This window comes from Desulfoluna sp. CLI2B, assembly GCF_056847375.1.
Genome location: NZ_CP186557.1, coordinates 3080172 through 3137448, shown reverse-complemented (window position 1 = coordinate 3137448; position 57277 = coordinate 3080172). Strand labels below are relative to the sequence as shown.

General features: G+C 59.3%; 49 protein-coding genes and 2 pseudogenes (1 of these 51 running past the window's edge). 28 read left to right on the top strand and 23 right to left on the bottom strand.

The genetic code is table 11. The annotated features are described in order from the left end of the window. Both ACOYW2_RS14745 and lpdA read right to left on the bottom strand, forming a co-directional pair. On the bottom strand, positions 1–269 hold the 5' portion of the coding sequence (locus ACOYW2_RS14745) for a sigma 54-interacting transcriptional regulator (RefSeq protein WP_482770924.1). Its footprint begins 1354 nt before the window's first position; 269 of the gene's 1623 nt are visible here — the first part of the coding sequence; it begins with the start codon at positions 267–269; its stop codon lies off the left edge, out of view. 375 nt (positions 270–644) lie between these two features. Beyond that, on the bottom strand, positions 645–2078 hold the full coding sequence (lpdA, locus tag ACOYW2_RS14740; RefSeq protein ID WP_482770923.1) for a dihydrolipoyl dehydrogenase: 1434 nt from the start codon (positions 2076–2078) through the stop codon (positions 645–647). A 227-nt stretch (positions 2079–2305) separates the two neighbouring features. On the opposite strand from lpdA, the gene ACOYW2_RS14735 reads away from it, so the two are divergent. The 7 genes from ACOYW2_RS14735 (at position 2306) to lipA (ending at position 10024) form a co-directional block, all read left to right on the top strand. Beyond that, positions 2306–2767 (top strand): Lrp/AsnC family transcriptional regulator, encoded by a 462-nt coding sequence (locus ACOYW2_RS14735; protein ID WP_482423577.1) that lies wholly within the window; start codon positions 2306–2308, stop codon positions 2765–2767. 363 nt (positions 2768–3130) lie between these two features. Then, positions 3131–4405, top strand: coding sequence for an aminomethyl transferase family protein (locus ACOYW2_RS14730; protein WP_482770922.1), 1275 nt, complete (start codon positions 3131–3133; stop codon positions 4403–4405). Between the two features lie 148 nt (positions 4406–4553). After that, positions 4554–4952, top strand: coding sequence for a glycine cleavage system protein GcvH (gene gcvH / locus ACOYW2_RS14725; RefSeq protein WP_482770921.1), 399 nt, complete (start codon positions 4554–4556; stop codon positions 4950–4952). Positions 4953–5070: 118 nt separating this feature from the next. Beyond that, the gene (gene gcvPA, locus ACOYW2_RS14720; protein ID WP_482770920.1) at positions 5071–6402 is read left to right on the top strand and encodes an aminomethyl-transferring glycine dehydrogenase subunit GcvPA; all 1332 of its coding nucleotides are present in this window, start codon (positions 5071–5073) and stop codon (positions 6400–6402) included. Next, entirely contained in the window at positions 6399–7856 is a 1458-nt protein-coding gene (gcvPB, locus tag ACOYW2_RS14715) for an aminomethyl-transferring glycine dehydrogenase subunit GcvPB (RefSeq protein WP_482770919.1), read from the top strand. The genes gcvPA and gcvPB overlap by 4 nt, the downstream gene beginning before the upstream one ends. Before the next feature lie 474 nt (positions 7857–8330). Further along, positions 8331–9035 carry a lipoyl(octanoyl) transferase LipB gene (lipB, locus tag ACOYW2_RS14710; protein ID WP_482770918.1) on the top strand — a complete coding sequence of 235 codons (705 nt, stop codon included), beginning with the start codon at positions 8331–8333 and terminating at the stop codon, positions 9033–9035. Positions 9036–9127: 92 nt separating this feature from the next. Beyond that, positions 9128–10024 carry a lipoyl synthase gene (gene lipA / locus ACOYW2_RS14705; RefSeq protein WP_482770917.1) on the top strand — a complete coding sequence of 299 codons (897 nt, stop codon included), beginning with the start codon at positions 9128–9130 and terminating at the stop codon, positions 10022–10024. A gap of 277 nt (positions 10025–10301) precedes the next feature. Here the strand turns inward: lipA and ACOYW2_RS14700 are convergent, their stop codons facing one another. The 3 genes from ACOYW2_RS14700 to smc all read right to left on the bottom strand — a co-directional run bounded on the left by ACOYW2_RS14700 (position 10302) and on the right by smc (position 16544). Next, on the bottom strand, positions 10302–11168 hold the full coding sequence (locus ACOYW2_RS14700) for a glutamate cyclase domain-containing protein (RefSeq protein ID WP_482770916.1): 867 nt from the start codon (positions 11166–11168) through the stop codon (positions 10302–10304). A gap of 199 nt (positions 11169–11367) precedes the next feature. Then, complete coding sequence (ftsY, locus tag ACOYW2_RS14695; RefSeq protein ID WP_482770915.1) at positions 11368–12606, bottom strand: signal recognition particle-docking protein FtsY; 1239 nt, start codon at positions 12604–12606, stop codon at positions 11368–11370. Between the two features lie 329 nt (positions 12607–12935). After that, on the bottom strand, positions 12936–16544 hold the full coding sequence (smc, locus tag ACOYW2_RS14690) for a chromosome segregation protein SMC (RefSeq protein ID WP_482770914.1): 3609 nt from the start codon (positions 16542–16544) through the stop codon (positions 12936–12938). Between the two features lie 411 nt (positions 16545–16955). Between smc and ACOYW2_RS14685 the strand changes: the two genes are divergently transcribed. The 9 genes and pseudogenes from ACOYW2_RS14685 (at position 16956) to ACOYW2_RS14645 (ending at position 25003) form a co-directional block, all read left to right on the top strand. Beyond that, complete coding sequence (locus ACOYW2_RS14685) at positions 16956–19034, top strand: 6-phosphofructokinase (RefSeq protein WP_482770913.1); 2079 nt, start codon at positions 16956–16958, stop codon at positions 19032–19034. 617 nt (positions 19035–19651) lie between these two features. Further along, the gene (locus tag ACOYW2_RS14680) at positions 19652–20218 is read left to right on the top strand and encodes a 5-oxoprolinase subunit PxpA (protein WP_482770912.1); all 567 of its coding nucleotides are present in this window, start codon (positions 19652–19654) and stop codon (positions 20216–20218) included. Further along, entirely contained in the window at positions 20140–20415 is a 276-nt protein-coding gene (locus ACOYW2_RS14675; RefSeq protein WP_482770911.1) for a LamB/YcsF family protein, read from the top strand. The genes ACOYW2_RS14680 and ACOYW2_RS14675 overlap by 79 nt, the downstream gene beginning before the upstream one ends. Beyond that, positions 20412–21136: pseudogene (pxpB, locus tag ACOYW2_RS14670) on the top strand (5-oxoprolinase subunit PxpB). The gene ACOYW2_RS14675 and the pseudogene pxpB overlap by 4 nt, the downstream one beginning before the upstream one ends. Further along, positions 21133–22089 (top strand): 5-oxoprolinase subunit C family protein, encoded by a 957-nt coding sequence (locus ACOYW2_RS14665; RefSeq protein WP_482770910.1) that lies wholly within the window; start codon positions 21133–21135, stop codon positions 22087–22089. The pseudogene pxpB and the gene ACOYW2_RS14665 overlap by 4 nt, the downstream one beginning before the upstream one ends. A 127-nt stretch (positions 22090–22216) precedes the next feature. Beyond that, entirely contained in the window at positions 22217–23197 is a 981-nt protein-coding gene (locus ACOYW2_RS14660) for a TRAP transporter substrate-binding protein (protein ID WP_482770909.1), read from the top strand. Positions 23198–23200: 3 nt separating this feature from the next. Further along, entirely contained in the window at positions 23201–23692 is a 492-nt protein-coding gene (locus ACOYW2_RS14655) for a TRAP transporter small permease subunit (RefSeq protein WP_482770908.1), read from the top strand. A gap of 23 nt (positions 23693–23715) precedes the next feature. After that, complete coding sequence (locus tag ACOYW2_RS14650; RefSeq protein ID WP_482770907.1) at positions 23716–24090, top strand: hypothetical protein; 375 nt, start codon at positions 23716–23718, stop codon at positions 24088–24090. Further along, positions 24008–25003, top strand: a complete 996-nt coding sequence (locus ACOYW2_RS14645; RefSeq protein ID WP_482423742.1) for a TRAP transporter large permease — start codon at positions 24008–24010, stop codon at positions 25001–25003. The genes ACOYW2_RS14650 and ACOYW2_RS14645 overlap by 83 nt, the downstream gene beginning before the upstream one ends. 140 nt (positions 25004–25143) lie before the next feature. On the opposite strand, the gene ACOYW2_RS14640 is transcribed toward ACOYW2_RS14645, so the two are convergent. The 3 genes from ACOYW2_RS14640 to ACOYW2_RS14630 form a co-directional block, all read right to left on the bottom strand. Further along, on the bottom strand, positions 25144–25518 hold the full coding sequence (locus ACOYW2_RS14640; protein WP_482770906.1) for a hypothetical protein: 375 nt from the start codon (positions 25516–25518) through the stop codon (positions 25144–25146). Beyond that, positions 25515–26651, bottom strand: coding sequence for a flavin monoamine oxidase family protein (locus ACOYW2_RS14635; protein ID WP_482770905.1), 1137 nt, complete (start codon positions 26649–26651; stop codon positions 25515–25517). The genes ACOYW2_RS14640 and ACOYW2_RS14635 overlap by 4 nt, the downstream gene beginning before the upstream one ends. A gap of 352 nt (positions 26652–27003) precedes the next feature. Continuing rightward, the gene (locus tag ACOYW2_RS14630; RefSeq protein ID WP_482770904.1) at positions 27004–28755 is read right to left on the bottom strand and encodes an ABC transporter ATP-binding protein; all 1752 of its coding nucleotides are present in this window, start codon (positions 28753–28755) and stop codon (positions 27004–27006) included. 163 nt (positions 28756–28918) lie between these two features. Between ACOYW2_RS14630 and ACOYW2_RS14625 the strand changes: the two genes are divergently transcribed. Next, entirely contained in the window at positions 28919–29377 is a 459-nt protein-coding gene (locus ACOYW2_RS14625; RefSeq protein WP_092212086.1) for a metal-dependent transcriptional regulator, read from the top strand. A 393-nt stretch (positions 29378–29770) separates the two neighbouring features. Here the strand turns inward: ACOYW2_RS14625 and ACOYW2_RS14620 are convergent, their stop codons facing one another. The 13 genes and pseudogenes from ACOYW2_RS14620 to ACOYW2_RS14560 form a co-directional block, all read right to left on the bottom strand. After that, on the bottom strand, positions 29771–30268 hold the full coding sequence (locus ACOYW2_RS14620) for a flavodoxin family protein (RefSeq protein WP_482770903.1): 498 nt from the start codon (positions 30266–30268) through the stop codon (positions 29771–29773). Positions 30269–30273: 5 nt separating this feature from the next. After that, positions 30274–30798: a heme utilization cystosolic carrier protein HutX gene (gene hutX / locus ACOYW2_RS14615; protein WP_482770902.1), complete on the bottom strand. Its 525-nt coding sequence runs from the start codon at positions 30796–30798 to the stop codon at positions 30274–30276. Beyond that, the gene (locus ACOYW2_RS14610; protein WP_482423741.1) at positions 30780–30980 is read right to left on the bottom strand and encodes a hypothetical protein; all 201 of its coding nucleotides are present in this window, start codon (positions 30978–30980) and stop codon (positions 30780–30782) included. The genes hutX and ACOYW2_RS14610 overlap by 19 nt, the downstream gene beginning before the upstream one ends. Then, the gene (locus ACOYW2_RS14605) at positions 30923–32203 is read right to left on the bottom strand and encodes an ABC transporter ATP-binding protein (protein WP_482770901.1); all 1281 of its coding nucleotides are present in this window, start codon (positions 32201–32203) and stop codon (positions 30923–30925) included. The genes ACOYW2_RS14610 and ACOYW2_RS14605 overlap by 58 nt, the downstream gene beginning before the upstream one ends. Continuing rightward, a complete protein-coding gene (locus tag ACOYW2_RS14600; protein ID WP_482423557.1) occupies positions 32200–32979 on the bottom strand; it encodes an energy-coupling factor transporter transmembrane component T family protein in 780 nt (259 codons plus the stop codon). Before ACOYW2_RS14600 ends, ACOYW2_RS14605 begins: the two co-directional genes overlap by 4 nt. Beyond that, on the bottom strand, positions 32957–33496 hold the full coding sequence (locus ACOYW2_RS14595) for an MptD family putative ECF transporter S component (protein WP_180143422.1): 540 nt from the start codon (positions 33494–33496) through the stop codon (positions 32957–32959). Before ACOYW2_RS14595 ends, ACOYW2_RS14600 begins: the two co-directional genes overlap by 23 nt. Before the next feature lie 59 nt (positions 33497–33555). Continuing rightward, complete coding sequence (locus tag ACOYW2_RS14590; RefSeq protein ID WP_482770900.1) at positions 33556–35658, bottom strand: TonB-dependent receptor; 2103 nt, start codon at positions 35656–35658, stop codon at positions 33556–33558. Then, positions 35655–37118, bottom strand: coding sequence for a heme anaerobic degradation radical SAM methyltransferase ChuW/HutW (gene hutW, locus ACOYW2_RS14585; protein ID WP_482770899.1), 1464 nt, complete (start codon positions 37116–37118; stop codon positions 35655–35657). The genes ACOYW2_RS14590 and hutW overlap by 4 nt, the downstream gene beginning before the upstream one ends. Positions 37119–37513: 395 nt before the next feature. Further along, positions 37514–38620 carry a heme b synthase gene (gene ahbD / locus ACOYW2_RS14580; protein ID WP_482770898.1) on the bottom strand — a complete coding sequence of 369 codons (1107 nt, stop codon included), beginning with the start codon at positions 38618–38620 and terminating at the stop codon, positions 37514–37516. 220 nt (positions 38621–38840) lie between these two features. Beyond that, a complete protein-coding gene (locus ACOYW2_RS14575; RefSeq protein WP_482770897.1) occupies positions 38841–38936 on the bottom strand; it encodes a hypothetical protein in 96 nt (31 codons plus the stop codon). Next, positions 38936–39814: a porphobilinogen synthase gene (gene hemB, locus ACOYW2_RS14570; RefSeq protein WP_482770896.1), complete on the bottom strand. Its 879-nt coding sequence runs from the start codon at positions 39812–39814 to the stop codon at positions 38936–38938. The genes ACOYW2_RS14575 and hemB overlap by 1 nt, the downstream gene beginning before the upstream one ends. 149 nt (positions 39815–39963) lie before the next feature. Further along, positions 39964–41152, bottom strand: a pseudogene (gene ahbC / locus ACOYW2_RS14565) (12,18-didecarboxysiroheme deacetylase). 115 nt (positions 41153–41267) lie between these two features. Further along, positions 41268–43055, bottom strand: a complete 1788-nt coding sequence (locus tag ACOYW2_RS14560) for an AAA family ATPase (RefSeq protein WP_482415743.1) — start codon at positions 43053–43055, stop codon at positions 41268–41270. Positions 43056–43699: 644 nt separating this feature from the next. On the opposite strand from ACOYW2_RS14560, the gene ACOYW2_RS14555 reads away from it, so the two are divergent. From ACOYW2_RS14555 to ACOYW2_RS14510, 10 genes are all read left to right on the top strand, one after another. Beyond that, complete coding sequence (locus ACOYW2_RS14555; RefSeq protein WP_482770895.1) at positions 43700–45364, top strand: response regulator; 1665 nt, start codon at positions 43700–43702, stop codon at positions 45362–45364. Next, positions 45342–45857, top strand: a complete 516-nt coding sequence (locus ACOYW2_RS14550) for a hypothetical protein (RefSeq protein WP_482770894.1) — start codon at positions 45342–45344, stop codon at positions 45855–45857. Before ACOYW2_RS14555 ends, ACOYW2_RS14550 begins: the two co-directional genes overlap by 23 nt. A gap of 147 nt (positions 45858–46004) precedes the next feature. Next, positions 46005–46439 (top strand): type 2 periplasmic-binding domain-containing protein, encoded by a 435-nt coding sequence (locus tag ACOYW2_RS14545; protein ID WP_482415745.1) that lies wholly within the window; start codon positions 46005–46007, stop codon positions 46437–46439. 53 nt (positions 46440–46492) lie between these two features. Continuing rightward, the gene (locus ACOYW2_RS14540) at positions 46493–47245 is read left to right on the top strand and encodes a hypothetical protein (protein WP_482423546.1); all 753 of its coding nucleotides are present in this window, start codon (positions 46493–46495) and stop codon (positions 47243–47245) included. 26 nt (positions 47246–47271) lie between these two features. Further along, positions 47272–47802, top strand: a complete 531-nt coding sequence (locus ACOYW2_RS14535; protein ID WP_482770893.1) for a hypothetical protein — start codon at positions 47272–47274, stop codon at positions 47800–47802. A 321-nt stretch (positions 47803–48123) separates the two neighbouring features. Beyond that, complete coding sequence (locus ACOYW2_RS14530; RefSeq protein ID WP_482770892.1) at positions 48124–49311, top strand: hypothetical protein; 1188 nt, start codon at positions 48124–48126, stop codon at positions 49309–49311. Between the two features lie 14 nt (positions 49312–49325). After that, positions 49326–51482, top strand: a complete 2157-nt coding sequence (locus tag ACOYW2_RS14525; RefSeq protein ID WP_482770891.1) for an SUMF1/EgtB/PvdO family nonheme iron enzyme — start codon at positions 49326–49328, stop codon at positions 51480–51482. 432 nt (positions 51483–51914) lie between these two features. After that, a complete protein-coding gene (locus ACOYW2_RS14520) occupies positions 51915–52154 on the top strand; it encodes a hypothetical protein (protein WP_482770890.1) in 240 nt (79 codons plus the stop codon). Positions 52155–52237: 83 nt separating this feature from the next. Next, a complete protein-coding gene (locus ACOYW2_RS14515) occupies positions 52238–53362 on the top strand; it encodes a S1 RNA-binding domain-containing protein (protein WP_482770889.1) in 1125 nt (374 codons plus the stop codon). A gap of 115 nt (positions 53363–53477) precedes the next feature. Further along, positions 53478–54008 (top strand): nitroreductase family protein, encoded by a 531-nt coding sequence (locus ACOYW2_RS14510; RefSeq protein WP_482770888.1) that lies wholly within the window; start codon positions 53478–53480, stop codon positions 54006–54008. Positions 54009–55004: 996 nt separating this feature from the next. Here the strand turns inward: ACOYW2_RS14510 and elbB are convergent. Beyond that, a complete protein-coding gene (elbB, locus tag ACOYW2_RS14505) occupies positions 55005–55664 on the bottom strand; it encodes an isoprenoid biosynthesis glyoxalase ElbB (protein ID WP_482415751.1) in 660 nt (219 codons plus the stop codon). 244 nt (positions 55665–55908) lie between these two features. Then, the gene (locus ACOYW2_RS14500; protein WP_482770887.1) at positions 55909–56271 is read right to left on the bottom strand and encodes an NUDIX domain-containing protein; all 363 of its coding nucleotides are present in this window, start codon (positions 56269–56271) and stop codon (positions 55909–55911) included. Positions 56272–56469: 198 nt separating this feature from the next. Here ACOYW2_RS14500 and rsmG point away from each other — a divergent pair, with 198 nt between their 5' ends. Then, positions 56470–57159 (top strand): 16S rRNA (guanine(527)-N(7))-methyltransferase RsmG, encoded by a 690-nt coding sequence (gene rsmG, locus ACOYW2_RS14495; RefSeq protein ID WP_482770886.1) that lies wholly within the window; start codon positions 56470–56472, stop codon positions 57157–57159. Positions 57160–57277 lie beyond the last annotated feature (118 nt).

Below are 57277 nucleotides of genomic sequence, written 5' to 3'. Positions count from 1 at the left end.
CTGCGCTCCCGGGGGAGGGTGCGGACAAGGCGGACAGACAGGGCTCCGGGCAGCCCGTGGAAGGCGGTGACCAGTGATGCCGGAGACGGGTGGGGGCCTGTGGGGCGGGTCAGTTCGATGTAGACGATGGCGGCTTCTCCGTCCTGGATGACTTCCATGGACAGGATGTTGAGCCCTTTGTCCGTGACTTCGCGCGTGAGATCGGCCACGACGCCGATGCGGTCGGAAAATTTGAGCTCCAGTTTCAAACTCTCAGCAGAGTGGGTCATGGGCCGCCGTCTGGTTGGAGGTTGGGTGTTATGCACTTTAAAAAATTCTGTTTTTTACTATAGCACAGACGCGAAGGGCCGCAAGCTTTAGGTTTTTGGGAGAAACGGGCAAGGATTTTTCGCTATCGTGGCACCTCCTCCCTTGCCGCCGGAGGTGCTCAGATGAATTCTGATTCCGAGAATGTTACGACACTGAGTCCACACCGTTACAGAACGTGTGACAATACCCGTATAGTCACACGCTTTGGTGGCGGGCGCAGCCCGCGGCGAACGCCATTGCGATTTGCCCTGAGGAACGAAGGGCGAAGCGCAATGGCAATCAGCTTTCGAGGTGGCTCACCTCGCCGCCGGAGGCATGCTTTTTGTGTTTTTCGACTACCCGTGCAGGGCGTTGCCGGACGCTTTTAACGCGACTTCCAGCATGGCCTCGGCCAGGGTGGGGTGGGCGTGGATGGTTTTGGCCAGGTCCGTGACGGTGAGCCCTTTGTTGACGGCAAGGGTCCCTTCGGCGATGAGGTCGGTGGCGTGGGGGCCTGCGATGTGGACGCCCAGGACTTTTCCGGTGCCTGTCTCCGAGACGATGGAGGCCTGGCCCGCGAGCTCGCCCAGGACCTGGGCCTTGCCGATGGCGCGGAAGAGGACGGTGTCGGTGCGTACGGAAAGCCCTTGTGTTTTGGCCTGGGCTTCGGTGAGGCCGGTGCAGGCCACCTCGGGCATGGTAAAGATGGCGTTGGGCACGGCCGTGTAGTCCATGGTGCGGTCCTCGCCCATGATGTTTTCGGCGGCCACCATCCCTTCGGCCGAGGCCACGTGGGCCAGCATGATGCGCTCCGGTCCGGTGATGTCCCCGATGGCGTAGATGGACGGATCGCTGGTGCGCATGCCGTCGTCCACCCGGATCCAGCCGCGCTCGTCCACGGTGACCCCGGTGTGCTCCAGGCCGATGTCCGAGGAGTTGGGGCTGCGGCCCACGCAGAAGGCCACCATGGCAACCTCTTCGGTGAGGATCTCCTTTTCTTTGGCCGTGGGGCTGTCGGCAAAGGGGGAGGGACCGATGGTGACCCGGGCGCCCTCGCCCGTGGTGTCCACGCCGGTGACCGTGCGGTTGGTGTAGAGGGTGATCTTTTTCTTTTTCATCTCCCGGGTGAGGAGCTTGGAACATGCGTCGTCCACAGAGTCGATGGGCAGGACCCGCTCCATGCCTTCGATGAGGGTGACCTTGGCCCCCAGGGCGTTCAGGATAAAGGCAAACTCACAACCGATGACACCCCCGCCCACGATGGCGATGCTTTCCGGGACCTCGGAGAGGCTCAGGATCTCGTTGCTGGAGACCACGCGTTTGCCGTCGAAGGGAAAGGCTGACAAGGCCATTGGCACGGTACCCGTGGCGATGATAAGATTATCCCAGTACAGATCGCTGGTTTCACCGTTTTCATCGGTTACGGCGAGGCTCCCTTTTCCGGTAATTCTGGCCGAACCGCGGACCCAGGTGACCCCGGCCCGTTGGAAAAGCGCCAGAATGCCCTTCTGCTGGGTGGCGATGATCGAGCGCTTGCGCTCCATGAGGCGCGCCATGTTCACGGTGACGTCTCCCACCTGTTCAAGCCCGAAGGTTTCGCTTTGGGCCATCTTCTCCATCAGGTCGGCACTGGTTTTCATGATTTTCGAGGGGATGCATCCCCAGTTGAGACAGGTGCCGCCGGCGCCCTCTTTTTCAACGACAGTAACCTCGGCGCCTAAGGCCGCGGCTTTCAGGGCAGCCACATAGCCGCCGGGTCCGGCTCCGATAACGATGATTCGTTTTGCCATGCCTTTTCTCCTTGGTGCGGATGCCCCGCTTCCTGTCATCCCTGGGATGTGCAGGCCGCTGTGGGGAGGGGAACGGTCGGTGGGAAGCGGCTCAGCCCGCGGGGCATCGGTTGAGGAAATCTGAATTTGTTGCTTTGAGTGTTATTAGGGAATACATCAAAAAAAGTCAACATCATTGCTGGAAACATGAATGTTCTAAAAAATTATTGACAGAAAGTGAAAAAATTATGTTTACTGACGAGCGAAAGAACACAACGGACAAGCGAGAGTCTATGAACATCGACGAGACCCACATCGCCATCATGAAGCTGCTTCGGGACGGACGGCGCTCTTTCAAGAAGATCGCCGAAGAACTTTCCATCACCGAAAACACGGTCCGGGCAAGGGTCAGGCGCCTTCAGGATGAGGGCGTCCTTGATGTAACCGGCCTTGTGAACCCCGAATCCCTTCGGGGGCACCGGGTGGTGATTGTGGGGATGAACATCAGCCACGTCAATCTCGTGGACAAGGGAGAAGAGATCAGTCGCCTCAAAGGGGTGGTGTCGGTGAGCGTTGTCACCGGTCGATACGATCTGATCGTTCAGGTTCTGTTTAAGGAGGGCTACGGGCTCCTCGAATTTTATACCGAAGAGCTCTCCAAGGTAAAGGATATCCAGTCCGTTGAAACCTTTGTGGTGTACAAGGGGTAAGACGAAGGTACCCTGTATATTGTTGTAAATGAATCAGAAGGTGGTGGCCCGCCATGGGGCGGACCCACCGGGCGGTCCGGGGCGTTCCGGCGGAAGGAGGGTGGTTCCCCTTCAGCCGGTGTGCCGCCTTCGAGAACTCTGGCAGGTGGTGATGATGTCTCGGGTTTTCAAGAAAAGGACAGGTTTCATCAGGTGGTTTAACGCTGTATCCTTTCACGCTTTTATCCTTTCCCTCTCTCGATTTTTCTCCTCTCTCGGCGTTTCAGCGATTGACTCAGCATGTCTCCTCGTTACTGACCCTGCATTGCATTTGTCCGGGGTGGATTCCGTGTCACGATGATGTCAACCGGAAAGGAGATGCGTATGGATTCGACGGTGAAAAAGACCCCCCTGCACGCCTGGCACTGTGACCATGGTGCCAATATGGCCGATTTTGGCGGCTACGAGATGCCTCTGTGGTACGGAGGCGGAACCCGGGAGGAGCACATGGCCGTGCTCACCTCTGCCGGGCTCTTTGATACCAGCCATATGGCCGTGATCCTCGTGGACGGCGGGGGGGCTCGCGACCTGCTCCAGGAGTGCTTCAGCAAAGACCTCGACCACTGCATCGGAAAGGATCCGGGGCCCCTGGTGCCGGGCAGGGCCGTGTACGGTGCGTTTTTAAACGAAAAAGGCCATGTCATCGACGATGCCCTGGTCTACAAGATGGCGTCCGATCGCTTCATGGTCTGCGTCAACGCGGGCATGGGCGGTGCCATCGCCATGGAGCTGGAGCGGTTTTCAGACGGGCGCCTGAGCCTCATCACCGACCTTACCGACAGCCTGGGCAAAATCGATATCCAGGGCCCTGGCGCCGCAAAAATCCTGGGGGCCGTCCTCAAGGACCCCGAAGCGGTCTTTGACTCCATGCCCTACTTCTCTTTTAAAGGTCACTTTGACGATCGCGCTCCCCGTGCCGGGCAGGTCAAGCTCCTCGACGGCACGCCCATTCTTCTTTCCCGTACCGGCTACACCGGTGAATTCGGATTTGAACTCTTTGTGATCCCGGAGAAAACCGAGGCCGTGTGGACGGCCCTTCTTAAAGCCGGAAAAGACGCAGGCATTCGTCCCTGTGGCCTCGCCTCCCGGGATTCGTTGCGCACCGGGGCCGTGCTCCCCCTTTCCCATCAGGACATCGGAGGGTGGGCCTTCCTCAACCACCCCTGGGATTTTGCCTTACCCTGGAACGCTGAAAAGACGGCGTTTACCAAAGGCTTCCGGGGCGATACCGCGCTGCTTTCCCCTACGGAGGTATTTTATACCGCTGCCTTTGCAGGCTTTGACCCACGGAAGGTTCCCGCCGGGGAGGAGAGCTGCGTGCTCACCGAGGATGGGGAGGTCATCGGTACCATCCTTACCTGCACCACAGATGTGGCCCTGGGACGCCAGGACGGGAACATCGTGTCGTCGGTTTCGAACACCTTACCCCAAGGGGCCAAAGTGCGAGGGCTCTCCTGCGGGTTCGTAAAGCTTGCCCGGGCCCTGGCCCCCGGGACCACCGTGGTGCTTACCCACGGCAAACGCAAGGTGCCGGTGGAGATTGTCTCGGACATCCGCCCCGGACGCACCGCACGGCGCCCCATACGCGAGATGCTGTAATGACGGGACTCCGGATCGCCGGAGCCTGTCTCGATCCCGGGCCCCTGGCTCGGATATATCACCCACATGAGACAACCCGTTCGCCGGACCGGCCGTGTCACCCGTCGGTCGGCCCGGGGCAGGACGCAAACCCTGCAAAGGAGACCCCATGAAAGAGATCAGTCAGCTTGTGTTGCCGGAAGATGTCAAGTACGCCACCGACCACGAATGGACCAGGACCGAGGGTGACGAGGTGGTCATCGGTATCACGGATTACGCCCAGGACCAGCTCGGCGACATTGTGTTCGTGGAGCTTCCCCAGGTGGGGGACAGCTTTGACAAGGGCGAGGAGTTCGGCACCGTGGAGTCGGTGAAGGCCGTCTCCGAGCTGTACATGCCCATTGGCGGTGAGATCGTGGCCGTCAACGAAGCCCTTGAAGACGACCCGGCCCTGGTCAACAGCGAACCCTACGGCCAGGGGTGGCTGATCCGCGTAAAACCGGCGGACCTGTCCGAGGTGGAGGCGCTGCTCGACAAAGCTGCGTACCTGGGGCTCTTCGACGCCTGAGGGGCTGGCAACACTGTGTCACCCCCATGAACGGCGCGGGCCATCCCGTGGCTCGGGCTGTGCATGGGAAGGGGGAGTGCCCCTACCCGGATTTTTTCAGCATAAGAGGAGTTTTGCGATGCGTTATTTGCCCCATACCCCGGAAGACATCCACGAGATGCTCAAGGTCATCGGTGTCGATACCGTGGACGACCTCTTCCACACCATTCCTGCCGCGTGCAGGAGTTCAAAACCCATGGACCTTCCCCCGGCCATGAGCGAGTGGGACCTGAATGCCCATATGGATTCCCTGGCCGCCACCATGGCATCCTCCAGTGAATACCGCGTGTTCATCGGGGCGGGAAGCTACAACCACCATATTCCTTCGTCCGTTCCCTACCTTCTCTCCCGCTCGGAATTTGCAACGGCCTATACCCCCTACCAGCCCGAGATCAGCCAGGGGACCCTCCAGGGAATCTACGAGTTTCAGACCCTGGTCACCCGCCTCCTGGGCATGGATGTTGCCACGGCCTCCCACTACGACGGTGCCACAGGACTCTCCGAGGCCCTGTTGATGGCCGTGAAAAAGACAAAACGCAAGAAGGTTGCCGTCTCCGCCCTCTGCCATCCCTTTCACCGGGAGGTGATCCGCACCTACATGGATCCTGCCGGGGTGGAGGTGGTGGAGGTGCCCTATACAGCGGAAGGGCGCACCGACCTGACAGCCCTTGAGGCCATGGGTGATGTCGCCGCTGTTGCCGTTCAGTCCCCCAACTTCTTCGGGGTGGTGGAAGACCTGAAGAGCTTTTCCGATGTCATCCATGCCCAGAAAGGCGTGATGATCGCCTCCTTTACCGAGGCCATTGCCTGGGGCCTGATGAAAAATCCCGGCAGCCAGGGCGTGGACATCGTGGCCGGAGACGGCCAGAGCCTGGGGATTCCCAAATCCTTCGGCGGGCCCGGCCTGGGCCTTCTGGCCAGCACCAAAGCCCATATGCGCCAGCTGCCCGGACGGCTTGTGGGGACCACCACGGACTTAGACGGCAAGCGGGGCTTCGTGCTCACCCTGGCGGCTCGTGAGCAGCATATCCGGCGGGAGAAAGCCACCTCCAACATCTGTTCCAACAACGGCCTCTGCGCCATGAACGCAGCCATGTACATGGCCTCCCTGGGGGGCAGCGGTTTCCGGCGCCTGGCCCAGATCAACCACAACAAAGCCGAGTACCTGAAAAAGGCCCTGGCCGGGGCAGGAATTGAGATTCCCTTTGCATCACCTACCTTCAATGAGTTTGTGGTGAAGTTCCCGGAAGGGTTTGAAGCCACCTACGAGCGCCTCCTGGCCAAGATGGTGGTGGCGGGCCTTCCCCTGGAACGTTTTTACCCGGAACTTCAAGGGCACTATCTCCTCTGCGTGACGGAGACCCTCTCGAAGACCGATCTGGACCAGCTGGTCAAGGAGGTGACGGCATGAGCGGCTACAGACAAGGCGATTCCGGCCTGATACTCAACGAGCCTTTGCTCTGGGAAAAAGGGAAGAAGAGGGCAGTTACGGGGTCTGCCAGGTGCGATGTGGACGAGGTCTCCTTTGACGGGGAGCTGGCAGGGGACGGCCCCGACTTTCCCGACCTCTCCGAGGTGGAAGTGGTGCGCCACTACACCCGTCTGTCCACCTGGAACTTCGGCGTGGATACCGGCATGTATCCCCTGGGGTCCTGCACCATGAAATACAACCCCAAGGTGAATGAGCGCCAGGCAAACCTCACCGGCTTTGCCGACGCCCACCCCCTCCTGCCGGAGGTGCGGACCCAAGGGGCGCTGAAGGTGATGTACGACCTGGAGCACTTTCTCATGGAACTCACCGGCATGGACGCGGTGACCCTCCAGCCCGCGGCCGGTGCCCACGGCGAGCTCACCGGCATCCTCATGATCTACGCCTACCACAAGAAGAAGGGGCAGGTCCGAACGAAAATGCTGGTTCCCGACACCGCCCACGGCACCAACCCGGCCAGCGGAGCCCTCTGCGGCTACACCCCGGTGGCGGTGCCCGTCAACGGAGAGGGGATCATGCGGGTGGAAGACGTCCGGGAACTCATGGACGAAGACACCGCAGGCATCATGGTAACCAACCCCAACACCCTGGGGCTCTTTGAGGAGAACATCCGGGAGATCTGCGAGATCGTCCATGACAAAGGTGGCCTGGTCTACGGCGACGGCGCCAACCTGAACGCCATCATGGGCTATGTGAAGATGGGCGACATCGGCGTGGACGTCATGCACTTCAACCTCCACAAGACCTTCTCCACGCCCCACGGCGGCGGCGGTCCCGGCTCCGGCCCCGTGGCCGTCAACAAGACCCTTGAACCCTTTCTCCCCGTACCCCGGGTGGAAAAGATCAAGGACACCTACCACCTGGTGACGGACTATCCTGACTCCATCGGCCGCATGATGACCTTCTACGGCCACTTCGGTGTTATGGTAAGGGCCTACAGCTACATCCTCTCCATGGGAGCCGAAGGGCTCAAAGAGGCCAGCGCCCACGCCGTCCTCAACGCCAATTACATCAAGGAGCGTCTCAAGGACACCTTCCACCTGGCCTTCGACAAGACCTGCATGCACGAATGCGTCTTCTCCGATGCCCGCCAGGAAGAGCACGGCGTCACCACTCTGGACATCGCCAAACGGCTCATCGACTACGGCTTCCATCCCCCCACCATCTACTTTCCCCTGGTGGTGCACGGCGCCCTCATGATCGAGCCCACGGAGACAGAAACCAAAGAGGACATCGATAACTTCATCGATACCCTGAAAGCCATCGCCAAAGAGGCCAAGGAGTCCCCCGAACTCCTGAAAAACGCCCCCACGCGAAGCAAAGTCAGGCGCCTAGACGAAACCGCTGCGGCTCGAAAGCCGTGCCTTTGCGGATAACCAGAGGGGCGAAGGACGAAAAACATGCCTCCGGCGGCGAGGGTGGCGAAGCCACGATAGCGAAAACACCTCGAAAGCATATTGCCCTTGCACTTTTTCCTTCGTTCCTCGGAGGCGGAGTTGGCTCGGGCTTCGCCCGAAGCATAGGGTGATGGTTTATACGAGCAATACGACAAGCTTCGAAGGATTAGGGCTCGTTGTCGTAACGCATTGATTATCCGATTTAACCGGGCTGCCTCCGGCGGTGAGGGCTGCGATATACTGAATGTTTATGACATGCGTAACGAACCCGCTTATGACTCGCGGCCCTGTTTAGCGGCGTGATCTAATAAACGGTGAAAGATCGATAGAAATGGAGCGCCGCACTCTTGTGCGGCTTTTTCGCCCGTCGGGACCCGTGCCGCACCGGAGTGTGGCACTCCAGGGGATAAGGGAGCCGGGGGGGACTTGATGCGGTTGTGGGAGGGGCGAGTGATGAATAACGCAAAAATCCTTGAGTTGCCGTTAACCGCCTATGAAGAGGTGCATGGCCTGCAAAAGCGGTTGGTGTCCATGCGCCTTTCCGGGGAGCTTGACGACGATGTGGTGATCTTGGTGGAGCACCCGACGGTGTATACCCTTGGAAAGCGGGGCGGGCGCGAGAACATCGTTGTTTCCGAAGCATTTTTGAACGAGCAGGGGATCTCCGTGGTTCAGACCGAGCGGGGTGGCAACATCACCTGGCACGGTCCGGGCCAGCTCGTGGCCTACCCCATTGTGAACTTGGACGAGGCGCACATGGGCGTGGCAGATTTTGTGGGGTCCCTGGAACAGGTGATGATCGAGACCCTGGATGCTTTGGGCGTCTCTGCCCGGTCCGATGCGGTAAACCGCGGTGTCTGGGTGGGAGACGCCAAGATCGGGAGCGTGGGAATCCGGGTGAACCACGGGGTCTCCTTCCACGGCCTGGCCCTCAACGTGGCCCCGGACCTTACCTTTTTTTCATGGATCAACCCCTGCGGGCTTTCCGTTGCCATGACCACGGCCGAACAGGAGCTGGGCTGCAAGGTGAGCATGACCGCTGCACGTAGTGAGATGACGCGGGCCTTTGGGGCGCTTTTTTCCGAAGGAGTGGTGGAAACGACATTGAATGAGCTGAATGGTTATCCTTCGGCCATACAGGGATGCCTTCCGGGGTGATCGAATGCGCCTGTGTAACTCCGATGTTATTACGGGCGCAGCCCTTGGCCGCCGGAGGCATTGCTTGTGCTTTTTGATGAAGGGAGATGGGTATGGACAGGGATGTGTGTCGGGATCAGGTCAAGGTATATCAGCGAAAGAGAAAACCGGTGTGGCTCCGGCGCAGCCTGCCCACCTCGCCGGAGTACGAGAAGGTGAGGCGGCTCATTGGGTCGTCGTCGCTCCATACGGTGTGCCAGGAGGCGAAGTGCCCAAATCAGTGGGAGTGTTTTTCCAGCCGTACGGCCACCTTCATGATCCTTGGGGAGGTGTGTACCCGGGGGTGCCGGTTTTGTGCGGTGGCAGGGGGCAAGCCTTTGCCGCCGGACCCGGAAGAGCCCGGACGCGTTGCCGAGGCGGCCAAAGAGCTCAAACTATCCTATGTGGTGGTGACCTCCGTGACCCGGGACGATCTGGAGGATGGCGGTTCCTCGGCCTTTGCGGCCACCATCCGTGCCCTGCGGGAGGCCATTGACGGGGTGTATGTGGAGGTGCTGATCCCGGATTTTCAAGGGAATGAAGAAGACCTGCAGTGCGTCATCGACGCAAAACCGGACGTGCTCAACCACAACATCGAGACCGTGCCCCGGCTTTACGATACGGTTCGGCCCCAGGCCATCTACCAGCGGTCCCTGGATGTGTTTCGGTATGCAGCCAAAGCGGCCCCTGCTATGCCGCTGAAGTCGGGCATCATGCTGGGCCTGGGGGAGACCGACGCCGAGGTGGAGGCCACCTTGTCCGACCTTCTGGCCGCCGGGTGCTCCATCCTCACCATCGGTCAGTACCTGCAGCCCTCAAAGGATCATCTTCCCGTGGAGACCTACGTCACCCCGGAAGCCTTTGACGCATGGAAAACAAAAGCCCTTGCCATGGGCTTCGCCGATGTGGCCAGCGGTCCCTTTGTGCGCAGCTCATACAAGGCAAAAGAGTTGTTCCAAAGCAACGGATGATGGGAATAAACATGCCTCCGGCGGCCAGGGGATAAATCCCCTGGACCCCATGGTCGCAAATGCTCCGGGGCTTCGCCCCTTCACATTTGCTGACGGGCTTCGCCCGTGAATTTAGGTAATGGGCTTTTCATGGATAAGAAAACGCCATGAAGATCGCTGAATCTGTTTTTAAAACCTGTTTGTCCAACTTTTTAAAAGTTGGGCCCCCGGCAGGGCCGCCGGAGGCAAGCATCCCCCTGTCGCACAAGCGGCAGGGGGATTTTGGTTTGGGTGCGGATCAGGCTGTTTTGGGATAGCTTTCGGTACTGAAGGGGGCGACCCAGGACTGGAATCGTTTGATGAGGGTTTCGCCTCGGCTTAAGGGAAACCCGTCTTCCGTGGGTTCGGGGCGGACGGTGACGCCGTCCACGCAGCCGTTTTCCACCAGCCAGTGGGTGGTGGGGGCGGGGTCGCAGAGGTCGAGGAGTTCTTCGCCGGTGAGGGCTTCCATCATGGCGATGACGCCGTAGACGCCCCAGTTGGAGACCGAGGAGACCACCAGCTCGTGGCAGGGGGTCACCGAGGGGATGATGGGAAGAGTTGAGATGGAGGAGAGGACGTTGCCCATGCCGATTTCGTTGCCGCCGTCGCCAAAGGCCACGGAGAAGAGGTCGTCTCTGTTAAAGAGGCCGTCCACCTTGGCTGCGTGGGCGGTGATGTCCGAGCCGCGCATGTTGTGGTAGCTGCCCTGTGCCGATGCGCCGGGGCGCTCCACAGAGACGACGGCTCCGGGGCGGTGGGTGTCCATGAGCTTTGCGATATGGGGTGCGGTCTCTTCCGGGGTGGCAATGGGCAGTTCGGTGATCTGAAAGCGTTTTCCGAGGAGGGTGGACAGGGGCGGCGCCCCGACAAAGACGGGGCATCCGTTTAAATACTCAAGCACGCGGTAGAGGGCAATGGCCCCCACGGGCCCGTCTGTCTCAAATGTGCCTGAGACGGGAAATCCGGTGGTGATGAGTACCGGGCCGGGGCTGTCCAGAATGCCCTGGGCGGCCCGGAGCAGGTAGCCGGAGTCAAGGGCTGTGGCTGCCTGCTCAATGCCCCGTGCCCCTCCTTTGAGGAGCTCTTCTTCCATGCGTGTCGACAGGTTGTCCAGAGGTGTCATTCCAGCTCCGGGTTTGGGTGGTTCATGCCGCCTGTGGTCACTTTTTGAAAAAAGCGTGCCGCTTTATTCCTTTGATCCAGCGCTAAAAACAAACCCACGAAGTCTCATATATCAACATCGTTTTCAATATTTATTTTGACCTGTTTGTCAAACTTTTCAAAGGTTTGGCCCCCGGCAGGGCCGCCGGAGGCATTTTTTGCTACAGCAAGGCGTCGGCAAACTCTTCGGCGTCAAAGGGGCGCAGGTCGTCGGCCTGTTCCCCGATGCCGATGTACTTCAGGGGCACGCCCAGGGTGCTGGTGATACCGATGACGATGCCGCCCTTGGCCGTTCCGTCGAGTTTGGTGAGGGCCACGCCGTCGATGCCCACGGCTTCGTGGAAGAGTTGGGCCTGGGTGAGGGCGTTCTGGCCGGTGGTGGCGTCCACCACCATGAGGGTCTCGTGGGGGGCGTCCTCGATGGTTTTGGAGACGCTGCGCCGGATTTTCTTGAGCTCTTCCATGAGGTTCTTTTTGGTGTGGAGGCGCCCTGCGGTGTCGATGATGACGATGTCGGCGTTTCGTGACACGGCGGCCTGGACCCCGTCAAAGGCCACGGCAGCCGGGTCAGAGTTGTCCTTGTGGCGCACGATGTCCGCGCCGGAGCGGTCTGCCCAGACGGTGAGCTGCTCCGAGGCGGCAGCACGGAAGGTGTCCCCTGCCACGATGATCACTTTTTTGCCTTCGCGGACAAAGCGGGTGGCCAGCTTGCCGATGGTGGTGGTCTTGCCCACGCCGTTGACCCCCACGACCATCATGACGTGGGGCTTTTTCATGGTCTCTTCAGGGGGCACATCAAAGGAGATGCGTTCCAGGAGCAGGGCCTTGAGGGCTGCTTTCAGCTCGGCGGAGTTGGAGATCTCCGAGGCTTTTTCCGAGAGGGTCTCGATGATTTCCATGGTGGTGCGCACGCCCACGTCGGAGGTGATGAGGAGCTCTTCCAGCTCTTCGAGGAGGTCGTCGTCCAGGACGCGTCCCCCCTTAAACAGGGCGTCCACGCCGCTTGAAAGGGCGTTGCGGGTTTTGGACAGGCCGCTCTTGAGGCTCTTCATCACCCTGGTTCCCTCGGGGACAGGCTCGGGAGCTGCCGCGGGTTTGGGGGCCGAGGCTTTGGGCGCTGCCTGGGGTTCCGGTTTTGCCGTGGCTGCTGGTTCGGCAGGGGAAGGGGTGGCTTCCGCAGGCATGCCGGGCTGTTTTTTCGGGGCCTTGAGGGCCGCTCTTACCACCAGGAGGAAGAGGATGAGAATCACCGCGCTTGCGGGGATCATCCACCAGAGGGCCTCTTTGTAGGGGGCAAGGGCGGGAATGGCCGCGGCAACTGTTTCGGCAATGCGTTCAAGGGCTGATTTTACCGGGGCAAGATAAGGAGACACTGTCTCCGTAAGAACCGTCATATCCATATCCATCGTCCTGTGTTCTGATTCGGGGCGTAAAAAAAGGGGCTTGGAAGCACATGGCCGCATCCCTCGGGGCACCGGGGGAGGCCGACGGCCATGGGGGCGGATCGGCTGATTTCCAGGACCCTGTCATAAATCCCGGTAATGTATCAGGGGAGGCAGCTCTTGTAAATATCCGCAACCTCGCTTTGGTGACTCAAGGAGCTGATAAAAAACAAACGGGCAGGTCATCGGTAAATGCCGCAGTGATTTTTCCCGAGGAACGAGGGGGAAAGCGCTGCGGTAACCAGCTTTCAAGGTGGCTCACCTTGCCGCCGGAGGCATCGCTTTTGCTAAACCGATGCCGTGCCCAGCTCTTCGAATTCCGTGGGGAGTTCCTTACCGCAGAGGTTGACGGAGACCACCTTGGAGACCCCTTTTTTCTCCATGGTGACGCCGATGAGGATGTCGGCGTGCTCCATGGTGATCTTGTTGTGGGTGATCACCAGGATCTGGGATTTTTCGGCGATCATGGTCACCAGGTTGTTGAACCGCTGGACGTTGGCATCGTCCAGGGGGGCGTCGATTTCGTCCATGACGCAGAAGGAGGAGGGCTTCAGGAGAAAAATGGAGAAGACAAAGGCGATGGCGGACAGGGCTTTTTCCCCGCCGGAGAGCAGGGAGAGGCGCGCCTGTTTTTTACCCGGGGGCTGGATCATGAGCTCAACGCCGGTCTCCATGGGTTTGGTGGGCTCGGTGAGGACCAGTCGGGCGGAGCCTCCTTCAAAGAGGCGGGGAAAGATTTCGTCGAGTTTTTCGTTGATGCGGTGAAAGGTGTCGATGAACCGCTCCTGGGTGATGCGGTTGATCTTGCGGATGATGGCCTCCAGGTCGTCCAGGGAGGCGTTGAGGTCCGTCTGCTGTTCCGTAAGGAAGCCGTGGCGTTCGTTGACCTCGTCGTACTGGGCCACGGCAGCGGGGTTGACGTCGCCCAGCCGGGCAATTTTCCGCTTGAGCCCGGCCAGTTTGTCCGTAAGGTCTTTTTTGTCGGAGGTGCCGTCGAGGACGTCCTGGATGGCCTCTTCAAAGGCGGGGATGAGCTGGTCGATGGGGGCACGGTACTGTTCGGCGACCCGCGTTTTCAGCTCGTCTCCCCGGGTAAGGACCCCGGCCAGCTCCACCTCTTCCTTGCGGAGGGCTTCGGCCAGCTCGTCGTGGAGCTCGGCCAGTTCCCGGGTCTCTTTCTCTTTTTCGGCCATGTCCGCTTCAATGCGGGACAGGCGGTGGCGGGTGACGGCAAGGGCTTCTTCTTCAGCGGTGACATTTTTAAAGGCCTTTTCAAGGCCCGCTTCCAGTTTGGCGGCCCGTTCCAGGGAGGCGGCGGACTCCCGGGTCTTCTTTTCAATTCCCTGGGTGAGGCGGAGGGATCGCTCTTCGCCCTCCTTGAGGAAGTCGGTGAGGCGCTTTAAGGTGGCCCGATGGTTTTCGTGTTTGGCCTCTTCCCGGGCCAGGGAGAGTTTCAGCTCCACGATGGTCTGTTCTGCCTGGGCAAGATGTTCCCGGGCCTTGGCGAGGTCTTCCTTTGCCGTCTCCTCTCCCTTGGTAAGGGCAGCCAGCTCTCCCTGGACGGAATCGAGTTTTTGGCGGGCCTCGTCCATCTCCTCTTCCAATTCCCCCAAGTCGCCTGAGAGCTGTTCGGTCTCCAGGTCCATGAGGGTGAGGTGCTTTTTGCCCTGTTTGATCTGTTCATCGGCCAGGAGGCACTCCCGCTCCTTTTCGGAGCGCATGCGAAGCAGACCGCCCATTTCGGATTCCGCCTGCTTCAGGGCCTCTTTTCGCTCATCAAGTTGTGTCTGGAGTCCGCTTCGGAGGTTGCGGGCCGTGTTTAGCTCCTCCCCTACGGCAGAGAGTTTCTCCCGGGCCTCGGCCATGTCCGATCGCCGCTTGAGGAGAGAGGCGGAGGTGCCAGGGGTACCGGCGATGACCGCCCCGGTAAAGTCCACGAGGCTGCCGTCCGGTGTGGCCACGGCCACCCAATGGTCGGATGCGGCCCGGGCTGAGGCGGCAGCGGCCAGGTCATCAGCCACAAAGAGCCGGGAGAGAAGGGCGGGCAGGGGCGCTGAAAGGGGGCCGTCTGCGACCATGAATTCCGTCAGGGGCCGGCAGCCCGGCAGGGCAGGGCCGTCATAGGCGGACATGGCGTCATGGCCCGGGGGGAGAAAGCCGCAACGGCTGCCGCCGTTTTCTTCCATGGCGTGGGCGCCGTTGAGGGCGGTGTCCCGGGAATCCACGAGAATATAGGTGAGGAGGCTTCCCAGGGCAGCCTCGGCTGCGGCTTCGTACCCTTTTTCCACCTGGAGGAGATTTGCCACCACGCCTTGGGAACTTGATCCCAGGGCTTCCAGGCGATTCATGCCCTCTTTGACGCCGTCCCCGTACCCGTCGAAGTTTTTAACCATGGCTTCCATGGTGTCGAGGTAGGAGCGGACGCGGCTCTCTTCAATCTCTTTGGCCTTGATGGTCTCGTCGGTCTGGTCCGCCTCTTTTTTCAGGATGTTGATGCCGTCCCGGAGGTCGTCCATGTGTTCCCGCAGCTCTGCGGTCTGGCCTTTGAATTCGGCCATTTCAGCTTCCAGGGCCCGGCCTTTTTCCGTGGCCGTGGCCAGGGCGGCCCTTGCCGAGGCCATGTCTTCGTCTCGCCGTTTGAGTTTTCGGTCGGCGTTTTCGTGGAGTTTCTGCGCGGAGGTGAAGGCGTGGCGCACCGAGGCTTCACGGGCCACCAGGGCCATGTGTCGGGATGAGGCCTTGTGGCTCTCCTGCTCAAGGTCGGAGAGGCGAGAGCGTGCCGTGTTTTTCCGGTGCTCGGCTTCCTCCATCTCTTTGTCCAGGCCGGTGACCACCTGGTCCAGGTCTCCGTGGGCAAGGCGCAGGGACCGGATCTCTTCGGTGAGTTCGCGGGTTTTCCGCCCGGCCTCGGCCAGGAGGCGGGTGTCCTCTTCCACTTCGGTTTTGAGGGAGGCTGCCTTGTCTTTCTGGTGGCCGATTTCGGTTTCGTCCCGGTCGGCAGCTCGCTTTAATTCATAGATCTTTCGGTTTGTGGCTTCAATGGTGTCGGTGGTCTCCTGGGCGTGGAGTTTCAGGCGGGACATGGCGTTTGCCAGGGCATCCCGTTTGGTCACTGCGGCCTTGGTGCGCTCTTTGGTTCGCTCTGTGGAGGAGACCAGCTCTTTGGCCCGCTGGCCCAGCTGGAGGTACTCCACCCCGGCAAGGGTGAGGTCCAGATCCCGGATGTTTTGCTGGAGTTCTTTGAATAGCAGGGCTTTTTTTGCCTGGCGCTTGAGGGAGGCGAGCTGGTTTGTAAGCTCTGCGAGGATATCGCCCACGCGCTCCAGGTTTTCCCGGGTGGATTTGATCTTGGATTCGGTATCCCTTTTGCGCGCCTTGTATTTGGTGACGTCCGCCGCCTCTTCGATGAAGACCCGGCGCTCCTCGGGGCTGGCGTCGGTGAGGGCGCCGATGTTGCCCTGCTGGATGACGGCAAAGGCGTTTTTACCGGTGCCGGTACCGAGAAAGAGGGTCTGGATGTCTTTGAGCCGGGCGGGCTGCCGGTTGATGAGGTAGTTGCTCTCCCCGGTGCGAAAGATGCGCCGGGTGACGGTGATCTCGCTGTATTCGTTGAAGGGGCCCACCACGCTGCCGTCTTCGTTGTCGATGGTGAGGGAGACCTCGGCCATGTTCATGGGGGCGTTTCCGGCAGACCCGGCAAAGATGATGTCTTCGGAGGTTTTGCCCCGGAGCTTTCGGACGTTTTGTTCGCCCATGGCCCACCGCAGGGCATCCACCACGTTGCTCTTGCCACACCCGTTGGGCCCTACCACCCCGGTGGTTCCGGGAGGGAACACAATGCGTGTTTTTCCCATGAACGATTTGAACCCGGTGATCTCGAGTTTTTTGAGTTTCATTGGTGGTGATGATTCCGTGGGGTTGGTGAAATGAGCGGCTCGGCTCAAGGGGCCGGGCGAGCCGAAGGGTTGCTGCCGTTACGTCAGCTATCACATACCATTCCCCCGTGGGGATGTAAAGCTGGCGGAACCGCCTGAATCTCTTCGATGATTTATTTTAAAGCGCCTGGCCTCGGCCCCGGTGACAGGCCAATTTGATGGATTGCTTCTTGCATCCTGTTTTAACTGTCTGCTATAGCAATACTTAATAAAGCAGGCCGGAATGTATTGTGCCTGCCATAAGACTGGCCCCCACACGACTCGAACGTGTGCGGGTTTTTACTTTATGATGCCCACAGGGGCGGTGATGCGCCGCCCCTTTATACGGATCGGCCTGTACCCGCCGAATCGAGCGATTATACGGAGACACTTATGTCTGAAAAACCTGTGATGAGCCTGGATGACCTCCTTATAAACGACTGCGCAAGACAGATCATTGACGGAGACAGCCTGGATGTCATGGAACGACGAGCCTACACCCCGCCCCAGTGTGAGGTGTTTGAGAACGGGCCCACCGCCCTGGAACCCCAGAACCAGTATCGGTTTGACATCAACAAGGCGGCGAGTGAGCAGTTGCCGCACCTGATTGACAACCGGGTGGAGAAGGTGGTGCCGGCGTCCGGTGGCGAGGTTGACGGGTACACCCGCCCCAGGACCATCGGTATTGTCTTTTCCGGTGGGCCGGCCCCCGGGGGCCACAACGTCATTGCCGGGCTGTACGACGCCGCCAAAAAAGCGAACCCTGAAAACCGCGTTTACGGCTTTATCCTCGGCCAGGACGGTATCATTGAGGGCAATGTCTGCGAGCTTACCGACGAGAGGGTGAACGCGTATCGGAACCTGGGCGGTTTTTGCATGATCAAGACCGGCCGCACCAAGATCGACACCCGCACCAAGATGCGCCTGTCCATTGCCACCTGCAAGAAGCTGGGCCTTGATGCCCTGGTGGTGGTGGGGGGGGACGACTCCAACACCAATGCCGCGTTTATGGCCGAGGCCATGATCGATGAAGGCATCCAGGTGATCGGGGTGCCCAAAACCATTGACGGTGACATCCAGGTCAAAGACGCCGACGGCAAGAGCCTGTGTGCCATCTCCTTCGGCTTTCACAGCGCGGCCCGCTCCTTTGCCCGGAATATCGGTGATCTCTGCACCGACGGAAGCTCCGATGTCAAGTACTGGCACTTCTGCAAGGTCATGGGCCGTGTGGCCAGTCACCTTGCCCTGGAGGTGGCCCTTCAGACCCACGCCAACCTGACCCTTATCGGTGAGGACCTGGCCGAGTACGTGGATCACGACCGTGTTGAAAAAGCCCGCGCCGAAGGCACCGTGGATTACACCGCCTACGGCATGACCCTGCGCCATCTTTCCCGCGTGGTGTGCGACGCCATTGTCCGCCGCGCTGCCGTGGGGAAAAACTACGGGGTGGTGGTGATCCCCGAAGGGGTTCTGGAGTTCATCAACGAGGTCCAGGTCTTTATCATCAAGCTCAACACCATCATCTCCGAATACAACGACGTCCACGACACCGACTTCCATTCGGACTTCATCAGCCTGGACGCCAAGCTTGAATACCTGAGGCGTCTGGTGAGGGGGATCCGCAAGACCGGCCCTGCGACCATCTGGAACGCCCGTGACGACGAGCTTTTCAGCGATATTCCCGAGTTTTTCAAGGCCGGTCTCCTCATGGAGCGGGACAGCCACGGCAACTTCCAGTTCTCCCAGGTGGAGACCGACCGGGTGATCCTGGAGCTTGTCAAGGACTACCTGGGCATCCTCAAGGAGAAGGGGCGCTACAAGGTGGGCATTGAAGACTCCTATTTCAGTAATACGCTCGCCCGTGCCGGCCTCAGCGATGAATCCTACGGGCCCGTGCTGTTCCGCAACTACGGGGTGGGGCGCTTCCTTCTGGTCAAGGAGGAGTTGATCTCCCTGAAGACCCTGAAGCAGGCCCTGGTGAGGGCGGAACTTCTGGAGGAAGAAGATCCGGTGCCCGCAGCCATCGTGAAGATCTACGAAAAATCCGTTCCCAAGCTCAAGGTGCAAACCCATTTTTACGGCTACGACGGCAGGGGCTCGGACCCCACCAAGTTTGACTGCACCTACACCTACAACCTGGGGCTCACCGCCTTCAGCCTCATTGCCGGAGGCAGCACCGGGCAGATGGTGGGCATCCGAAACCTGGAGAAGCCCTTTGAGGAGTGGGAGCCCATCGGGATTCCCGTTGCTCCCCTCATGCATCTGGAGGAGCGGGGCGGAAAAATGAAGCTGGTACTGGAAAAGAGCGTGGTGGAGCTGGACTCCAACGCCTTCCGCCTGGTCAAGGCCATGCGGGAGAAATGGATGGCCGCCAGCACAGGTCCGGATCCGTACAGAAAGCCCGGGGCCATTCGGTTCAGGGGGGAACTGGAAGAGGATAAACCCATGACCCTCAGCCTGAACTCCCTGTAGCCCGGCGCGTTGCCATAGATAAAAGATGTCTTCGGCGGCCCTGTGGGGTGTCGGTGGCATGGTCTGTATGAATGATAAGAAAGCCCCTGGAGCCGATTTGGTTTCAGGGGCTTTTTTTGTATGGCGGGGAATTGCTTTCCCCTACGCTTTGTGAAGATAAAGGACGATGCCGGTTTTTCTTGGGTTTTGTCTCTGGAATTCCTGACTGAGTCAAGGGAATCGTTACCGGTGAATCGTCTCTTTCCACGGGGGATGGCACGGAGGCGCGGCCCTGGTTTTGCAAGGGGGTGTTGGTTTCGAAAAATGGAGCGGCAGGTTGTTTAACAATACGAAAGCAGGCCGGGCTCGAGCTTTATTCTTGACATTTTTCCGGGGGCTTTATAGATTCCGTCTTACTAAAATCGATAAATATATATAAAAACAGTAGACGATTCCTTATCCCGTGCTTTCGCATTGTTTGATCTGTTTTAACGTGCAGGCATGGGTTTTGTGCGTTTGTCGTGCGAAAAAAGGCATTCTGGTTCGGTTGCGGCTGGAGCCTGCTGTTTTTTATGATTTCACTGTATTGTGCTGTCTGATCCGGTCCTGCCGGGTGGGCAGGCAGGAGCGACACCCCCATGAAATCCATTGATCTGAACTGCGACATGGGCGAGAGCTTTGGCTCGTATCGCATCGGGGCCGACGAAGCGGTCATGCCCCATATTACATCGGCAAACATCGCCTGCGGCTGGCACGCCGGGGACCCCTCCGTCATGGAACGAACCGTCCGGATGGCTGTGGAACAAGGCGTCAAGACCGGAGCCCACCCCGGGTATCCCGATCCCATGGGGTTCGGGCGGCGTTTTATGGAGCTTTCCTTTGAGGAGCTTCGCAACGCCATCGTCTATCAGGTGGGTGCGTTACGGGGCTTTTGCTCCACCCACGGAATTGATATCAGCCATGTGAAACCCCACGGCGCCCTTTACAACAACGCCATGGTCGACGAGACCGTGGCCCGGGGCATTGCCGAGGGTGTGGCCTCTATCGACACGGGCATTCCCGTTTTTGTCCTGGCCGGGAAAAAAGACGGGGCGCGGCCCGCATCTGCCGGGAGAACGGTCTGCGCGTGGTTTTTGAGGCCTTTCCCGACAGGGCGTACACCCCGGAAGGGAACCTGGCGCCGCGCACCATGGAAGGGGCGGTGAAAACCGATCCTTCGGAGATCGCCGAGCGGGCCCTGATGATGGCCGAAGAGCAGCGGGTGGTGGACACCGACGGCAACACCATCGAGATTGAAGCAGAGACCCTCTGCCTTCACGGCGACACGCCGGAAGCAGCAATCCTGGTGCGCTCCATTCGCAGCACCCTTGAAACATCCGGAGTGATCGTAAAAGCAGTATGAGTACGTGTGAAGATACCCAGCCCGACGGGCTGTTGAATAAACCGATTTTCCGGTGCGTGGGGGACCGGGGGCTTCTCATGGAGCTCTCCGCCACCATCAACCCGGAGGCCAGCCAGAAGATCCGTGCCCTGTGCGAGTCCCTTGCCATCTGTGCGCCGGTGGGCGTGGTGGAGGTGATTCCCACCTACCGATCGCTGATCGTCTCTTATGACCCCGTGAAAACAGGCCCCGAGCTCCTTGAGAGATACCTCAGGGCCCTTGATGAACGGATGGGGCAAACCGAAGCCCTTGAGCCCAGAGTGGTGGAGGTGCCGGTGTGCTACGGTGGTGATTTCGGGGAGGACCTTGCCTACGTGGCATCCCACAACGGGCTCTCCGAAGAGGAGGTGATCCGGGTGAGGACCCCTACCCGGTCTACATGCTGGGCTTTACCCCTGGGTTTCCCTACCTGGGGGGGCTTTCCGAGACGATCCACACACCGCGCCTGGCCACGCCCCGCACCAGGGTACCGGCTGGGTCCGTGGGGATCGCCAACAACCAGACCGGGATCTACCCCATGGAGAGCCCCGGGGGGTGGCAGCTCATCGGCCGGTGTCCCATTCGTCTTTTTGACCCGAACCGGAGGGATCCCTTTTACATCAAGGCGGGGGACCTGTTGCGGTTTGTCCCTGTCTCCGCAGAGGCGTTTGCGGCCATGGAAGCCGGGGAGGTGAGGGCATGAGCACTTCCGTTGCAGTTTTTCGCATCAAAGAGCCCGGCCCCATGACCACGGTCCAGGATCTGGGGCGATACGGATATCAGCGGTTCGGCGTGCCGCCTTCAGGGGCCCTGGATACCCGTGCGGCGGTGTTGGCAAACCTTCTGGTGGGCAACCCGGACGGTGCCGCTGTTCTGGAGATGACTTTTTGTGGTGCCACCCTGGAGATTCTTTCCCCCTGCACCCTGGCCCTTTGCGGGGCCACCATGGACGTGAAGGTCGACGTTTCTGCCTGCCGCCGGCGATCCTTTGCTGTTTCGTCCGGCGATGTGGTGGCTGTGGGCATGGCCTCTTCGGGCTGCCGGGGGTACCTGGCTGTCTCCGGGGGCATTGACGTGCCTGAGGTCATGGGCAGCCGCAGCTGCTATGTGGGGGGCAAGTTCGGTGGATACGAAGGCCGGGCCCTGGCCCATGGGGACACGATTTGCGGGTTTGTCCCCGGGGAGAAAGTGTCCCTGCGGCAGATTCCCGAGGCCTTCAGGCCCGTCTACGGCTCCTCCATTGAGCTTCGGGCGGTGGCCGGGCCCCAGGACGACTTTTTTGATGAGGGGTTGGCCCTGTTTTTCAGCCGGGAGTTTACCGTCACCAACCAGGCAAACCGCATGGGGTATCGTCTGGAAGGCCCCAAGGTGATCCGAAAGGAGGGGATGCCCAAGAGCATCATCTCCGAGCCCAGCCTTCCGGGTGGCGTCCAGGTGCCCGAAGGGGGCGACCCCATTGTCCTGCTCCGGGAGCAGACCGTGGGGGGCTACGCCAAGATCGCTTCGGTGATCTCCGACGACATTTCCCGGGTGGCCCAGGCGCTGCCCGGACAGACCATCCGATTTCAGAGAGTTTCCGTGGAGGAGGCCCACAGAATTACCGTGGCGCGCCATGAGAAGCTCTTGGCCTTCAAGGGAATGGATTTGGCCCTGTAACGGGGCGGGCTCGGAACAGGTATGAGACCCAGCCCTGAGCCGCGTGACCGTAGTCGATGCACAAGCCAAGGCCGTGCATCGGGAAGAATGAACCCATTAAACTGAACATTTAAGGAGTGTTTGATTCATGAAGAGTATAAAGACACTGTTTGTTGTGACGATTCTCGTCCTTTTTACCGGCAGCGCCGCCATGGCCGAAGCCATGAAGCTGGATTTAAACGCCGTCTACGGCGCCACCAGCTTCCATACCCAGGGTGCCATGGATTTTGCCAAGCGTGTTGAAGCCCACTCCAACGGTTCTGTTCTCATCACGGTTCACCCCGGCGGCAGCCTTGGTTTTAAGGGGCCCGAGCTTTTGAAGGTGGTCAAGGACGGCCAGGTTCCCATGTCCGACATCCTCATGGGTGTCGTGGCCGGCAGCGCCCATGTGTTCGGCGTCAGCTCCCTTCCCCGCCTGGTCAAGTCCTATGACGAAGCCAAGGCCCTGTATGCAGACTGCAAGCCCCTCTATGAAAAATCTGCCCGCAGGTGGAACCAGAAACTCCTCTATGCCGCGCCCTGGCCCCCCAGCGGCCTGGTCACCAAAAAAGCCATCGTCACCCGCACCGATATTGACGGCATCAAGACCCGGACTTACGACAAGAACGGCGCCGAGTTCCTTCGCGCCCTGGGTGCCATGCCCCTGTCCATGCCCTGGGGCGAGGTGTACGCCTCCCTTCGCACCGGCATGATCGATTCGGTCCTGACCTCTTCCGAATCCGCCAAGAACGGAAAATTTTGGGAGGTCCTCAGCCACTTTGAGCCCATCAACTACGCCTACCCCTTGAACATGGTCACCATCAACCTCGACTACTGGAACGCCCTGTCCAAGGACCAGCAGGCGGCCATGCTGAAAGCCGCGTCCGAAACCGAAGCCGCCCAGTGGGCTGCCTCCCAGGCGCGAAGCGAAGAGGCCCTGAAGGCCATTGCCGCCGAGGGTATCACCGTGACCCCCGAGAGCCCTGAGCTCACCGCCGAGCTGGACACCGCCGCCCTGGCCATCCAGAAGAAGTTTCTCAAGAAGGCCAAAAAAGCCGAGAAGGCCCTTTTAAACACTTACATAAAGTAGACCATGAAAAAACTCATCTCACTCAGTGATGCGTGCTCCAAGGCCGGGGGCTATGTCTCCGGCCTGTTCATGCTTCTCATCGTGGCGCTGATTACCGTGGAGATCTGTGCGAGGACCCTTTTTGACGCCTCCACCCTCATCGGTGACGAGTACAGTGCCTACTTTTTTGTTGTGGTGGTCATGATGGGGCTCTCTTTTTCCATGAAAGAGGGGGCCCACATCCGGATCTCCCTGTTGCGGGGTAAACTGCCCGAACCGGCCCTTACGGTGCTGGACCTGGCAGTGCTGGGCGGGGCCATTGCCCTCACCGGTTTTGCGCTTTACCATGCCGTCCTCATGACCTACGACGTCTGGGACCTGGGCATGACGGCCGACTCCATCTCCGAAACCCCCATTTATATTCCCCAGCTGGTCATCCCGGTGGGCCTTTTGCTGCTGATCCTGCAGCTTACCGGTGATTTTTTGAGGAGGTTGTCATCGTTTCAGATCCGCTAATTCTAACCTTTTTGCTGTTCGGGGTGGCTGTCCCCGTCTCGCGCTTGTCCGGCCTCTGGATCGGCTTTTCCCTTATGGGGGCCGGGGTGATGGGGATGTTGATGTTCAAGCTCAACCTGCCCCCCACCATTTCAGTCTGGGACAAGATCGGCGGCCTTTTGGCCAACTCCATCTGGAACAGCACCAACTCCTGGTCCCTGACGGCCCTGCCGCTTTTTATCCTCATGGGGGAGATCCTCTATCGCACCCAGATCTCCACCCATGATCGTTCAGCCTTGGCTGGCAGGGATTCCCGGGCGCCTGCTCCACATCAACGTGGTGGCCTGCTCGCTCTTTGCCGCCGTGTCTGGGTCCAGTGCCGCCACCACGGCCACCGTGGGGAAGATCACCCTGGATGAGCTCTCCAAGAGGGGCTACGACCGCAGCATCGCCATCGGCTCTTTGGCCGGGGCCGGGACCCTGGGGTTTCTCATCCCGCCCAGCCTGATCATGATTATCTACGGGATCCTTTCGGATACCTCCATCGGCAAGCTCTTCATTGCCGGGGTCATCCCAGGCCTGTGCCTGGCATCGGCCTACGCCGCCTACATCATGGTACGCGCCATGATCGACCCCAACGTCATGCCGAAAGAAGAGGAGAGCCACACCTTCAAAGAGAAGATCGCGGCCTCCCGGGAGCTGTTTCCCGTGCTGCTGCTCATCATCGTGGTGTTAGGCGGAATCTACATGGGGATCACCACCCCCACGGAGGCGGCTGCCATCGGTGTGGTGGGGGCCCTGATCCTTGCGGTGTGGTTTAAGAACCTGACCGTGGAAAACTTCCGGGAGGCGGTGCTCTCCGCCGTGAAGACCACCTCCATGATCTCTTTTATCATCGTGGGAGCGGCCTTTCTCTCCCAGGTGGTGGGTTTTGTGGGCATTGCCCGGGCCTTGAGTCTTTACATCACGGGCCTGGGGCTCTCTCCCTATGTGCTGATCTTTGTCATCGCCATCATGTACCTCTTCCTGGGCATGATCCTGGACGGGATCTCCATCGTGGTCATGACCCTTCCCATCGTGCTGCCCATTGTGGTGGCCGCAGGATTCCACCCCTTGTGGTTCGGGATTTTTCTCGTTTTCATGGTGGAACTCTCCCAGATCACGCCCCCGGTGGGCTTCAGCATCTTTGTCATCGAAGGGATCTCCGGCGAGAAGGTGGGGGACATCCTTAAGGCCACCTTCCCCTTTTTCGTCATCATGATCCTCATGGTCATCGCCATCACGGCCTTTCCGGACATTGTCTTCTACCTGCCCAACCAGATGGTGGACTAACCGTCAAGGCAGTCTGGCTGTTTAAAAAATCAAAAGGGAGCGTCCCTGGTTTTATCCCGGGGCGCTCCCTTTTTTATTTTAGACATGGCGTTTTGGCTAAAACCTTTGACCCGCCAAATCCCACTGAATCTCTCCCTTTGTCACATCTTTTTTTTCATGCAGAAAAGTTCCACCAATCCCATAAACAGCACGATGGTACAAAGCAGTTTTATCCACAAGTGTGTGTAGGCCATGTGGAAGTGATCAAAGGCAAAGTGCATGGCAAGGGCAGAGAAGAGGAACAGAAGGACGGAAAAGGCCATGCCGAAGATCTCCTCTTCCCGGATGCGGAACAGACCGGAGACCTTGCCGCCGATTTTCATCAGCGGGGTCCGGACAAGCATGAAAAAGAGAATCAGCGGAACGATGCACGGCACGAGAAGGAGTACGCGAAAGGCCTGTGTCGCGATGTCCCGGGGAGAGCGCCTGATAAGCCAGTACAATGCGGAAAAGTAGATAAAGAAAAGGACAATCATACGAGTGTTGCTCTCTGGTTGCATGTCAAAGGGGCCTGGTTCACCGCGCGGGCTGCCCTCTCGCCGCTTGCCAGGGCCCCTTCCAGGTACCCGGCCAGGTGGTGAGCGGTTTCGGTGCCGGCAAAGTGGAACCGGTTCTCCCAGATGGTGGTTTTCCCAGACGGCAGATGAAACTCAGGGTGGTTGTGGGCGGCTCTGAGGTCGTATTCGGTGGCTGTAAAGGGCTCCCTGGACCAATCCTGATAGTAAAAGGCCGTGGGGTGTGCTGCCTTCTCTCCGAAGAGTGTGCCCAGCTGAGCCAGCATGGCGGGCACCATGGCCTCCTTCTCTTTTCTCCGAAGGGCGGGCGTGGCAAGGAAACCGGTGAGGCCGAAGGGTGCCCCCGTTTCAATGGAACCGTCGTGGATTTCGCCCAACGGGCCATAATAACTGAACCCCTGGCCGGAGAGACCCAGTTGTCGCCAGGCGGCTTCGTCATACAGGGCAAAGAATTTGGCGTGGCCGGCCATCCAGGTGTTGGCCCGGAGCATGGATTGGGTGAGGTCGTGGGGCAGATCCGGTGTAAAGAGGATCGATCGTGCGGCCAGTCGGGGCGGCATGGCCAGAATGACGCGGGAGGCTTTGATGCGGCACTGAGGCGGCTCATCAAGCACGCCCACGCTCACAAGGATGCCGTCATCCTGCCTTTCGATGTCGCACACCGGATGGCTTAGCCTTACCGTCCCTTGGGGAAGGCGTTTATACAATCCCTCCACAAGGGCGCTCATGCCGCCGTGGAGTCGCCAGCCCGGAGGATCCATGGGCTGCCCCTCCATGGTGACGACCTTGCCGTCCCGGGTCTGGAAACGGCAGTACCCTGTTTCAAACTGGGGGTAGCCCGTAAGGTGAAGGGCGTTGATAAGGGCACAGACCCTCGGGTTGAGGGCGGGCCAGTACCACGAGGGGCCGAGGTCCGCCGAGAAACCGTTTGGTCCGGTGCAGAGGATTCGCCCCCCGATACGGTCCCGGGCTTCCAGCAGGAGCACCTTTTTCTTCTCGTCAGCCAGGATACTGGCTGCGTAGAGTCCGCTTAACCCTCCGCCGATGATGAGGGTGTCTGTTTCTTCTATGACGTTTTTTTTCTCAATGACCATGGGAGCAGCTCTTTGATAGTGACGTAATCCGTCATGCGCTTAGACCGGATGTTCATGAAGAAACGATGGAGCCAAAGTAATAAGAGATCATTTCAGCTTATGCTTCCGGTGCCCCTTGCGGGGGCAAGCTTTTGAAAAGTTAAACAAACAGGCCTTGATGGTTTTCCTTGACTAACGTTTGGGCCTTGATCTTCAAAGAAATCGAGAAAGATCGACTGAACCGGAGTGCGGCACTCCAGAGGATCATCCCTTAATCGCCAGGTTCCTGCGTAACACATGCTGGCGGGTGGTAAAATCTCTAAGTGGAAAAAAGGGGCTTTGTTCCCTGGCCCGTGGCTTTGGAGGCCGATTTTCAGCAGGGAGTCTCTTGAAGGGCCTGCCACAGGGTTTGGTAGACGCCTTCCTGGGACACCAGCTGGCGATGGGGCCCCTCCTGGACAATGCCCCCTTGGTCCATGACGAGGATTCGGTCGCATGACGTGAGGGTGGAGAGTCTGTGGGCAACGGCAATGATGATGCGGTTTTTCCGAAGGCCCATCAGGTTTGTGTGGATGATGCTCTCGGTTGCCGGGTCCACGGCCGAGGTGGCCTCATCGAGGATGAGCACCTCGGGGTCCCTGAGCAGGGCCCGTGCCAGGGAGAGACGCTGCTTCTGCCCCCCGGAAAGGGTGTCTCCCTGATCCCCCAGGATGGTGTGGAGCCCCTGGGGAAGGGCGCGGACCATTTCTTCGGCTCCGGCCTGCCGAAGGGCCTGTTGGATCTCCGCGTCTGTGGCTTCGGGGCTTCCCAGGCAGAGGTTGTCCAGAACCGTTCCGTGAAAGAGAAAGGGGTGCTGGGAGACGTAGCCCACATGTTTGCGGAAGCTGGCGGCGGCAAGTTCTTCCAGGTTCTGTCCATTGATGGCGATTTGGCCGGAATTTGGGCCGTAGAAGCGGAGCAGCAGCTTGATGAGGCTGCTTTTGCCTGCGCCGGTGGGCCCTGCAATGCCAATGAATTCGCCTTTGTTGATGGTAAAGGAGAGGTCGGAAAAGAGCTCCGGATGGTTGGGGTAGCGGAACCGGATCTTGTGGAAACGGACGGTCTCGGGGAGGCCCTGAAGGTCCGTGGCGTCGGCCGGGTCTGCAAGGCGGGGTTTAACGAAAAGAAGCTCGCGGACCCTTGTGGCCGCGGCCTTGGCCTGCTGAAGCTGGTTGATGAGAAAGGTTAGGGTGAAGATGGGGACCACAAGGCGCATGCCCATGAGGACGCAGGTGGTGTAGGCGCCGAGGCTGGGGCCGCCGGGCTGCTGCGTCAGCCAGCCACCTCCGCCGATGAGAAGGGCAAAGGAGAGCCCGGCGATGCCGTAAATGACCGGGATAAAGTTTCGTCTGGTTTTTGCCGCGGCCACGGCCGTGTCACGATAGAAGGCGGACTCTTTTTTCAGGCGGTCCGTCTCTGCCTGCTCGGCGCAGTAGGCCCGGAGCACGGGGATGCCCTGGAGGCTGTTTTCAAGGGTCCCCGCAAATCGGCCCACGGCCCGTCGTGATGTAAGGTACTGGGGCTGGACTCTGCGAGAAAAAAGGCGCATGGCCAGAAAGGCAAGGGGCAGGGGAAAAGCCAGGGTCAGGGCCAGCCGGCCGTCGAGCCAGAAAAGGTAACCGTAGGTGCCCGCAAAGGAGATGACCACGCGCACCAGGTTGGCGATGGTCTCTGAGAAAAACACGTTGAGCACGTCCACGTCGTTGGTGACAACCGAGAGGAGGTCCCCCTTGCTGCGCGCATCAATAAACTCGGTGTCCACGGAGAGGATCTTGGCAAAGAGCTTCATCCTGATGTCATGGCGGATGCACTGGGCTACGGCAGCCAAAAGGTAATCACTTGAGCTTTGAAAGATGGCCAGGCCGCCAAAGGCGCAGAAGACTGCCAGCCCGTATGCCAGAAAGCCGGTTGCTCCGTCGGGGCTCGACGTGATGTGATTGACCGCATATCCTGCTATAATCATGGGCAGAAGATCGCAGACGCGGGCAGCCGTGCTGCAGCCGATACCGACGGCAACACGGACTCGATACGTAGAGGCGTACCCGGCAAGAAGGCGCAGCCAGGGCGGAAGAGAGAAGAGGCGCATAACGTGAAAACCTGTGTGTCCTGAGGTTCAAAAGGTTGGCCTCGGCAGGGCCGCCGGAGGCATCAATGAACTGAACCGTTATCTGTATTTTGATATTACATGTTGTCAAATGGTGGCGGATTGACTAATGACCATTGCGGAGTACCAACCCCAAGGAGAGATCATGATTACAAAAGAGACCCCGCTGACATCCACCCTCGAAGATTACCTTGCCGCTATTTTCAGATTGGTCCAGAAAAACGGGGACGCCCGCTCCAACGCCATCGCAGACGACCTGGGGGTCACCCGGTCCACCGTGACCACGGCCCTGAAATCCCTTGCCGCCCGTGAGCTGATCGAATACAGGCCTTACAGCCCCATCACACTCACCCCCTCCGGGTGGGAACTGGGTAAGCGCATCGCCCACCGCAACGTGATCCTCCGCGATTTTTTCGGGCGCGTCCTGCAACTCCCCGACGAGGAGGCCGAGGCCACGGCATGCCGGGTGGAGCACGCCGTCACCGACGACGTGGTGCTCCAGCTTGGCCGCTTTATCCTCTATTTAAAGGAGGCAGGCTGCGACATCGATACCTGGCAGGAAAAATTCACCCTGCCGGAGAATCACGCGTCCAAGTCTTCCTGAAGGATTTAAAAACAAGAAACGCCTCCGGCCGGAGGCTTTTTTGTTCGCTCCCAGGCTCCGCCTTGCCGCTGTGAAGCATCGCGTCATAATGGATAAAACGTTCAGAGTGAAGCGATTCCAACCGTGGAGGCAAAGCCTCCGTGCATCATTCCCAGGCGGAGCCTGGGAACGAAAGAAAGTCCTTGAATCTGTCTTGACTTCACCCGGAATAACTCTGGCGGGTCGCTTTTTGAAAAAAGCTCCGCAAAAACGTTCCGGTCTCTTACTCGTTAAGCCTAAAGCCGCTGGTAAACCAAGGTACTCGAATAAAACGAAATAGCACTTAAAGCCTGTTTGTCAAACTTTTCAAAGGTTTGGCCCCCGGCAGGGCCGCCGGAGGCGTTTTTTTGGTTTTTATACGTTCAAGCACTTCCGAAAAAAGGCTTTGGCCTGTTCAAAATCCTCTTCGTTGGGGTGTTTTTTCGCTTCTTCGATGCGCGCCTTGCGCTCGTCTGTCATGGGGTGGTGGTCTGAGGCCACCTTGGCCATCATCTCCAGCACCTTGGGGTCTACGCGGCCCTGGCAGAGAAACTGTCCTATCACCTCGTTTCCTTCCATGAGAGTTTCTGCCTTTGCCCGGCAATCGTTTGCGTGGTCCGAGTCCGGGTAGGCCCCCAGGGTCCCGAAGAGTCCCACCTTTTTCCCTTTAATTTTCTCCATGAACGCCTTGGCCTTGGCATCGGGCATGCCTTTGTCCACCCAGTAACCGATGGCGATGACATCGTAGTCGTCCACGGCGGGTGCCTCTTCAACGGGGGCCAGGGTGCAGGGCTCGGGAAATGCCTCTTTGACGGCTTCGGCAACGGCTCGGGTGTTTCCGGTTCGGGATGAATAGATGATGAGTGATTTCATGGCGTTTACTCCTTGCTGGTCAGTTGGTTGCGAAGGGCGTGGAACCCGGCTTTTACAGAAGGGATGAGGGTGCGTTTTTCCCTTCCTGCGTAGACGGCGAACATATGATCGCCGTTGGTGTCGTAGAACTGCACGGAGAGGCTCTCCAGGCCGAAGAAGGGCTTTTCGAGAAAGCAGATGGCCCCGAGTTTTTCCACTTTAAGGTGCCCGCCCAGGGGGTTCTCTTTTTCCATGAGGTTGAAGTACCCGTGGCCGTATGTGCCCTTGGGGAGCTTTCCCTTTACCTCGATGACGGATGTGGGGCTCTGGCGGAGGAAGGTGATTTTTTCCCAGCCGGTCATGGCCTCCCAGACGGTGTCGAAGTGTGCGGCCTCAACAAAGGTGCCCATGGGGGCAGGAAGGGCCGAGACCACCGCCGCCTCGGAGATGTGGAGCTGGGCTGCCATCTGGCTGGGCATGGTGCTGGGGTTTTCGTCGATCATTTCTTGAATCCGGGCTTTGATGTCCGGGGTTACGCTGTCTTCAAACATGGTGAGGACTCCTGTTGGTCTTGTGAAAAGGGAAGGCGCAGGGCCACATCGCAGGCGAGGTGGAGAAGCTCCAGATCGTGGGTGATGACCACCACGCTGGTGCCGCTGTCTGCCGCTTCGCGCATCATGGCCGCGATGCGCTCCATGTTGTGGCCGTCCAGTCCGCTGGTGGGCTCGTCCAGGATAAAAATATCCGGTTTTTGGGCCAGGCCGCAGGCAATGACCAGGCGTTGTTCTGCCGATAGGGATGATGGCGATTCGCCAGGTGGGCGAGGCCGAAGCGGTCCAGAAAGGCGATGAGCGTGTCGCGATTTTCTTTGCGGACCCGGTGGGTACCCGAGGCCATGGCCACCTCCTGGAGCACCGAGTTCATGTGGAGCTGGTGGTCCGTGTTCTGAAGGACTATGCCCGCGTGGTTCAGCAGGTGCTTTTGTTTGATCCTGTCTCCGCCGATGGCGATGTTTCCGCTTCGGGGCTTGGTGAGGCCCGTGAGAAGCCGGGCAAGGGTGGTTTTCCCGGTGCCGTTGTCTCCAATGATTCCCGTGACCCCCTGGGGCAGGGCAAAGGAGGCGTTGTCGTAGAGGGTTGGGCCGTTTCCATGACCGAAGGTGAGCCCCTCGACCTCCAGGTGGCCGCTTTTCGGAAGGGGGGGAAGGCTCTGCCTGGTATCCGGGACATGGTGAGCGCGCAGGCCATAGCGGGCACGCAGTGCCGCGTCCCCCAGCATGTCGAATTCTCCTTGGGCAACGATTTCCCCATTGTCCATCACCACCACGTGATCGGCCACACCTTCCAGCCAGTAGAGTCGGTGGTCCACCACCAGCACGGCGATTCCCCTGTTTTTGAGGTCGCGTATCAACTGGGCCAGGGCGTCGGTGCTCTCGGGGTCTAGGTTGGCCGAGGGCTCGTCCAGTACCACCATGGAGGGGGACAGGGAGAGGATGTCGGCCAGGGCCACTTTCTGTTTCTGGCCCTCGGAGAGGTCGTGGATGGATGAATCCAGGATGTGTGTGATGTTGAGCTGCTCAGCGGTTTGTTTCACGACCTCTTGGATCTCTTCCGGCGGTTTGCCGAGCCATTCGTGGGCAAAAGCGATCTCGTCGTCCACGTTGAGGGCAAAAAACTGCATCTCCGGGTCCTGGAACACGGTGCCCACCTCAGCGGAGAGCTGGGCCAGGGTCTTTCCTGTGCTCGATATCCCGTTCAGACGGATTTCTCCTTCCAGTGTGCCCTGGAAAAAGTGCGGGCAGAGCCCGTTGACCAGCCGGATGAGGGTCGATTTCCCGCAGCCGCTGGCGCCGGTGACCAGGGTCACTTCGCCCGGGTTGACCGCAAGGGAGAGGTCCCGCACGGCGGGCGTTTCCTGAAACGGGTAGGTGTAGGTGACGTGTTGCAGTTCGATCATGGCATGAATCCTGTGGTGGCTGTTCCCCAGCGCAGTTGAAGATACGCGCCGGTGAGGAGGATAAGGACAAGGCCGATGAAGGCCACGGCGTCAGCCCGGGAAAAGGCCTGGGTTTTGTAGCTCACCATGGTGTTGGTCCGGGAGACGCCCTTGAGCTCGGCGGCGATGCCCAAATCGTCGGAGCTGCGCAGGGCCCGGAAGAGAATGGGGGCCACCAGGAGCCGGACGGAAAGGACCGGGTGCCGGGCGATAAAAGAGGGGCGCAGGTGATAGCCCCGGATGCGCATGGATTCGTGGATCTGCTGCACGTCCCGGATAAAGGTGGGGACAAAGCGGATCATCACCGCCGCCGGAATGTAGATCCAGATGGGAAGCCGGAAGCTCTTCAGGGCCGTGAGAACCGTCTGGATGCGTGAGGAGAGGGCCAGGGCCAGCACCGTATTGATCATGATGACCGTTCGCAGGAACGGCACCGCCATGGTACCGATTCCGGAAGCGGGGATCATCGGGGCCATGTGGTGAATAAGGGCCATGAATCCCAGGGCCATCACCCACATGAGTCCGATGGCCACGTAGCAGACGGCCACGACCCCGTATCGGCCCAGCTCCAGAACGTAAAGGGCGCTTGCCAGGGCGAGGAAGCCCATGGCAAGGGGCGAATTGATAAAGATGACGGCCACTGAGGCCACCAGGCTGATGAGGATTTTGGTGCGGACGTCGAGCCTGTGGACATGGCTTTTCGCCTGCACGGCATCAGCTGCGAATAATGCACGCATGGCGCAGCTCCTTGACGAAAAAGGCACCGGAGAAAAGGCCCAGGAAGGCCCCGATATACCCGATGCCGACAATGATGGCGGACATGATGACCATCTCCTGCTGTTCTCGCATGTAGAGCCAGGAAGCCCCCACGGAACTCACCTTGAAGACGATGTCGTAGAGCCCTACCCCGATGATGAGATTGGCGCTTCTGGCGTATCCTCCTAAAATCATGATAACGGCTTCGGCCACGATCCCTGCCAGGACCATGGCGGGGATGAGCACTAGGGAGCCGCCCATGAGCAAAAGGGAGACCAGGATGTTGACCAGGAGGAACAGGGTGAGTGCACCGAATTTTCTGACCTTGTAGAGAAGGACGATGGCCAGCGTGGTGAACAACAGGTTTTTGAGAATCAGGGTGATGGGGTTCATCCCTCCACCCACAAGGGCCACCAGCAGGCTCGTCACCTTGGTGACGGCGGCAAAGATACCGATGGTCACGAGGTCCCGCATCTCCCAGTAGGGTGTTTTTTCCATGGGTGTCCTTAAAGCCTCCCGGCTTTTTGACAGAGCCGGGAGGTGGTGTTTGAAGGTTATCAGAAGGAGACGCCCACCCGGGCCACGGCGTGGAACCCGGCCTCTTCAAGGCTGTTGCGGGCCGTCTGGTACGACTCGTCCAACAGGTTGTTGAGGTTCAGGGAGACATGGTACTGCCGGTCTTTTCCGAATTCGCTGCCAAAGGCGATGTTGAGGGTCTGCCAGGAGCCTTTGGTTTTAATTTCCGTTTTTCCGGGGTTGTCGTCGTCTGTTTGTTCCAGCTCGGACTCCGTTGCCGCGCGCATCCAGAGATCGGCCCAGACGGTGGCGGGGTGGGTGGCAAGGTTTGTCTCGTAGCGCAGGCCGAAGCGTCCGGAAAGCTCGGGGGTGTCGGTTTTCCAGGTGGAGAGTTCCTCGGTCTCAAATTTTCGTTTCATCCAGGCACCCGAGGCATAAGGCGTAAGGTGAAGGGGCAGGATGGTGTAGTCGATGGTGGCTTCGACGCCGTGGGTTTTTGCTTTGTCCACGTTGTCGTATGTGTAGATGTTGCCGCTGACGGGTGTTGAGTGAATGTAGTCGTCGGCGAGGTTGTAAAAGACCGCGAGGTCCATGCCCCAGGTATTGGTGTCTAACCGAGCCCCGATTTCGTAGTTGGTTGAGGTCTCCGGGGAGAGGTCGGGGTTGGCCAGGGTGGTTCGGCCGCCGTGGTTTGTGCCCATGAAGAGCTTGTCAAGGCCGGGGAACCTGTACCCCTGGGAGATGTTGCCCCGCAGGGTCAGGCCTTTGATACCGTTCCAGGTCAGGCCACCGCTGAAGACCGGGTGGCTGTCCCTGGTGCTTCCGATCTTGGCACCGGGGGCGTTGCTCTCTTCCAACTCCGACTCCACCCAGGTCTGGCGACCGCCGAAGGTGAGGAGAAGATCCTTTGGCAGGATCCATTCATCCTGGAGGAAGAGGGCATGGGTTGTCATGTTGGCATCGTTGGTGGTGGTAGCGGGGTCCGTGGAAGGCCCGGCAGGACCCATGGGAGGCGGAGGAAGGATGCGTCCGCCCAGGTCATCAAAGTCCAGGGTGCTCTCGGCGTCCAGGGTGTCGTGGGTGTAAGCATACCCTGCGATGAGGTAGTGGTTGGGCGACGGCACGATGTCGACCTGGGCGGTGGCCCCGTAGGTCTTCTGGTCGTTATAGGTGTCCAGGGCCTGTTTGTAGGTGCCCATGGGGCCCATGTTGATGACCATGCGCTGCTCGAACTCTTTTTCCGTTTTCTGGGCATAGGCATCCATGTGGATCTTGGGGACGGCGGTTGAAAGGTCCTTGATGTCAAAGGTCACAGATGCTTTTTGCCTGGTCCATTCGGGCAGGTGCAGGTCAAAGGGGTTTCCGTCTGATACCGTGGGCGGGGACTCGATTTCACTGGTGTAGTCTTCCACCTTAACCCCCATGGCAAGCTTGCCTGTTTCGTAACCCAGGAACACACTGCCTGCCGTGGCTTCGGACCCGGAGTCTTCAGTGGTGCCGCTGGGTGTTTCCCGGTCACCCTGGTCGGAGCGGGTGCCGTTGATACGATAACTAAAGCTGTCCTTGCGTCCGTACAGGGCCAGGCTCTCTTCAAAACCTTCCGTGGAGGAGTTGTAGGTGACGTTGGCTGACGCCTGGATGGGCCTGGTGCCCCCTTTTTTGGTGATGATGTTCACCGCCCCGCCGATGGCCTCGGAACCGTAAAGAACCGAGGCCGGCCCCTTCATCACCTCAATGCGCTCAATCTGGTTGGGGTCGATGAGAAGGGGCGCTCCGTCCATGGATTTCTGTTCGGTGATTTTCTGGCCGTCAACCATGATGAGCACCCGCGACCCGGATTCGCCACGGATATTGATGCGCTTGGCCCCGGACAGGCTCTGGTCGTAGATCTCAACCCCAGGGACATCCTGGAGGATGTCCGCGACGGAGGTGTAGCCGTGGCGGATGATCTCTTCTTCCGTGACCACGCTCAGGGATGAGGGGATTTCGCTTAATTCTCGTTCGGTTCGGGTGGCCGTGACCTTCATCTCCGAGGTGGTCTCCACAGGCTCGGCAAAGGTGGAGACCGCTGTTCCCAGGATAAGAGATGCGCTCAAGGCACCGGTTATCAGGGGAGAGCGCAAGACTGAAAACAATCGCATCATGATTCCTCCGTAAAAATAGTGTCGTACAGGTAGTTGATGGTTAGCTGCGCCATGGTGACCTGCCAGAACTGCCCGGCGGTCGTCAGGCGACACCATCCGTTTCGGTGGGTGAGGAGCCCGGCACGTTCCCACTGCTCGTAAAGGGTGCCCAGGGTCTCAGCCAGGGGGAGCCCGAACCGTTTTCCGAGGTCTCCAAGGTTGATCCTGCAGAGTTCCAGCTCGCTGGTAATGGTTTTTTCCAGTTCGGCGTGGGCGGTCTGGCGCTGCATCGTGACAAGGGGCTTTCGTCCGTCGTCGAGCACTGCCTTGCGCCATACGTCGTAATCCGTTTCCAGGAAGAAGAAATGGCCGTGGGCGCTGCCTCCGGCACCGGGCCCGAAGGGCAGGCAGCAGGAGGGGCTTTTCATCATGTGGTTGTAGATGTTCCGCTCCCGTGGGGTGCGGCCCCAGTGGTTGACGGATAGCCGAGTGTACTGGGCGTCGGCCATGAGCTCCGTACCCCGTGCGTACATGCGCGCCCGGGTGGCCAGATCCGCCCCCGGGGGGAAGCGCCCTTTGTCGATGGCCTTGCTCAAGGGGGTGCCGGGAAAAACCTTGAGCTGATAAAGGTCCACGCCGTCGAGCCCGAGGCCCTGGAAGATGCGGATGTCCTCTTCCCACAGCTCCATGGTCTGGTTGGGAAACCCGTAGATCAGGTCGATGATGACGGCGGCCTGGTCGTAGTCCCTCAGCCGTGCAAGGGCGGTGAGGACCGTGTCCCGGTCTGCCAGGCGGTGCATGGATTGCCGAAGCTCCGTGTCAAAGGTCTGGACCCCGATGGAGAAGCGGTTGGCACCACCCTCCAGGCAAGCCTCCATTTTTTCCGGCCCGAAGTTCCAGATGCGTCCTTCAACGGTGAGTTCACAGTCGTTTGCAAGGGGAAGGTTTTCCCGAATGGCATCAAGGATGCGCTTGAGGTCCGGGGCTTCCAGGGAGGTGGGCGTGCCCCCGCCGATGTAGACGGCATGGATGGGGGCGCTTGCCTGAAGGGGTCTTGCCGAGTCCGCAGCCGCGATGAGGGCGTCTGCGTAGGCCCTGCTCTGGCCTTCGTCGTAGCGTTTTCGGTAGAATCCGCAGTAGAGGCAGTGGCTTTCACAGAACGGCACATGGATGTAGGCCGCGGTTTTGCCGTGTCGGGATTTTTGTGTCAGTGACGCATAGGTGGCGGCAATCTCTTCCTCTGCCACGGGTGTTGCCTTGCCTCCGGGGTGGACGGTGGTGCTCGTTGAAAAGGCATCGGTAAGGGGATTGCCGGTTTCGTTGGCGTGGTAGCTGTCGATGTCGGGCAGTGCGGTCCCGAACGGGGATGATTGGACAAGCTGTTTACCCCCGGCGTTTCCCTGAAGGCTTCTATGTGATTGCGAGTTAGAGAGCTTCAACTTTTTGGAAGGGAGCCTACAGAGGGTAAGAATATCTGTCAAGAAGAAATTCGTGCCATTTGTAAAAAATTACGGCAAAGGCTTTTATGTAGAAAAAGCTTCACAGGTTGGTGCCATCACGTTGTAATGGTTCACTCCTTCCAGCACGCCTCTTGCTTGTAGGGTGTACTCTGTGCACCATGTTCGGATACCAAGGGCGTTGGCGTTGCCGAGGGTATGGGGGATTGGGCGGTGGTTTTTTGTGCACGGAGTGCACTCTACGGTCCGTCGTATTTCGAGGTGCTCGGATTATTCAGCCGGGGTCGTGGTTCAGCTCTTTCGAGAGACCACCGTGGGGTGTTTCATAAGGAAATCCGCGACGCTAAGCGTGCAGGGTTTATTATTTTGGGGATGTACCTGGCGGCACATGAAACCGGAAAGGACCTTTGCGTGGGGCGCTATTTCTCCATGCGCGGCGGCTTGTAGCTGCAGAGGGGCTCTTCGGTGAGGTAGCTGCCCGTGGCCTCGAAGGCCCTGGCCCGGCACCCGCCGCAGACCCGCTTGTATTCGCAGGGGCCGCATTTGCCTTCCAGGAGGTCGTAGTCCCGGAGCTCTTTGAAGACCTTGGAGTTATTCCAGATCTCGGCAAAGGATTGCTCCTTGACGTTGCCGCAGTCTGTATGGAGGAACCCGCAGGGCTGCACCGTACCTGTGTGGGAGACAAAGCAGAACCCGATACCACCCAGGCAGCCGCGTGTCACTGCATCCAGGCCGTGGGTCTCGAAGGTGACCTTTTCTCCGTCCTCTTTGGCCCGCTGGCGAAGGATCCGGTAGTAGTGAGGGGCGCAGGTGGCCTTGAGCTGGAGGGAGGTCTTGTTCCGCTGGTCGTAGAACCAGTTGAGGGTCTCCTCGTATTCCTTGGCGTTGATCTCGCTGTCGGCGATGTATTTTCCCCTGCCAGTGGGCACCAGAAGGAAGATGTGGTGGGCCACGGCCCCGATCTCCTCGGCCTTGGCCAGGATGTCCGGGATCTGGGAGAGGTTGTCCTTGGTGATGGTGGTGTTGATCTGGAACTCCAGGCCCGCTGCCTTGGCGTATTCCACTGCCTGCATGACGCTGTCGTAGGCGCCGTCCACGCCGCGGAACCCGTCGTGGAACTCCTTGGTGGCGCCGTCCAGGCTCAGGCTGATGCGCACAATGCCCGACTCCACCATCTTTTTTGCGTTCTCAGCGGTGACCAGGGTGCCGTTGGGGGCCATGGTCATGCGCATGCCGAGCTTGTTGCCGTAAGCGGCGATTTCAAAGATATCCTCGCGCATGAGGGGCTCGCCGCCGGTCAGGATGATGATGGGCTTGCTCACCTCGGCAATCTGGTCCAGGAGTCTGAAGGCGGCTTCGGTATCCAGCTCCCCGGGGTAGGGGCCGTTTTCGGCTGCGGCGCGACAGTGCACGCAGGTGAGGTTGCAGCGCCGGGTCGTCTCCCAGGCCACCAGCCTCAACTCCGCCTCTTTTTTTCCGTGCCCGCCGCCGTGACCGTGGGGTCTGTGCTCTTCCAGCACGCTCATGCAGTTGCCGTGTCCATGTTGTATCGTGCCTCCGGCGGGTCGCTTTTTGAAAAAAGCTCCGCAAAAACATTCCGGTTGCAACACCGAAGTAAGCAAGTCTGATGCGCGCAGTGTAACGGCATAGGTAAACAGCCGGCATCGCGCGTGCTTAAGTCCTGTTTGTCAAACTTTTCAAAAGTTTGGCCCCCGGCAGGGCCGCCGGAGGCGCTTTTTCAGGCCTCTATTTCCCGCCAAGCTCCCGGGCAGCTTCCAGGGCGTGGTAGGTGAGGATGATGTCCGCTCCTGCCCGTTTAATGGAGGTCAGGGTTTCCATCATCACCTTGGTGCCGTCGATCCAGCCGAGCTGGTCCTGCTGCGGCTGATCATGGCGTATTCGCCGCTGACGTTGTAGGCGGCCATGGGCAGGTCCACCTCGTCCCGGACCTTGGAGATGACGTCCAGGGGGCCACAGGTCAGTTTTACCATGATGATGTCCGCGCCTTCCTGCACGTCCATGGTGGCCTCCCGGATGCCTTCCAGAACGTTGGCCGGGTCCATCTGGTAGGTGCGCCGGTCACCGAAGGTGGGGGCGGAGTGGGCGGCGGCCCGGAAGGGACCGTAGTAGGCGGAACAGTACTTCACGGCGTAGCTCATGATGGGAATCTCGCCCATGTCTTCCTGGTCCAGGGCGTCCCGGATTTCACCCACGCGGCCGTCCATGTCCGAGGCCACCAGTTCGCGGTTGGCCTTGGCATGGGAGACGGCGATACGGGCAAGGAGATCGAGGCTCATGTCGTTGTCGATCTTTCCCTTTTCCACCACGCCGCAGTGGCCGTGGTCCGTGTACTGGCAGAGGCAGACATCGGTGATGACGGTGAGCTCGGGGACCTTGTTCTTCACCTCGCGCACCGCCTTCTGGACAATGCCGTTTTTGGCGTAGGCTGAGGTTCCCAGGGGGTCTTTCTTGTCGGGGATGCCGAAGATCATCACTGCGGGGATCCCAAGGTCACAGGCCTCTTTGGCCACCTTGACGAGGTTGTCCACGGAGAACTGGTAATGTCCGGGCATGGAGTCGATGGGGTTTTTCACGCCTTTTCCGCCGATGGCGAAGAGGGGCAGGATCAGGTCGTCGACGGAGAGGGAGGTTTCGCGGATCATGCGGCGCAGGCTGGATGACGCTCTCAGGCGTCGTCCTCGGTATTGGGGGAACAGCATCGGGTACTCCTTACGGCGAAGGCGAGGGCCGGTACTCCGGCTCTCAAGGTGACGGCGGCTCACCGGAAGTGGCCGCCGTTTGCTTGCCGTCGCCTTCGGCATGGGGCTTGCGGGTCAGAGACGGCAGCCTCTGCCCGGGCCCGGTATGGTTATTCGGTCAAGCCGATCTCTTCATCGGTTAAGTAGCATTCGGGATCCGGCCCAGACATCGCCGGTGGCGGCTTCGTGCTGGACGCCGAAGCTTGCTCTGGCACAGATATCGAGCCACTTACACTTGGCGCACCTGCCGGTGACGTGCTTTTTCTTCTCCTTGAGTTTCAGGAGAAGGTCGTCCTCGGGGTTGGTCCAGATTTCGGAGAAGGGGCGCTGGCGCACGTTGCCGAAGCTGTGGTGACGCCAGAACTGGTCGGCGTAAACAGAGCCGTCCCAGCTGACGCAGCCGATGCCGTGGCCGGAGCTGTTGCCTTCGTTCATCTGGAGGAGTTCAAGCACTTCCTTGGCGCGCTCGGGGTCCTCTTCCAGCATGCGCAGGTAGATGTGGGGACCGTCGGCGTGGTTGTCCACGGTGAGGACTTCCTTGGGCTTGCCAGCATCGTGGAGGCGCTTGGCTTCGGTGGCGATGAGGTCCACGGCCTTTCGGGTCTCTTCGTGGGAGAGCACCTCGTCGCCGATCTTGACACCACGTCCGGCGTACACCAGGTGGTAGAAGCAGATACGGGGGATGTCCATCTCTTCGAGGAGCTTGAAAACCTCAGGGATGTCCCGGACGTTCATGCGGTTCATGGTGAAGCGCAGGCCCACCTTGATGCCCGCCTCCTGGCAGTTTCGTATGCCCTCAAGGCTGGCCTGGAAGGCGCCCTTTTCTCCGCGGAAGTGATCATGGGTCTCTTCCATGCCGTCCATGCTGATGCCCACGTAGGAGAGGCCGATGCGCTTGAGGTTCTGGGCCACCTCTTTGGTGATGAGGGTGCCGTTGGTGGAGATGACGGCGCGCATCCCCTTGGAAACGGCGTACTCGGCAAGCTCCGGCATGTCCTTTCGCATGAGGGGCTCACCGCCGGAGAAAAGGATCACCGGGGCACCGAAGGCCGCCAGGTCGTCGATGAGGGCCTTGCCCTCTTCGGTGGTCATTTCGTTGTCTTCGCCGGTCGCCTTGGCCTTGGCGTAACAGTGGATGCATTTGAGGTTGCATGCCCGGGTGCAGTTCCAGACCACCACAGGCTTTTTGTCTTTGGAAAACTGAAGCAGGTGGGAAGGAAGGCTCCCGGAATGGCGTCCGTAGCGCAGGGCGTCTGAGGGTTCCACGGTTCCGCAGTAGAGTTTGGATATTCCGATCATCTACGTATACTCTCCGGTTGTGACAGCAAAGGCCCTCAAAACGGGGCCTTTGTTGGTATCTCGTTTGAATGGTGTCGAATCCCAGGGCGAAACGAGGGCTGCCGACAGGGACTCGTTATGTCTTAGTGTTGTCGGGAAGGCGGATGGCGTCGGTTTTTCCCACGAGCTCCTCTTTGATGAGGTCGTCCAGGAAGGTTTCCGGCGACAACAGGGCCTCCCGTGTGATGAAGAAGTGAGTCTTGCCGGTTTTTTCCCGGATCAGGGAGAGGCCGAGCTCAAAATCTCCACTGATTTTAGCAAACAACTCGTCGAAGGTGGCTCCGGATGTCAGGATCTGGTCCATGAGGAAATCCACCGCCTCTTCATCAAACAGGACATGCATACCAAATTTCGAGAAAAAATTCACCTCAAGTTTTTTAACCTCTTCATAATGTGAATGAATTTTCTCAATGGCGCGTCCCGTGGAGATTCCGCTTGCGATACAGAGCGTTGACGCCAGGTCTGTTCGCCAGGGCGTCATGGGCAGCAGGTGGCCCACGGTGAGTTGATCCCAGTGGTTGGTGATGTACCCGGACAGGGATTCTGTTTCCAGTGCCTCCAGATGCCGGAAGCGTGCACTCCACTCGTCGGCCATGGCAGGGTCCGACAGGGATCGCAGGGTCTCCTCGGGCTCCAATGCGGCTTCGACAGTGGCGGGGAACTCTTTCAGGCCCGTGGAGGGCAGACGGGTCTCAAAGGGGAGGAGCACATCCTCCACAGCGCTCACGAGGCCTCGGGCCCCGGTGTTTTCAAGGTGGGCACGCCGCGCGATCTCCCGGAGGATCTCATCGTCGAACCGGATGCTGATGCCGTAGGAAGAAAAATCGAGCTTTTTGCTCAGGATCACCGGGTTGTTGGGGTTTTTAAGGATCTCAAAGAGATCGTCCTCGGAGAGGGACTCCAGGGTGGTGCGGACAGGAAGGCGCCCCACAAACTCGGACTCGAAACCGAACTCCACCAGATCTTCGGTGCGCAGCTCGCGGAAGATGGCGTCGGTGTCCGCGTTGTCGTGGAGGGTGGCGCCGAACCCGATGCTTTTTTTCCGGTTGCGCTTTTCGATGATCTCGGACAGGCCGTTGAAGGCGCCGCTCATGATAAAGAGGATGTTGCCGGTGTTGATCACCTGCTTTTCCAGGTTGCCGGTCTTCTGGTAGCGCTCCATCTCCTTGAGCATAGAGACAGGGTCATGGGGGACCTTGAGCTCCACGTCGGTCTCTTCCATGGGTTTGAGGAGAGCCCTCTGGACACCGGTGCGGGAGATGTCGGCTCCCACGAGGTTGGGGGAGGAGGCGATTTTGTCCACTTCGTCGATATAGACGATGCCGCATTCGGCCCGCTCAATATCATCGTCGGCTTCACGCACGAGGTCCCGGATCAGGTCCTCGACGTTTCCGCCCACGTAGCCTGCCTCGGTGAACTTGGTGGCGTCCCCCTTGACAAAGGGGACCCCGATCTTGTCGGCGATGAGCTTGATCATGTAGGTCTTGCCCACGCCGGTGGGGCCGATCATCAGGACGTTGTTTTTGATGCCCCCCACAATGCCGGAGGTCTTTCGCCCCTCGTCCCCTAAATGGCGGATTCGATTGAAATGGGTACAGATTTTTGTTGCCAGAACGGCTTTGGCCCTCTCCTGACGGATGATGAACTGGTCCAGATAGGCCACCAGGTCTTCAGGCTTCATGTCGAAGTCGAGTTGAAAACCCTTCTTCTCCGCTCTGACGCTCTTGCCTTCGGTTTTGTCCCGCTCGGGTTTCGAGAAGGGAGAGACGATCTTTACGTTTCCGCCAAACTTTTGATTGAGGAAATTACCGATCTCCTTTTCGAGTTCCTTGGGGTCGGGTATGTTTTCATTATAATGGCTCATGGTCACACCAATATAAACACGGGCTGGTGAATTGCAAGGGGGGCGGCGCGGCCCTGGCGCCCCTGGTTCTGTTTCTCAAGAGGGTGATCTGCTGTAAAAACAGGCTTGAAGGGGATCCCTTCACCCTTTGACGGGGGCAGCCCGGATATTTGCCGGGTCGCGTGCCCCTCATCTTTATGGCGTCAGGGCTGCAGGAGGTGTGACCTGCCTCAAAATCCTGATAACGCAAAAAAGGTGGGGGCCGTTTGGGATGCCTGGCTTTTTCTCGGCAATTACCTGGAATGAAACGTGTCTTGTGTTGCCGGCGGCGCTTTTTTATGGGCTGTTCGGGTAAGGGACGCATGGGGTGGTAAAAGAGGCGGGCAGGGGTGGTGCTGTCGGGACAGGTGTGTTAGAAACCCTCGTTGAACGTGTCGTGATAATCAAATGATCCGGCGGTGACACGGCTGAGCCGAATCCCATGCAGAGCAGGGGAGAGAGCCGCCGTCGCAAGATGCAATATGCACGGGTAAAGGCAGCTCCTTTTTTCCCGGAACCCACCGTTTTGGCATAAAGATAAACTGCTCGCGTGCCGATATGAGTAGACATATGTATGTGTGCACTGCGTGATAACCTCTTCCAGAAAAAGAGAAAAGGGGGTGGCATTGAACCGGGACTCTGACCGAACGGTTCTTGTAGTACATGGCGATGAACAGAGCCTGGCCCGTGCCCGGCGGCTCCTCGAATCAGAAGGCATCCATGTTGAAGAACAGGTGCCTGAAAGGGGTTCGTCCGATGATCGTGTACGATATGAAGAGTTGTTCAAGACAAGCCGCGACGGCATTTTGTTTACGGACTTGAACGGGCGCATCGAAGATGCCAACCCTGCGTTTCTCGACATGGTCGGATACCCCCTTGAGGAGGTATGCGATCGCTTCGAGCAACAGATAACGCCGGAAAAGTGGCGACTGCTGGAGTCACGTATCGTGGCACCGGCTCTCCTTGCCAAGGGCGAATCCGGCGAGTACGAAAAGGAGTACATTAAAAAAGGGGGGAGCCGGGTGCCTACCCAGGTTCGGAGCTGGCTGTTGCGCAACAGCCAGGGGGAACCCTTCCGAAAGCTGACCCTGGTCAGGGACACCTCGGCCCGTAAGTCCATGGAAGAGCAGCTCAGGCAGGCCCAGAAAATGGAAGCCCTGGGGACCCTTGCCGGGGGCATCGCCCACGACTTCAACAACGTGCTGGCCGCCATCCTGGGGTACATTGAGCTTGCCCGCTTCGATGTGGACGAGTCCAACCCGGCGCGAAAGAGCATCGACCAGATCTACAAAGCCTCCCAGCGCGCCAGAAACCTGGTGGGCCACATTCTCTCCTTCAGCAGGCAGACCGTCCATGAGAAGAAGCCTGTCTTTATGCAGCAAATTATCGGGGAATCCCTGGAGCTCCTCAGGGCAAGCCTTCCCAGCACCATCGAGATCAAGCAGTCCATGACCTCCAAGGTCTACCCCATTGATGCAGACTCCACCCAGATTCACCAGATCCTCATGAACCTGTGCACCAACGCGGCCCACGCCATGGCCGACGGAGGGACCCTGTCGATTCTGTTGGACGTGGTCACCTTAAATGAGGTGGACGTGCATGAGTTCATCGAACTGGAGCCCGGTGCGTACATGAAGCTCTCCGTGGGTGATACGGGGTGCGGTATGAATCTTGAGGTGAAAAAACGCATCTTCGATCCCTATTTTACCACCAAAGGTAAGGGGCAGGGGACCGGCATGGGACTCTCGGTTGTCCACGGCATCCTCAAGGTCCACGGCGGGGCGATTCGCGTGGAGAGCGAGGAGGGAGAGGGCAGTGTATTCCACCTCTACTTTCCGGTCTCCGAAGGACGTGCCGGTGAAGAACCCAAGGTTGCGGCGGGGCTTGCCCGCGGCCAGGAGAACATCCTTTTTGTGGACGACGAGCCGGACCTGGCCGAGATGGTCGGGGCCATGCTGGAGCGTCTGGGCTACACGGTAAAGGCCGTTACGGACAGCCGGGAGGCCCTCGACCTTTTTTCCGAATCCCCTGAAGCCTTTGACCTGGTGGTGACGGACCTGACCATGCCCAAGATGACGGGGGTCGCCCTGGCACGCAAGGTCAAAGCCCTGCGACCGGAGGTGCCGGTGATTATCTGCACCGGGTACAGCGACAGCTTTTCGGCAGGGGAAGTGTCGGACGCGGGGATCGATTTTCTACTCATGAAGCCCCTTGAAATCAGGGAGCTTTCCGCATCCATCCGCAATGCCCTTGCAGGCAGGGGGACAGATGAAACCTTGTCATCTCATTAACGGATTGGTTTGTGCCCTGGGCCTGTTGCTGGCCTCGCGAAGCGCGGTTGCGGAGAGCTTTGACTTCCGCAGCGTTCGCTGGGGCATGAACCGGTTCGAGGTGATGGCCTCTGAAAAAATCGCCCCGAAACGCATGGGGCGGCACGAACTGCTTTACAGCGTCTCCCTGTTCAGGCGGCCCGCGTACCTGGTGTATCGGCTGGCCGGGGATCGCCTCGTGGGCGTTCGCTATGTTCTTCCTGTTAAGATATCGGATTCCCTTGATAAGCTCGAAGGACTTGTCTCCCTGAGATACGGCGTGGCCCGCCGGGAGACAGGGAAAGAGGGGGCCCAGAGGGTCTGGGCCGTACCGGATCGGACCGTCCGCCTCTTTATTCCCAAAAAAGGGCAGGCCGTTATCGATATTGTCTCCAGAGGGGCTTCCGCCGCCTCATCCGCAGAGCTGGCAAGCCTTCGAAGCGCTGCGCGTGATGCGGTTGTGAGTAGTCTGTAACACGAACGGTATTGACACCTTGGGAGGAAATTAGTAGTGCACAAAGGATAACAATGTTAATTCCATACGGTTGGTATTCTGTATGTGCACAATTTGTTTGGTAGTGCTGAGTGATGATTTTCACCACGAAAGGAAGGAGTGCAAGGAATGATGAGAATGGTTCTAAGGGGCATGTTGGTTGCTTCGATTCTCTGCCTGGTCGCGGGCAGTGTATCTGCAGAGCAGTTGAGAGTCATCGGCAATCGAAGCGTTCCCGTCGCTTCTCTTGAACAGCGGGAAATTCGGGATATCTACCTCGGGAAGAAGAAGGTATGGGAAAACGGCATGCGTGTTCAGTTTGTTATCCTTGGGAAAGGGGACACCCAGGACGCGTTTTTGAACAAATACCTCAAGAAAAATCACAGCACTTTTACGCGGTATTGGAAAAAGAAGGTGTTTACCGGAGGAGGCCAGGCACCCAAGAGTTTTGATAAAGAGCGGGACCTCGTGGAGTATGTTGAGAAGACAAAAGGGGCCATCGGCTTTGTCACTTCCGGTGCTGCCACGGACCAGGTGAAGATCTTGAGCGAAATGACCATCTAAACGTGTTTACGATTATATTTCACATACCTTTATCGATGCGGAGGCTAACAACAATGATGAAAAGAACGGCCATTTTGTTTACCGTGATTTTGGTGTTTCTATCGGCGCAGTCTGCCGGTGCCCTGGAGCTGGGCTCTGAGGGGCAGGTGAGTATTCACGGTTTCATTACCCAGGGGTACCTTCTCTCCTCGGACAACAAATTCTTCGGGGATACCGATAATGGCGGCACGTATCATTTCAACGAGCGCGGCATCAACTTCACCTCGGACGTCAGCGACCGATTGCGTCTGGGTATCCAGTTCTTCTCCCGGGATTTCGGGTTTCTGGGGGATAACGAGGTAACCATCGATTGGGCCTATGCCGATTACTCCTTCACCGAGTGGGCCAACTTCAGGGCCGGTAAGCTCAAGATGACCCATGGTCTTTACAACACCAGCCGGGACGTGGATATGCTGCGTACCTCGGTGCTGCTTCCCCAGAGTGTGTACAACGAGGGGTGGCGAGACTCCATCAACGCCCTCAACGGCTTTGAGTACTACGGGTATGCCCCGGCCGGCAAAGTGGGCAGCTTTGAATACCACATCATGGGCGGTGTCAACGAATTTGACGACGACGGCCCTGAGATCAGGCTCTTGGAGGACCAGTTTCCCATATACATGGGCGTGGACGTCTCCAACAACCAGGTAGACCGCACCTACGTGGGCAGCGTCCTCTGGGAGACTCCCCTGGAAGGGCTTTCCTTTGGCGTGAGCGGTTGGGGAGTAGACCGGGTATTTATGCAGATATTACAAGTAATACAGCCATAACCGGTCGTGGTGAATCGAATATTGAAGTGACCCAAACCGGTTGGACCACTTCCCTGCAGTACGCTGTAGGGGACTTTGTCTTCTCCACCGAGTACAACCGTATCAACTATGAGTTCGAGGACCCCATCTATGTCCCCGATGGCAAGGACTTTGACAGCGAAGGCTATTACGGCATGATCACCTACCGGTTCACCGACTGGTTTGAGGTGGGCACCTATTACTCTGAGTACTATGCCAATCGGGATGACAAGGATGGTGAAAAGGCCGTTGAACAGTGGGTAAGCGCAACTCCCCAGGGTACAATGGGTGGTTATCCCCCCGGCCAGGAGCACCGCGCCTACCTCAAGGATCTGGCGCTTTCTCTTCGCTTTGACATCACCGAGAACTGGATCTTCAAGCTTGAGGGCCACAAGATGCGCGGGGGTGCCATCATGCTGAACTCCGACGGCAACACGGACTTTTACCCGTCACCCGGTTTTCCTGGCGGCCAGATCGAAGGCCCCAGCTACAAAAAAGACTGGGAGCTCTACACGGCGAAAGTCTCTTTCAGCTTCTGATGCCCCTGGGCTTCACGACTCTCTGATCGATATGCCGGCATCGGCCATGGTTATGGCGGTGCCGGCATGATCGCTCTGTGGGACGCCCGGCTCCCGGTTATTTCGGGAAGGGCCTTCCGCGATGAACAACCCTGCCTCACAACACACACAACGGCCGCTTCTCTTTTGCGATATTCTCCTTTTCGGCCGCCTTCATGGATACGATTCGTGACAAATGAAAGGACTCGGAAAAAACAGAGATGCATACAGGCGGCGCACACCGGGCCGCATCGCCTCTGTCTTTTTTCGACGTAACTGCCAATGACCTTTTCGGGGGGTGTAATGACCAGACGAAGATTTCAATGGATCGCATGTGTTCTTGCCGTGTTTTTCATGATGCCGTGGCCTGCGGTGGCCAAGAAAATTGAAGATGTGGAGACGGCCTCGCGATTTGCCCAGGCTTTTGGCGGCAAGGCGCAGCCCGAACTCATGACGAACGCCCTCCGCAGCGTGGGCAAAACCCAGCGCCATCGCTACAAGCGGGATGTGACCCTGGAAAAGCCCCTGGACGTCAGGGTTCTGGGGGACCGCTACATGTCGGCAGCTTTTTCCGCCCGTGTGAAAAAAGCAGGCAGCGCCCGGGCCAAGGCCGAACCGGCCATCTATGTTCTTTTGTTCCAGAAGCAAGCCGACGGGGGGCTGGACCACCAGATGCAGCATCTTTTGATCCTGGCCGAGCCCGGGGTGATTGCCTCTTACGAGTCCATGGCCGATGCCGAGCTTGCGACCCGTTTTCGTAAAATCGGGGCGGATGTGACGGTGGTGGCGGCAGCTCCGGTTCCCAAGCCCGATACCCCTGAGCCCGTGGCCGTCCTGTCCGGAGACAGCATCTGCCGGGGAAAGGTGGGGGAGTCGTTCATCGACGACTCCATTACCCGGGACAGTGAGCTGATGCAGCTCCTTGCCGGGTACGCCAGGAAGGAAGATATCCCCAAGGCGGTCCCTGTGGTGAAGGCCGGTGCCGGGTCTCCGGAGCTCCAGCTGCGTGTGGCGGAGCTGGAGGCCAGGGTAAGGGCCCTTGAAGGCCTCCTTGCCAACATCACCCGCAAAGGCGGTAACATCTATTTTAATGGGGTCAACCTTTACGTGACCAACGGCACGGGCAAGGCCGACAAGGTCAACGGCAAGGGGAACGTGGTGATCGGCTACGGGGCCACCGGCTCCGGGTCCCATAACCTGGTGGTGGGGGCAGCCAACCGCTTCGAGGGATTCGGCAGCGTGGTTTCTGGTCGCGGCAACGCCGTAAGCGGCAACTGCAGTGCCGTTCTCGGAGGGGAGGGCAACAAGGCCAGCGGTGATTTTTCCATTGTTGCCGGTGGCAAAGGAAACAAAGCCCGGGGAACGTATGCCTCCATCCTGGGGGGGACGAAAAACACAGCCAAGGGTGAATACACCAGCATCAACGGCCAGCGAGGACGGACCAAAGGTGGGACAAATCCTCATTTCACAAGTGAAAAGACCAGCGAGTAAGGTGGAGATAGACCATGGCGAGAGCAATCAGATCCGTTATTGTAATTTTTTTGACGGCAGTGTGGGCGGCAACTGCCCTGGCGGACGTGAAAACCTTTGATGAGCTGGAGCGGCGGCAGGGGGCGGTGGGGAGTTACAAAGCCCTGGTGATCGGTATCGACACCTACGCTGATTCGGTCATTGAGGGTTCGCCTGCCGCGGTGACCGGGGCTCGCCATGTGGCTGAAGCCCTTAAGGGCCGGGCAGGCTTCGACGTGAAGCTGCTGATCAATGAAGAGGCCGGTCGGGCCTCGGTGATGCGCGAGTTTCGCGGGCTGGCCCGGGGCATGGGGATCAACGACAGCGTGTTGATCTATTTCTCCGGCTCCTCCCATACGGACAAGGCTTCACGAAAGGCGTGGTGGCTACCAAGCGATGCCCGGTCCGACGATGCCGCCACCTGGATCGCGGACCATGAGATCCAGGACGCGGTGAACACCATGAAGGCCCGCGATGTCCTGATCCTGTCGGACGCGGCCCTGGGGGACACCATGTTCGGGGCCACCCACCGGCTGGCATCCCGCCGGGACGGCGAGTACTACGTGGGCCTCTTTAACAAGCGCAGCCGCTGGGCCATGATATCAGGCAACACCCTGCCCGTGGCCGATGAAGGGGGGATCAGCGTCTTTGCGCGCGGCGTGGCCACGGCCCTTTCGTCCAAAGGGCCGTGCCTGACCACCATGGAGATGTTCAGCGGCATGAAAAAAGAGTTGCGCGCCTCCGGGGTCCTGCCACCCCGTTGCCGGTCCATTCGCAACACCGGCGACCAGGGCGGAGAATTTGTCTTTTTGCTTGCCGCACCGGCGGCCCCTGCCCCTGTGGTGGTGAAGGCACCGCGTGTCGTCAAGCCCAAACCGGCGCCTGTGGCCGTGGTCAAGCTGGTTCCTCCCAAGCCGAAGCGCACCCCCCCGGAAGGGCGGCTCAAGGTGTCGGCCAACATCAACGGGGCCGAGCTTTATATCGACGGGAAAAAGCAGGGCACAACTCCGGTGGGTGATATTACCCTGAAGCCCGGAACCCATGAGGTGAGCCTGAGCAAAGAGGGCTACCTGGCCTGGAACGGCACCGTGGACATTCAGCGGGGCAAGGCGCGCAGTCTGACCGCCACCCTGACCAAGGAACCCCCAAAAAAGGGGCGGCTCTTTATTAAGGTGAGGCCCAAGGGCGCCTCGGTCCAGGTAGATGGAGCCTCTTTCAAGAGTGGTGCCGCCATCAGCGCCGGAACCCACACCGTCAAGGTGAGCGCGCCCCTGTTCAAGACCGGCAAGGCCAAGGCCGTGGTTTCATCAGGCAAGGACGCCTGGGTGGAGGTGTTTCTGACGCCCCGTGACGAGTTCAAAGGGGAGTGGGGGCGCTTTGTTTACATTGAGCCGGGCTCCTTTACCATGGGGAGTCCAGACACCGAGGCAAGGCGCAAGGCAGACGAGAGCGCCCACGCCGTAACCCTTACCCACGGTTTTTTTATGCAGGACAAGGAAGTCACCCTGGCCCAGTGGCAGGCCTTTGTGGATGACTCCGGGTACAAAAGCGAGGCCGAGACGGCCGGCGGTGCCTTTGTTCTGGAAGACTACATCTGGACCCAGAGCCGGGAGTATTCCTGGAAGAATCCCGGGTTCCCCCGAGGGGACGATCACCCGGTAACAGGGCTCACCTGTGCCGATATCGAGGCGTACCTGAAGTGGATCAACGGCCGATCCAGAAACGCCTACCGGCTGCCCACCGAGGCGGAGTGGGAGTACGCCGCCCGTGCCGGCGGGACGTCTGCGTTTTCATCCGGAGAGTGCCTGGGGTCGGCAGATGCCAATGTGGACGCCAACGCCAGCTGGGGGGGATGCCCGGCCGGGGCCGCATCCAGCGGCACCATGCCCGTGGGAAGTTTTGAACCCAACGCCTGGGGCCTTTACGACATGCATGGCAACGTGGCGGAGTGGTGCGGGGACTGGTACGGTCGCTACCCGCGAAAGGCTGTGAAAAATCCGAAAGGGGCCCCTTCCGGCACGAACCGCGTGGTGCGAGGTGGCGGTTGGGCGACCTATGCCTACAACGCCCGGTGTGCCAAGCGGGAAGCCTCGGATCCGTCCCGCGGCTGCAGCGAAGTGGGCATGCGGCTTGTGGTGGAGGTCCCGAAATAACCCTGGAGGGTCGGGGGTGTTCCGGGGCGAGTGATCCGGGTGTTTGCTTTACCGGCCCGGCTGCGCTGGTGCCCCGGCAAGGAATCCCTGCTGAGGATAGGCTTGAATACCACGGGGTTTCTGCATTCGGACCGAGTGAAAAAGGGTGGCGTATTTGATGAATACAGTTTATAGATGAGCTGTTGACGGCATTTCGGCCGTGGCATGCCCCTTTTCGCCCGGAAAATACGGGCGGGGCCATGCAAGGAGCGGGGATTTTCTCAGCCCATGCCGAAGTGGTGTCGTGTGCTGCGTCTTTTTGGCTCGTACCCCCTGGGTTAACAGGGGAGAGCCCTTCAACAGCAACGGAGTGAGGCGCCGGCACAACGCAGGTAATCAACAGTCAGATACCGGGTGAACCAGATCCCCCCGCCAGGGGGCATGTCGGAGAGTATGATGAACGACAAGGGTGATATGGGCGTTCCTGAAGAGGAGAGCTTTGAGGCGTTGCTGGATGCGTATGGCGACGGATTGGGTGAGGAGCTGAAAAGCGGTGACAAGGTGGACGCAAAGGTGATCTCCATCGGAGAGAGCAGCGTTTACGTAGACACCGGAACAAAAAGCGATGGCGTTGTGGACCGCATGGAACTCACCACCAAGACTGGTGAATTCACCGTCGGGTCGGTGACATGAGGTCCTTTATGTGGTCAGTGCCAACGAAAGTGAGGTGGTCCTCTCCAAGCAGATGTCCGGGGCCGGAACCATGGAGATGCTCTTTGAACTGCTTTCTGCGGCAAGATGCCGTGGAAGGGAAGGTCAACGAACAGATCAAGGGCGGTTTTTCCGTCTCCCTCATGGGCAAGCGGGCCTTCTGTCCCGTAAGCCAGATCGATACCTCCTTTGTTGAAAGCGGCGAGGAGTTCGTGGGCAAGAGCTTTCCCTTTCTCGTGACCCGCATCGAAGGGGAGGGCAAAAACATCGTCATCTCCAGGCGCAAGCTGCTGGAGGCAGAACTCGAAGAGGTTCGTGCCGCATTTCTCAAAGACCTTTCCGAGGGCGATACCGTGGAAGCCAAAGTGATCAAACTGATGCCCTACGGTGCTTTCATGGAACTCCATGCCGGGGTGGAGGGCATGGCCCACATCTCCGAACTCTCCTGGAGCCGTGTGCAGTCCTGTGAAGAGGCGGTGACCGTGGGAGACACTCTCCCTGTTAAGGTCCTGAAGATCGATGCTGTGGAGGGCAAAAACGCTCCCCGTATCGCCCTGTCCGTGAAGCAGGCGTCCCAGGATCCCTGGGAATTGGCCGGAGAGACCATCCGCGTGGGCGAGCAGTTCAGCGGCAAGGTCGTGCGCCTTGCGCCTTTCGGAGCCTTTGTGGAAGTGGCCCCCGGTACCGAGGGCCTGGTTCATGTCAGTGAGATGAGCTACACCAAACGAATTTTAAAGCCCGAGGACGCCGTGTCCCAGGGGGAGACCGTTCAGGTGGTGGTCAAGGCCATCGACCTGGAGAAGAAACGCCTCTCCCTTTCCATGCGCGACGCCCACGGAGATCCCTGGCAGGGCGCGGCCCTGAAATACCCCGTGGGATTCAAGGTTCAGGGCACCGTGGAGAAGAAAGAGAGCTACGGCATCTTCGTGAAGCTGGAGCCCGGGGTCACCGGCCTGCTGCCCAAGTCCAAGCTGGCTGAAGCCGCGGACGCCGCAGCCCTGAGCGCCGCCAAGCCCGGTGCCGAGGTCACCCTCCTCGTGGAGGCCGTGGACGAAGAGAAGCGCCGCATTACCCTGGTTTCCACCGAAGCCGCCGACGGAGCATCCAACTGGAAAGGCTATGTGGAAAAGCCCAAGGCCAAATCCGACGCGGCCATGGGTACCATGGGCGAGCTTCTCATGCGGCGATGAAGAAGTAGCGCAAGCATAAAGGCAAACACGACTGTTTTTTTACCGAATTTTCGTACATCCGGGCGATGGAAGGGCGAGCCCCTTCCATCGCCTGTTTTTGTCTGGAGGAGGGATTGTGAAAGCATCGTTTATGGAGATTATTCGCGAGCGGCGAAGCGTGAGGGCCTTTGAGGCCCGTCCCGTGGAAAAAAAGACCCAGGAACTCATCATGGAAGCTGCCCTGAGGAGCCCCTCGTCACGGAGCCTCAACCCCTGGCAGTTTGTGGTGGTGCAGGATGAAAAAAAACGGGAGGCCCTCGCCGGGGTCAAGCCCCACGGCGGCGGGTTCCTTGCCAAGGCCCCCCTGGCCATCGCCATTGTGGCAGACCCGGAACGCTGCGACGTGTGGGTGGAAGATACCGCCATCGCCGCCACTTACATCCAGCTTGCCGCAGAATCCCTGGGCCTGAAAAGCTGCTGGTGCCAGATTCGCCTGAGGGAGGACGGCAAAGGCGGCATGGCCGCTGACCGCGTCCGGGAGATCCTCTCCATCCCGGACGGCCTTGAAGTGGCCTCCATCATCGGTATCGGCTACCCCGCCGAAGAGAAGCCAGGTCACCTGCACAGCGAACTGGACTACGGCAAGGTTCACCACGAGGAATTTTAATAAAAAAGCATGCCTCCGGCGGCAAGGGGCTGAGCCCCTTGACCCCAGGTTCGGGAATGTTCTTTCGCCTTCGTTCCTCAGGCTCATCCTATTCCCTGACGGGCTGCGCCCGTGTTGTGGTTTTCATTCTTCGGGGGGCTTCTTGAAAATTGGAGCGCCGCACTCCGGTGGCGGCTCTTTGGGAGGGTGTCGCCGCTCATGCCGCACGGAGTGCGGCGCTCCAAGGCTGCGGTGGTTCGGAGAACGGTAGGTGCTTGTGGCTGGGAGCCCGGTGGCTTCCTTCAATTTGTACCCATCGCGTATGGTTTGCCCTCTGCCATGGCATACTACAGTGACTATGGAGCGCCGCACTCCAGTGCGGCTTTTTGGGAGGGTGTCGCCGTTCATGCCGCACGGAGTGCGGCGCTCCAAGGCGGCGGGGGTTCGGAGGAGCGGTAGGTGCTTGTGGCTGGGAGCCCGGTGGCTTCCTTCAATTTGTACCCATCGCGTATGGTTTGCCCTCTGCCATGGCGTACTACAGTGACTATGGAGCGCCGCACTCCAGTGCGGCTTTTTGGGAGGGTGTCGCTGTTCATGCCGCACGGAGTGCGGCGCTCCAATGCGGCGGGGGTTCGGAGGGGCGTTAGGATATTATGAGTGGATGTCCGGTGGCTTCCTTCAATTTGTACCCATGGCAGATGGTTTGCCCTCTGCCATGGCATGCCCCATTGAACATGGAGCGCCGCACTCCAGTGCGGCTTTTTGGGAGGGTGTCGTTGCTCGTGCCGCACGGAGTGCGGCGCTCCAAGGTAACGATTGTTTGGGCTGTTATTGGGATAGATGGATGGTCCGTCGTATGGTCATTTCATGCACGGGCGCAGCCCGTCAGCACATGTGATCGACCTGAGGAACGAAGGTCGGGAGCATGTGCGACCCTGGGGTGCAGGGGATTTATCCCCTGCCCGCCGGAGGCATGCTTTCAACCTTTAACCTTTAGCCTATAACCTCTATCCTCTCTCACCCTTTAGTCATGGAGATGACCTGGTTGACGAGTTTTTCGATGCCCGGGGCGATATCGGCAATGCCCGGTCCGCACATATAGGCGGGGGTGGTGACGAGTTTGTTGGCTTCGTCAATGCAGATGCCGTCCACGGGTTGGGCTTCGTGGGATGCGCCGAAGGCTTTCAGGTTCTCAATGGTGGCGGCGTCGTCCCCGATGGTAACCGTGGGGCTGTGTGCGTCCAGGGCCTTGGCAAGGACAACCGGGGCGATGCAGATGGCTCCGATGGGCTTTCCGGCGGTGTAAAAGGCGCGGATGAGCATGGTTACGTCGTGGCGTACCTCAAGGTCGGCTCCCTTCTCCCCGTAGTTGCTGAGGTTTTTGATGGGGCCTGCGCCTCCGGGGATGATGAGGGCGTCGAGGTTCTCGACGTTGACATCGGTGATGGGGCGGATTTTTCCCCGTGCGATGCGGCCGGCCTCGGCAAGGACCTGCCTTTTTTCTCCGGTGGTTTCGCCCTTGGGGTGGTTGACGGTTTCGGTCTGGGTCATCTCAGGAGCCATGCAGACGGCCGTGGCCCCGGCCTTGTCGATGAACAGGAGGGAGAGGACGGATTCGTGGATTTCCGAGCCGTCCATGTTGCCGCAACCTGAAAGAAGAACACCTATTTTTTTCATCACTACCTCCAGTGGCTGTTCAAGGATTAAGAGGGTCTATGCGCGCCCTCTCCGGGGACAACCTGGTTGAAATGCGTGGTCTACATGGGTATGGTATCGCTTCCGGCGAACCGACTGCCCTTGGGCGCACCGGCGGGTAATGCCGCGGTTCGTCTACGATGACGCATCGTTATCAACGCCAAAAAGCGTTGTGTCGGGCACCCCGTTTTTGTGGCTGAAATAGTCCGCCAGGATGCGCCCGTGGTCAAAGACAATGGGCTCTGGCAGGTTGTCCGGGGCAAAGACCCGGGCTTCGGCCGCGTCGTCGCCCCCCACCGGGGTGCTTGTGGCCGTGGCAAGGAAGATTACCGCAGGAACGGTGTGGTGTCACGAGTACCATGCAGGGGTCCGAGTAGGTATGGAACTGGCGTACAAGGGTGACGTCAAGGTTTGTCTCTTCCAGTGCTTCGCGCTTTGCGGCGTGCTCTACGGATTCGCCGTAGTCCACGAACCCCCCGGGCAAGGCCCAGCCGTGGGGCGGATTTTTTCGCCTGATCAGCACGATGCCCCCCGGTGTCTCAATGATGGCGTCCACGGTGAGATATGGGTTTCTGGGGTGCTCTTTCATGGTGTGTCGCTGCCTCGCGGGGTGAGGTTTTCGTTTGATTTCGGATGATTGATGGCATGGAAGCTTTCCTGCGTCCTTGCCATACGTTCCATGGACAGGCGCCGTTCCCTGTCAACCGTTGAATCAATGGCTGGCGGCACGTATGAACCGGGCCTGAATATGGACAGGATTATTTGATAAAGCGATAAGGAGAAGGACATGGCTGGAATAGACGATAGATGGACGGCTCAGGTCGTGAAGGGGGCAGGGCGCCTGGGCGTGGAAATCGGCTCGGAAGCGGCGGGCCTTTTGGCGGCCTATGCCTCAGAGCTTTTGGCCTGGAACCGGAAGTGCAACCTCACGGCCATCACCGATCCCATGGAGGTGGCGGAAAAGCACATGGTGGACGCCCTTGCCGTGATGCCGTACATCCCCAAGGGCTCCCGGCTTCTGGATATCGGTTCCGGGGGCGGCTTCCCGGGGATTCCGGCCCGCATTGCGGACCCCACCCTCTCCGTGACCCTGGTGGACGCGGTTCGAAAAAAGGTGAGTTTTTTAAAGCACGCGGCGCGGACCTTGAAGCTCGGCGGCGTGGAGGCCATCCATGCACGTGCTGAAGAGCTCAGCGAGGAAGAGGGCCGGGGGCAGGGCTATGATGTGGTGACCTCCCGGGCCTTTTCAGCCATGGATGTCTTTGTGCCCATGGCCCTTCCTTTCTTAAAACCTGGAGGGCGCATTGTTGCCATGAAGGGCAAAGGCTTTGAAGAGGACCTTGAAAGCCTCAAGGCCTGCGAAGCCGACTTTGCTGCCCGGGGGATTTCCCTTGCCACGGAGATGATCCGCTACGAGCTTCCTTTTTGCGGGGCACAGCGGGCTCTGTTCGTGATTACTATGGGCGACCTTCTTTAGACGCATTTAGATTTTGCCTCCGGCGGCCCTGCGGGAGGGCAAGCTTCTGAAAAGTTTGCCAAACAGGTTTGTTTTTTGGGACGTCGCAATCGTCCATAGTCCCTCTCATTTTTTTGTT

What these genes read in the sequence shown, in the direction of transcription:
- ACOYW2_RS14640 (WP_482770906.1), bottom strand. Translation starts at nt 25,518, where the DNA reads ATGATTGTCCTTTTCTTTATCTACTTTTCCGCATTGTACTGGCTTATC.
- ACOYW2_RS14550 (WP_482770894.1), top strand. Translation starts at nt 45,342, where the DNA reads ATGAAACCTTGTCATCTCATTAACGGATTGGTTTGTGCCCTGGGCCTG.
- ACOYW2_RS14520 (WP_482770890.1), top strand. Translation starts at nt 51,915, where the DNA reads ATGATGAACGACAAGGGTGATATGGGCGTTCCTGAAGAGGAGAGCTTT.
- ACOYW2_RS14665 (WP_482770910.1), top strand. Translation starts at nt 21,133, where the DNA reads ATGAGCACTTCCGTTGCAGTTTTTCGCATCAAAGAGCCCGGCCCCATG.
- ahbD (WP_482770898.1), bottom strand. Translation starts at nt 38,620, where the DNA reads ATGAGCGTGCTGGAAGAGCACAGACCCCACGGTCACGGCGGCGGGCAC.
- ACOYW2_RS14735 (WP_482423577.1), top strand. Translation starts at nt 2,306, where the DNA reads ATGTTTACTGACGAGCGAAAGAACACAACGGACAAGCGAGAGTCTATG.
- lipA (WP_482770917.1), top strand. Translation starts at nt 9,128, where the DNA reads ATGGACAGGGATGTGTGTCGGGATCAGGTCAAGGTATATCAGCGAAAG.
- ACOYW2_RS14525 (WP_482770891.1), top strand. Translation starts at nt 49,326, where the DNA reads ATGGCGAGAGCAATCAGATCCGTTATTGTAATTTTTTTGACGGCAGTG.
- ACOYW2_RS14630 (WP_482770904.1), bottom strand. Translation starts at nt 28,755, where the DNA reads ATGCGCCTCTTCTCTCTTCCGCCCTGGCTGCGCCTTCTTGCCGGGTAC.
- ACOYW2_RS14500 (WP_482770887.1), bottom strand. Translation starts at nt 56,271, where the DNA reads ATGAAAGAGCACCCCAGAAACCCATATCTCACCGTGGACGCCATCATT.
- lpdA (WP_482770923.1), bottom strand. Translation starts at nt 2,078, where the DNA reads ATGGCAAAACGAATCATCGTTATCGGAGCCGGACCCGGCGGCTATGTG.
- ACOYW2_RS14685 (WP_482770913.1), top strand. Translation starts at nt 16,956, where the DNA reads ATGTCTGAAAAACCTGTGATGAGCCTGGATGACCTCCTTATAAACGAC.
- ACOYW2_RS14655 (WP_482770908.1), top strand. Translation starts at nt 23,201, where the DNA reads ATGAAAAAACTCATCTCACTCAGTGATGCGTGCTCCAAGGCCGGGGGC.
- ftsY (WP_482770915.1), bottom strand. Translation starts at nt 12,606, where the DNA reads ATGGATATGACGGTTCTTACGGAGACAGTGTCTCCTTATCTTGCCCCG.
- ACOYW2_RS14530 (WP_482770892.1), top strand. Translation starts at nt 48,124, where the DNA reads ATGACCAGACGAAGATTTCAATGGATCGCATGTGTTCTTGCCGTGTTT.
- lipB (WP_482770918.1), top strand. Translation starts at nt 8,331, where the DNA reads ATGAATAACGCAAAAATCCTTGAGTTGCCGTTAACCGCCTATGAAGAG.
- ACOYW2_RS14540 (WP_482423546.1), top strand. Translation starts at nt 46,493, where the DNA reads ATGATGAAAAGAACGGCCATTTTGTTTACCGTGATTTTGGTGTTTCTA.
- ACOYW2_RS14730 (WP_482770922.1), top strand. Translation starts at nt 3,131, where the DNA reads ATGGATTCGACGGTGAAAAAGACCCCCCTGCACGCCTGGCACTGTGAC.
- rsmG (WP_482770886.1), top strand. Translation starts at nt 56,470, where the DNA reads ATGGCTGGAATAGACGATAGATGGACGGCTCAGGTCGTGAAGGGGGCA.
- ACOYW2_RS14590 (WP_482770900.1), bottom strand. Translation starts at nt 35,658, where the DNA reads ATGATGCGATTGTTTTCAGTCTTGCGCTCTCCCCTGATAACCGGTGCC.
- ACOYW2_RS14620 (WP_482770903.1), bottom strand. Translation starts at nt 30,268, where the DNA reads ATGAAATCACTCATCATCTATTCATCCCGAACCGGAAACACCCGAGCC.
- ACOYW2_RS14680 (WP_482770912.1), top strand. Translation starts at nt 19,652, where the DNA reads ATGAAATCCATTGATCTGAACTGCGACATGGGCGAGAGCTTTGGCTCG.
- ACOYW2_RS14605 (WP_482770901.1), bottom strand. Translation starts at nt 32,203, where the DNA reads ATGATCGAACTGCAACACGTCACCTACACCTACCCGTTTCAGGAAACG.
- hutX (WP_482770902.1), bottom strand. Translation starts at nt 30,798, where the DNA reads ATGTTTGAAGACAGCGTAACCCCGGACATCAAAGCCCGGATTCAAGAA.
- gcvH (WP_482770921.1), top strand. Translation starts at nt 4,554, where the DNA reads ATGAAAGAGATCAGTCAGCTTGTGTTGCCGGAAGATGTCAAGTACGCC.
- ACOYW2_RS14560 (WP_482415743.1), bottom strand. Translation starts at nt 43,055, where the DNA reads ATGAGCCATTATAATGAAAACATACCCGACCCCAAGGAACTCGAAAAG.
- hemB (WP_482770896.1), bottom strand. Translation starts at nt 39,814, where the DNA reads ATGCTGTTCCCCCAATACCGAGGACGACGCCTGAGAGCGTCATCCAGC.
- ACOYW2_RS14575 (WP_482770897.1), bottom strand. Translation starts at nt 38,936, where the DNA reads ATGATGGAAACCCTGACCTCCATTAAACGGGCAGGAGCGGACATCATC.
- smc (WP_482770914.1), bottom strand. Translation starts at nt 16,544, where the DNA reads ATGAAACTCAAAAAACTCGAGATCACCGGGTTCAAATCGTTCATGGGA.
- gcvPB (WP_482770919.1), top strand. Translation starts at nt 6,399, where the DNA reads ATGAGCGGCTACAGACAAGGCGATTCCGGCCTGATACTCAACGAGCCT.
- ACOYW2_RS14545 (WP_482415745.1), top strand. Translation starts at nt 46,005, where the DNA reads ATGATGAGAATGGTTCTAAGGGGCATGTTGGTTGCTTCGATTCTCTGC.
- ACOYW2_RS14635 (WP_482770905.1), bottom strand. Translation starts at nt 26,651, where the DNA reads ATGGTCATTGAGAAAAAAAACGTCATAGAAGAAACAGACACCCTCATC.
- ACOYW2_RS14600 (WP_482423557.1), bottom strand. Translation starts at nt 32,979, where the DNA reads ATGCGTGCATTATTCGCAGCTGATGCCGTGCAGGCGAAAAGCCATGTC.
- ACOYW2_RS14700 (WP_482770916.1), bottom strand. Translation starts at nt 11,168, where the DNA reads ATGACACCTCTGGACAACCTGTCGACACGCATGGAAGAAGAGCTCCTC.
- elbB (WP_482415751.1), bottom strand. Translation starts at nt 55,664, where the DNA reads ATGAAAAAAATAGGTGTTCTTCTTTCAGGTTGCGGCAACATGGACGGC.
- ACOYW2_RS14660 (WP_482770909.1), top strand. Translation starts at nt 22,217, where the DNA reads ATGAAGAGTATAAAGACACTGTTTGTTGTGACGATTCTCGTCCTTTTT.
- ACOYW2_RS14625 (WP_092212086.1), top strand. Translation starts at nt 28,919, where the DNA reads ATGATTACAAAAGAGACCCCGCTGACATCCACCCTCGAAGATTACCTT.
- gcvPA (WP_482770920.1), top strand. Translation starts at nt 5,071, where the DNA reads ATGCGTTATTTGCCCCATACCCCGGAAGACATCCACGAGATGCTCAAG.
- ACOYW2_RS14595 (WP_180143422.1), bottom strand. Translation starts at nt 33,496, where the DNA reads ATGGAAAAAACACCCTACTGGGAGATGCGGGACCTCGTGACCATCGGT.